General features: G+C 71.3%; 50 protein-coding genes, 1 pseudogene and 1 riboswitch (2 of these 52 only partly in view). Of the genes and pseudogenes, 26 read left to right on the top strand and 25 right to left on the bottom strand.

Annotated elements, in window-relative coordinates; all coding sequences use genetic code 11:
- Window positions 1–535: the start of a C40 family peptidase gene (locus P8A20_RS13935; RefSeq protein WP_147959122.1), read on the bottom strand. The gene continues 536 nt to the left of window position 1, outside the view; only the first 535 of its 1,071 coding nucleotides appear in the window; it begins with the start codon at window positions 533–535; its stop codon lies beyond the left edge, outside the window.
- Window positions 536–893: 358 nt separating this feature from the next.
- Between P8A20_RS13935 and P8A20_RS13930 the strand changes: the two genes are divergently transcribed.
- Entirely contained in the window at window positions 894–1,247 is a 354-nt protein-coding gene (locus P8A20_RS13930) for a hypothetical protein (protein ID WP_147959123.1), read from the top strand.
- 89 nt (window positions 1,248–1,336) lie between these two features.
- Here P8A20_RS13930 and P8A20_RS13925 read toward each other — a convergent pair whose 3' ends face one another.
- Window positions 1,337–2,488, bottom strand: a complete 1,152-nt coding sequence (locus tag P8A20_RS13925; protein WP_147959124.1) for a C40 family peptidase — start codon at window positions 2,486–2,488, stop codon at window positions 1,337–1,339.
- A riboswitch (cyclic di-AMP (ydaO/yuaA leader) is annotated at window positions 2,487–2,646 on the bottom strand. Its footprint overlaps the gene before it by 2 nt.
- A 257-nt stretch (window positions 2,647–2,903) precedes the next feature.
- On the opposite strand from P8A20_RS13925, the gene pcrA reads away from it, so the two are divergent.
- The gene (pcrA, locus tag P8A20_RS13920) at window positions 2,904–5,342 is read left to right on the top strand and encodes a DNA helicase PcrA (protein ID WP_306103600.1); all 2,439 of its coding nucleotides are present in this window, start codon (window positions 2,904–2,906) and stop codon (window positions 5,340–5,342) included.
- Between the two features lie 92 nt (window positions 5,343–5,434).
- Here pcrA and P8A20_RS13915 read toward each other — a convergent pair whose 3' ends face one another.
- Window positions 5,435–7,102: a M23 family metallopeptidase gene (locus P8A20_RS13915; RefSeq protein ID WP_306103599.1), complete on the bottom strand. Its 1,668-nt coding sequence runs from the start codon at window positions 7,100–7,102 to the stop codon at window positions 5,435–5,437.
- Window positions 7,103–7,336: 234 nt separating this feature from the next.
- A complete protein-coding gene (locus tag P8A20_RS13910; RefSeq protein WP_306103598.1) occupies window positions 7,337–8,317 on the bottom strand; it encodes an esterase/lipase family protein in 981 nt (326 codons plus the stop codon).
- A gap of 341 nt (window positions 8,318–8,658) precedes the next feature.
- Between P8A20_RS13910 and icmB the strand changes: the two genes are divergently transcribed.
- Window positions 8,659–9,072 (top strand): coenzyme B12-dependent isobutyryl CoA mutase small subunit, encoded by a 414-nt coding sequence (gene icmB, locus P8A20_RS13905; protein ID WP_147959127.1) that lies wholly within the window; start codon window positions 8,659–8,661, stop codon window positions 9,070–9,072.
- 45 nt (window positions 9,073–9,117) lie between these two features.
- Here icmB and P8A20_RS13900 read toward each other — a convergent pair whose 3' ends face one another.
- Complete coding sequence (locus P8A20_RS13900; protein WP_306103597.1) at window positions 9,118–10,746, bottom strand: DUF5691 domain-containing protein; 1,629 nt, start codon at window positions 10,744–10,746, stop codon at window positions 9,118–9,120.
- A gap of 44 nt (window positions 10,747–10,790) precedes the next feature.
- Complete coding sequence (locus P8A20_RS13895) at window positions 10,791–11,894, bottom strand: SWIM zinc finger family protein (protein WP_306103596.1); 1,104 nt, start codon at window positions 11,892–11,894, stop codon at window positions 10,791–10,793.
- Between the two features lie 148 nt (window positions 11,895–12,042).
- On the opposite strand from P8A20_RS13895, the gene P8A20_RS13890 reads away from it, so the two are divergent.
- The 6 genes and pseudogenes from P8A20_RS13890 (at window position 12,043) to sucD (ending at window position 19,612) form a co-directional block, all read left to right on the top strand.
- On the top strand, window positions 12,043–12,471 hold the full coding sequence (locus P8A20_RS13890; protein ID WP_147959130.1) for a hypothetical protein: 429 nt from the start codon (window positions 12,043–12,045) through the stop codon (window positions 12,469–12,471).
- 106 nt (window positions 12,472–12,577) lie between these two features.
- Complete coding sequence (locus P8A20_RS13885; protein ID WP_147959131.1) at window positions 12,578–13,690, top strand: ATP-binding protein; 1,113 nt, start codon at window positions 12,578–12,580, stop codon at window positions 13,688–13,690.
- Entirely contained in the window at window positions 13,687–15,999 is a 2,313-nt protein-coding gene (locus P8A20_RS13880; protein ID WP_147959132.1) for a DUF5682 family protein, read from the top strand. The genes P8A20_RS13885 and P8A20_RS13880 overlap by 4 nt, the downstream gene beginning before the upstream one ends.
- Window positions 15,996–17,215: pseudogene (locus tag P8A20_RS13875) on the top strand (vWA domain-containing protein). Before P8A20_RS13880 ends, P8A20_RS13875 begins: the two are co-directional and overlap by 4 nt.
- A gap of 309 nt (window positions 17,216–17,524) precedes the next feature.
- Window positions 17,525–18,706: an ADP-forming succinate--CoA ligase subunit beta gene (gene sucC / locus P8A20_RS13870; RefSeq protein ID WP_147959133.1), complete on the top strand. Its 1,182-nt coding sequence runs from the start codon at window positions 17,525–17,527 to the stop codon at window positions 18,704–18,706.
- Window positions 18,707–18,727: 21 nt separating this feature from the next.
- Window positions 18,728–19,612 carry a succinate--CoA ligase subunit alpha gene (gene sucD / locus P8A20_RS13865; RefSeq protein ID WP_099173770.1) on the top strand — a complete coding sequence of 295 codons (885 nt, stop codon included), beginning with the start codon at window positions 18,728–18,730 and terminating at the stop codon, window positions 19,610–19,612.
- 135 nt (window positions 19,613–19,747) lie between these two features.
- On the opposite strand, the gene P8A20_RS13860 is transcribed toward sucD, so the two are convergent.
- On the bottom strand, window positions 19,748–20,968 hold the full coding sequence (locus P8A20_RS13860) for a helix-turn-helix domain-containing protein (RefSeq protein WP_306103595.1): 1,221 nt from the start codon (window positions 20,966–20,968) through the stop codon (window positions 19,748–19,750).
- 131 nt (window positions 20,969–21,099) lie between these two features.
- Between P8A20_RS13860 and P8A20_RS13855 the strand changes: the two genes are divergently transcribed.
- Entirely contained in the window at window positions 21,100–23,007 is a 1,908-nt protein-coding gene (locus P8A20_RS13855; RefSeq protein WP_306105147.1) for a cell division protein PerM, read from the top strand.
- Window positions 23,008–23,028: 21 nt separating this feature from the next.
- Here P8A20_RS13855 and P8A20_RS13850 read toward each other — a convergent pair whose 3' ends face one another.
- Window positions 23,029–23,979, bottom strand: a complete 951-nt coding sequence (locus P8A20_RS13850; RefSeq protein ID WP_306103594.1) for a hypothetical protein — start codon at window positions 23,977–23,979, stop codon at window positions 23,029–23,031.
- Window positions 23,980–24,218: 239 nt separating this feature from the next.
- On the opposite strand from P8A20_RS13850, the gene purN reads away from it, so the two are divergent.
- The 3 genes from purN (at window position 24,219) to P8A20_RS13835 (ending at window position 28,065) form a co-directional block, all read left to right on the top strand.
- Window positions 24,219–24,875, top strand: a complete 657-nt coding sequence (gene purN, locus P8A20_RS13845) for a phosphoribosylglycinamide formyltransferase (RefSeq protein WP_306103593.1) — start codon at window positions 24,219–24,221, stop codon at window positions 24,873–24,875.
- The gene (purH, locus tag P8A20_RS13840) at window positions 24,862–26,415 is read left to right on the top strand and encodes a bifunctional phosphoribosylaminoimidazolecarboxamide formyltransferase/IMP cyclohydrolase (RefSeq protein ID WP_147959134.1); all 1,554 of its coding nucleotides are present in this window, start codon (window positions 24,862–24,864) and stop codon (window positions 26,413–26,415) included. The genes purN and purH overlap by 14 nt, the downstream gene beginning before the upstream one ends.
- 189 nt (window positions 26,416–26,604) lie before the next feature.
- Window positions 26,605–28,065 carry a DUF2079 domain-containing protein gene (locus tag P8A20_RS13835; RefSeq protein ID WP_371934398.1) on the top strand — a complete coding sequence of 487 codons (1,461 nt, stop codon included), beginning with the start codon at window positions 26,605–26,607 and terminating at the stop codon, window positions 28,063–28,065.
- A gap of 56 nt (window positions 28,066–28,121) precedes the next feature.
- Here P8A20_RS13835 and P8A20_RS13830 read toward each other — a convergent pair whose 3' ends face one another.
- A complete protein-coding gene (locus P8A20_RS13830) occupies window positions 28,122–28,718 on the bottom strand; it encodes a hypothetical protein (RefSeq protein ID WP_147959136.1) in 597 nt (198 codons plus the stop codon).
- 234 nt (window positions 28,719–28,952) lie between these two features.
- On the opposite strand from P8A20_RS13830, the gene P8A20_RS13825 reads away from it, so the two are divergent.
- From P8A20_RS13825 to P8A20_RS13810, 4 genes are all read left to right on the top strand, one after another.
- Window positions 28,953–29,831, top strand: a complete 879-nt coding sequence (locus P8A20_RS13825; protein WP_306103591.1) for a bifunctional methylenetetrahydrofolate dehydrogenase/methenyltetrahydrofolate cyclohydrolase — start codon at window positions 28,953–28,955, stop codon at window positions 29,829–29,831.
- Between the two features lie 19 nt (window positions 29,832–29,850).
- On the top strand, window positions 29,851–30,555 hold the full coding sequence (locus tag P8A20_RS13820; RefSeq protein WP_306103590.1) for a DUF3017 domain-containing protein: 705 nt from the start codon (window positions 29,851–29,853) through the stop codon (window positions 30,553–30,555).
- A gap of 461 nt (window positions 30,556–31,016) precedes the next feature.
- Entirely contained in the window at window positions 31,017–32,225 is a 1,209-nt protein-coding gene (locus tag P8A20_RS13815; RefSeq protein WP_306103589.1) for a helix-turn-helix domain-containing protein, read from the top strand.
- A 178-nt stretch (window positions 32,226–32,403) separates the two neighbouring features.
- A complete protein-coding gene (locus P8A20_RS13810; RefSeq protein WP_147959139.1) occupies window positions 32,404–33,393 on the top strand; it encodes a malate dehydrogenase in 990 nt (329 codons plus the stop codon).
- Between the two features lie 106 nt (window positions 33,394–33,499).
- Here the strand turns inward: P8A20_RS13810 and P8A20_RS13805 are convergent, their stop codons facing one another.
- Window positions 33,500–34,237 (bottom strand): isocitrate lyase/PEP mutase family protein, encoded by a 738-nt coding sequence (locus P8A20_RS13805; protein ID WP_147960404.1) that lies wholly within the window; start codon window positions 34,235–34,237, stop codon window positions 33,500–33,502.
- A gap of 216 nt (window positions 34,238–34,453) precedes the next feature.
- Window positions 34,454–34,966: a carboxymuconolactone decarboxylase family protein gene (locus P8A20_RS13800; protein ID WP_306103588.1), complete on the bottom strand. Its 513-nt coding sequence runs from the start codon at window positions 34,964–34,966 to the stop codon at window positions 34,454–34,456.
- Between the two features lie 47 nt (window positions 34,967–35,013).
- Between P8A20_RS13800 and pdxR the strand changes: the two genes are divergently transcribed.
- The 3 genes from pdxR (at window position 35,014) to P8A20_RS13785 (ending at window position 38,015) form a co-directional block, all read left to right on the top strand.
- Complete coding sequence (pdxR, locus tag P8A20_RS13795; RefSeq protein ID WP_306103587.1) at window positions 35,014–36,414, top strand: MocR-like pyridoxine biosynthesis transcription factor PdxR; 1,401 nt, start codon at window positions 35,014–35,016, stop codon at window positions 36,412–36,414.
- Between the two features lie 130 nt (window positions 36,415–36,544).
- Window positions 36,545–36,820 (top strand): hypothetical protein, encoded by a 276-nt coding sequence (locus P8A20_RS13790; RefSeq protein WP_147959157.1) that lies wholly within the window; start codon window positions 36,545–36,547, stop codon window positions 36,818–36,820.
- 7 nt (window positions 36,821–36,827) lie between these two features.
- Window positions 36,828–38,015: a glutathionylspermidine synthase family protein gene (locus P8A20_RS13785; RefSeq protein ID WP_147959158.1), complete on the top strand. Its 1,188-nt coding sequence runs from the start codon at window positions 36,828–36,830 to the stop codon at window positions 38,013–38,015.
- A 30-nt stretch (window positions 38,016–38,045) separates the two neighbouring features.
- Here P8A20_RS13785 and rocD read toward each other — a convergent pair whose 3' ends face one another.
- From rocD to P8A20_RS13765, 4 genes are all read right to left on the bottom strand, one after another.
- Window positions 38,046–39,251 (bottom strand): ornithine--oxo-acid transaminase, encoded by a 1,206-nt coding sequence (gene rocD, locus P8A20_RS13780; protein ID WP_147959159.1) that lies wholly within the window; start codon window positions 39,249–39,251, stop codon window positions 38,046–38,048.
- A 181-nt stretch (window positions 39,252–39,432) separates the two neighbouring features.
- Window positions 39,433–40,284 (bottom strand): hypothetical protein, encoded by an 852-nt coding sequence (locus P8A20_RS13775; protein ID WP_306103586.1) that lies wholly within the window; start codon window positions 40,282–40,284, stop codon window positions 39,433–39,435.
- Between the two features lie 133 nt (window positions 40,285–40,417).
- Complete coding sequence (locus tag P8A20_RS13770; protein WP_261988629.1) at window positions 40,418–41,299, bottom strand: hypothetical protein; 882 nt, start codon at window positions 41,297–41,299, stop codon at window positions 40,418–40,420.
- A gap of 5 nt (window positions 41,300–41,304) precedes the next feature.
- Window positions 41,305–42,015 carry an RNA polymerase sigma factor gene (locus tag P8A20_RS13765; RefSeq protein WP_147959161.1) on the bottom strand — a complete coding sequence of 237 codons (711 nt, stop codon included), beginning with the start codon at window positions 42,013–42,015 and terminating at the stop codon, window positions 41,305–41,307.
- Between the two features lie 54 nt (window positions 42,016–42,069).
- Here P8A20_RS13765 and trpS point away from each other — a divergent pair, with 54 nt between their 5' ends.
- Together trpS and P8A20_RS13755 are read left to right on the top strand one after the other, a co-directional pair.
- Window positions 42,070–43,083, top strand: coding sequence for a tryptophan--tRNA ligase (gene trpS, locus P8A20_RS13760; protein ID WP_147959162.1), 1,014 nt, complete (start codon window positions 42,070–42,072; stop codon window positions 43,081–43,083).
- Between the two features lie 89 nt (window positions 43,084–43,172).
- The gene (locus P8A20_RS13755; protein ID WP_306103585.1) at window positions 43,173–43,760 is read left to right on the top strand and encodes a 2'-5' RNA ligase family protein; all 588 of its coding nucleotides are present in this window, start codon (window positions 43,173–43,175) and stop codon (window positions 43,758–43,760) included.
- 100 nt (window positions 43,761–43,860) lie between these two features.
- On the opposite strand, the gene dprE2 is transcribed toward P8A20_RS13755, so the two are convergent.
- Both dprE2 and dprE1 read right to left on the bottom strand, forming a co-directional pair.
- Window positions 43,861–44,619, bottom strand: a complete 759-nt coding sequence (dprE2, locus tag P8A20_RS13750) for a decaprenylphospho-beta-D-erythro-pentofuranosid-2-ulose 2-reductase (RefSeq protein ID WP_147959164.1) — start codon at window positions 44,617–44,619, stop codon at window positions 43,861–43,863.
- Between the two features lie 88 nt (window positions 44,620–44,707).
- A complete protein-coding gene (dprE1, locus tag P8A20_RS13745; RefSeq protein WP_147959165.1) occupies window positions 44,708–46,054 on the bottom strand; it encodes an FAD-binding oxidoreductase in 1,347 nt (448 codons plus the stop codon).
- A 128-nt stretch (window positions 46,055–46,182) separates the two neighbouring features.
- Here dprE1 and P8A20_RS13740 point away from each other — a divergent pair, with 128 nt between their 5' ends.
- The gene (locus P8A20_RS13740; protein WP_147959166.1) at window positions 46,183–47,115 is read left to right on the top strand and encodes a YihY/virulence factor BrkB family protein; all 933 of its coding nucleotides are present in this window, start codon (window positions 46,183–46,185) and stop codon (window positions 47,113–47,115) included.
- Here the strand turns inward: P8A20_RS13740 and P8A20_RS13735 are convergent.
- Entirely contained in the window at window positions 47,063–48,505 is a 1,443-nt protein-coding gene (locus tag P8A20_RS13735) for a D-alanyl-D-alanine carboxypeptidase (RefSeq protein ID WP_306103584.1), read from the bottom strand. The two genes, P8A20_RS13740 and P8A20_RS13735, sit on opposite strands and share 53 nt — an antisense overlap.
- Here P8A20_RS13735 and P8A20_RS13730 point away from each other — a divergent pair.
- The 3 genes from P8A20_RS13730 (at window position 48,444) to P8A20_RS13720 (ending at window position 51,752) form a co-directional block, all read left to right on the top strand.
- Window positions 48,444–48,689, top strand: a complete 246-nt coding sequence (locus tag P8A20_RS13730; protein ID WP_261988630.1) for an SCO4848 family membrane protein — start codon at window positions 48,444–48,446, stop codon at window positions 48,687–48,689. The genes P8A20_RS13735 and P8A20_RS13730 overlap by 62 nt on opposite strands.
- Window positions 48,690–48,749: 60 nt before the next feature.
- Window positions 48,750–50,066 (top strand): metallophosphoesterase, encoded by a 1,317-nt coding sequence (locus P8A20_RS13725; protein ID WP_371934397.1) that lies wholly within the window; start codon window positions 48,750–48,752, stop codon window positions 50,064–50,066.
- Window positions 50,067–50,198: 132 nt separating this feature from the next.
- A complete protein-coding gene (locus P8A20_RS13720; RefSeq protein ID WP_147959167.1) occupies window positions 50,199–51,752 on the top strand; it encodes an ABC transporter substrate-binding protein in 1,554 nt (517 codons plus the stop codon).
- Here the strand turns inward: P8A20_RS13720 and P8A20_RS13715 are convergent.
- From P8A20_RS13715 to P8A20_RS13685, 7 genes are all read right to left on the bottom strand, one after another.
- Window positions 51,739–52,512: a TetR/AcrR family transcriptional regulator gene (locus P8A20_RS13715; RefSeq protein ID WP_147959168.1), complete on the bottom strand. Its 774-nt coding sequence runs from the start codon at window positions 52,510–52,512 to the stop codon at window positions 51,739–51,741. The genes P8A20_RS13720 and P8A20_RS13715 overlap by 14 nt on opposite strands.
- Before the next feature lie 114 nt (window positions 52,513–52,626).
- A complete protein-coding gene (locus P8A20_RS13710) occupies window positions 52,627–53,214 on the bottom strand; it encodes a hypothetical protein (RefSeq protein WP_147959169.1) in 588 nt (195 codons plus the stop codon).
- 176 nt (window positions 53,215–53,390) lie between these two features.
- Window positions 53,391–54,158, bottom strand: coding sequence for a succinate dehydrogenase iron-sulfur subunit (locus P8A20_RS13705; RefSeq protein ID WP_147959170.1), 768 nt, complete (start codon window positions 54,156–54,158; stop codon window positions 53,391–53,393).
- Entirely contained in the window at window positions 54,158–55,912 is a 1,755-nt protein-coding gene (gene sdhA / locus P8A20_RS13700; RefSeq protein WP_147959171.1) for a succinate dehydrogenase flavoprotein subunit, read from the bottom strand. The genes P8A20_RS13705 and sdhA overlap by 1 nt, the downstream gene beginning before the upstream one ends.
- Before the next feature lie 30 nt (window positions 55,913–55,942).
- Window positions 55,943–56,422, bottom strand: coding sequence for a succinate dehydrogenase hydrophobic membrane anchor subunit (locus P8A20_RS13695; RefSeq protein ID WP_147959172.1), 480 nt, complete (start codon window positions 56,420–56,422; stop codon window positions 55,943–55,945).
- A gap of 5 nt (window positions 56,423–56,427) precedes the next feature.
- A complete protein-coding gene (gene sdhC, locus P8A20_RS13690; protein ID WP_104788456.1) occupies window positions 56,428–56,808 on the bottom strand; it encodes a succinate dehydrogenase, cytochrome b556 subunit in 381 nt (126 codons plus the stop codon).
- 166 nt (window positions 56,809–56,974) lie between these two features.
- Window positions 56,975–57,177 carry the final stretch of a 2-oxo-4-hydroxy-4-carboxy-5-ureidoimidazoline decarboxylase gene (locus P8A20_RS13685; protein ID WP_147960408.1) on the bottom strand. It continues 358 nt past the right edge of the window, so 203 of the gene's 561 nt are visible here — the last part of the coding sequence; the start codon falls outside the window, past its right edge — the gene reads right to left on this strand; the stop codon is at window positions 56,975–56,977.

The following is a 57,177-nucleotide window of genomic DNA, read 5'->3' as shown; positions in this document are numbered from 1 at the left end:
AGGTCAGGACCGCCAGCTCGTCCTGGGCCCGTGCGCGGAGCCGGGCGATGTCGCCGATCTGCCTGCGCACGCCGTTGATCGCACCGGCCTGGCGGTCGCCCGCACGGTCCTCGAAGGAGGCGCGCTCCAGATACTCGTCCGGGTCCGACGAGAGGGCCAGCCGCACGGCCGGGTCGATCCCGGCGCTGCGGTACTGGGCGGTCGCGTAGGAGCCGAGGGCGTCGCGTGCGGTGTTGAGGCGCTCGGTCCTGCGGGCGGCCTCGTCACGCAGGGCGTCCAGGGACTTCTCGGAGGCCGTGGACTGCTCCTTCGCACCGTTGTACTTCTCGGTGGCCACCTCGGCGTCGTGGTAGAGCCGGTCGACCTCGGCCCTCACCTGCGCCGTGGTGAGCTGGGGGTCCGCCTGCGCGGCGCCTTCGAGAGCGGTCGCCGTCGCCGCACCGGCGAGAGCGAGGGTTGCCGCGGTGCGGGCGGCAGGTCCGGTGAACAGACGCTGCCCGGGCTTGCGGTGAGCGGCTTTGCGATCGGCGGCCACGGGGGTGGTGCGTCCTTCCGTTCGACTGCCCGGCGGTGGGTGCCGCGGGCCCGCCAGGAATCCGGCGTCGGGCCACCACAGGGGGGAGTGGCCCGCCGCCGGATTCCTGGCGGGGTGACCGGGAGTGCCGCCCGGTACGGGGGCGGCGATGGAGATCCGGTCACCTGTGAGGGACGCTAAACCCGGCACGGAGGGAAGAGGTGTAATGACAGCTATTGCCCTCATGTGCTGTTTCGTTTCCGTCGGATGACAGGAAAATTCAACCGGAGTCCGGCAATTCGCGCAGACCAGGGGGCAACTCATCGGTAAGTCGTACCTGGCCGAAGAGTGGTGATATGGCCGCGGTTAGGCTGCGGCCATGGACGTACTCATCAATGTCTTCGTGGCCTTGCACATCATCGGTATCGCCTCCCTGCTGGGTGGTTTCCTGACCCAGATGAAGGCCATGGGGGCGGGCGAGGCCCGTTTCGTCCCGGCCATGCTGCACGGTGCGCTCACCATGCTCGTCACGGGCGTCGCCCTGGTCGGGCTCGACCAGGCCGACGACCGGAGCGTGAACAACATCAAGATCGGCGTGAAGCTGCTGGTCCTGATCGTGATCCTGGCGCTCGTCTACGTGAAGCGGGACGATGAGAAGGTGGACAAGGGCGCGTTCGCCGCGGTCGGCGGGCTGACCGTCGCCAACATCTTCATCGCCACGCTCTGGACCTGAGCGGCAGGCGGTCGTACGACGAAGGGCCCGGGGATCACCCCGGGCCCTTCGCCTTGTACGGGCGGCGTCCGCCGTGCGCGGGCAGGTCGCTATGCCGGGCGCACGCTGCCGTAGATCGGCATGTAGTAGATCGACTCCTCGCGGACGTTCGCGCCCGGCTTGGGCGCGTGGATCATCATGCCGTCGCCCTTGTAGATGCCGACGTGGCTGATGTCGTCGTAGAAGAAGACCAGGTCCCCCGGCCGCAGGTCCGCCGTGGCCACCCGGGTGCCGACCTCGACCTGGTCCCACGTGGTGCGCGGCAGATCGACGCCGGCCGCCTTCCAGGCGGCCTGGGTGAGCCCGGAGCAGTCGTAGGAGGACGGGCCCGTCGCCCCCCACACGTACGGCTTGCCGATCTGGGCGCGTGCGAAGGCCAGGACCTTCTCGGCCTTCGAGGCGTAACCGCTGTCGGAGCCCGTGCCGGAGCCCGTGCCGGACCCCGTGCCCGTGCCCGTCCCCGTCTTCGTGGCCTCGTCCGCGGCGGCCTTCTCCTTGTCGGCCTGCTGCCGGGCCAGCTCCTCGGCCTTGCGCTCGGCCTCCGCCTCCTTCTTGCGCTCCAGCTCCGCCAGCCGCGCCTTCTCCTCGGCGGTCAGCTTCGACAGCAGCGAGCGCGCCTCGGTGAGCTTCGTCTGCACCTGCTGCTTGCTGGTGCGCAGCGAGGCCTGCGACTCGGTGAGCGTCTCCAGGCTCTTCGTCGCCTCGGCCCGCTTGGCCGCCGCCTCCTTCTGCTGTGTGCGGAAGTCGGCGACCGCCTTCTGCTGCCGGCTGGTCATCCGGGCCATCAGCTGGTCCTGGTCGAAGTACGACTGCGGATCGTCCGCCAGGAAGAACGTCGCAGTCGGGGCGATCGAGCCGCCGCGGTACTGCGCGGCCGCGTAGTTGCCCAGCTCGCGGCGGGTCTCGTTGAGCTTGTCCGCCCGCTTCGCCGCGGCTTCCAGCAGCGCGTCGACCTTGGAGCGCTGCTCTGCCGAGGCGGTCTTCGCCTTGTTGTACTGCTGCGTCGCCGTACCGGCCTGCCGGTAGAGGTCGTCGACCTTCTTCTGCACTTCCTGGATGCTGGGCTTGGGCTCGGCGGGGGCAGCCGTCGCGCTCTGCGTGGAGAGCAGGGTGACGGAGGCGAGCGCCGCGGTCGTGAGACCTACGGCAGGGGTGGTGCGCACCCGGGTGCGGGGCTTGCGATGCGACGCCAAGGCCGGCATCTCCTTCCGTGGACCGCCTACCGGGTTAGCTGTCGGGTTCGGGCGGAACGGAAGGCTGCCCTACGGTCCGGCGGGACGGACCGATTCACCCCGGTGCTGCGTGTGGGTCCCCGGTTCCGGGCCCCTTCGGGGCGGTGCGGATTCGGCGGGGGTGCCCGTGCGGCGCGGTTCGCCTCAAGGGGGTACGGGGCACCCGTCGGAGCACGCTAGCCAACCCGTGGTGCCCTTGTGAAGGTTGATGTTCGATATGCCCGATACATTTTCGTGACCTTTTCCCGGCGATGGTCCGCGTGGCCGGATGTGACCCCGGAATCTCACGTTCCGTAGGCAGCCCGTTCCGTTCCGCTCCTGGTCCCGGACCGTTGTCGCCGTTGCGGCCCGGGCTGTCGGTGGGGCCGCCTAGACTCGTGAGGCGATGAGCAGCCTCTTTGACGACAGTTTCCTGACCGGCCTCCAGCAAGGGGAGGACGGCCCCCCGCCGCCCCCCGAGGAGCACGCACCCGAAGCGGTGCCGGAGGGCCTCTTCGAGGACGTCTTCGACACGCCTCCGCCGCCGCGCGACGCCTACTACCGCGACGGCGCCCCGCGCCCCGTCGTCGACTCAGCCGCGCTGCTCGACGGGCTGAACACGGAGCAGCGCGCCGCCGTCGTGCACGCCGGTTCCCCGCTGCTCATCGTGGCCGGCGCCGGCTCGGGCAAGACCCGGGTGCTCACCCACCGGATCGCCCATCTCCTGGCCGAGCGGGGGGTGCACCCCGGGCAGATCCTCGCGATCACCTTCACCAACAAGGCCGCCGGCGAGATGAAGGAGCGTGTCGAGGACCTCGTCGGCCCGCGCGCCAACGCCATGTGGGTCATGACGTTCCACAGCGCCTGTGTGCGGATCCTGCGCCGGGAGTCGAAGCGCCTGGGCTTCACCTCGTCGTTCTCGATCTACGACGCCGCCGACTCCAAGCGGCTGATGGCACTGGTCTGCCGCGATCTGGACCTCGACCCGAAGCGCTACCCGCCGAAGTCGTTCACGGCGAAGGTCTCGAACCTGAAGAACGAGCTGATCGACGAGGAGACCTTCGCCGGTCAGGCGGCCGACGGGTTCGAGAAGACGCTGGCGCAGGCCTACGCGCTCTACCAGGCGCGGCTGCGCGAGGCCAACGCCCTCGACTTCGACGACATCATCATGACGACGGTGCACCTGCTCCAGGCGTTCCCCGACGTCGCCGAGCACTACCGCCGCCGCTTCCGGCACGTCATGGTCGACGAGTACCAGGACACCAACCACGCGCAGTACACCCTCGTGCGCGAACTGGTGGGCCCGGCGGGCGAGGCCGACGCCCCGGGCGAACTGTGCGTCGTCGGTGACGCGGACCAGTCGATCTACGCCTTCCGCGGCGCGACCATCCGCAACATCCTCCAGTTCGAGGAGGACTATCCGGACGCGAAGACGATCATGCTGGAGCAGAACTACCGCTCCACGCAGACGATCCTTTCGGCGGCCAACGCCGTCATCGAGCGCAACGAGAGCCGTCGCCCCAAGAACCTCTGGACGAACGCGGGCACCGGCACCCGGATCACCGGCTACGTCGCCGACACCGAGCACGACGAGGCGCAGTTCGTCGCCGACGAGATCGACCGGCTGACGGACGCGGGCGACGCGAAGGCGGGCGACGTCGCCGTCTTCTACCGCACGAACGCCCAGTCCCGTGTCTTCGAAGAGATCTTCATCCGCGTCGGACTGCCCTACAAGGTCGTCGGCGGAGTGCGCTTCTACGAGCGCAAGGAGGTCAGGGACGTCCTGGCCTACCTCCGGGTGCTGTCCAACCCCGAGGACACCGTCCCGCTGCGCCGCATCCTCAACGTGCCCAAGCGCGGCATCGGGGACCGGGCCGAGGCGATGATCGACGCCCTCTCGATGCGCGAGAAGATCTCCTTCCCGCAGGCGCTGCGCCGCGTCGACGAGGCGTACGGCATGGCGGCCCGGTCGGCGAACGCCGTGAAGCGGTTCAACACGCTGATGGAGGAGCTCCGCACGATCGTGGAGTCCGGCGCCGGACCGGCGGTCGTCGTGGAGGCCGTCATGGAACGGACCGGCTACCTCGCCGAACTCCAGGCGTCCACCGACCCGCAGGACGAGACCCGAATCGAGAACCTCCAGGAGCTCGCCTCCGTCGCTCTCGAATTCGAGCAGGAACGGGCGGAGGAGGAGGGCGCGGGCACACTCGCCGAGTTCCTGGAGAAGGTCGCGCTCGTCGCCGACGCCGACCAGATCCCCGACGAGGACGAGGACGGCTCCGGCGTCGTCACGCTGATGACGCTGCACACGGCCAAGGGCCTCGAATTCCCCGTGGTGTTCCTGACGGGCATGGAGGACGGCGTCTTCCCGCACATGCGCGCCCTCGGACAGGTGAAGGAGCTGGAGGAGGAGCGCCGGCTCGCCTACGTGGGCATCACGCGTGCCCGCGAGCGCCTGTACCTGACCCGGGCGGCGATGCGGAGTGCGTGGGGCCAGCCCTCGTACAACCCGGCGTCGAGGTTCCTGGAGGAGATCCCGGACCAGCACCTGGAGTGGAAGCGCAAGGGTCCGATGGCGGCCTCGGCGGGACCGACGTCCGGCATCACCTCGTCCCTGTCCTCCTCACGCTCGAAGTCGGGGCCGTCGGGATTCGCGACCCGGCGCACCTCCGACAAGCCGGTGGTCACCCTGGTGGTCGGGGACCGGGTCACGCACGACCAGTTCGGCCTGGGCACGGTCACGGCGGTCGACGGGTTCGGCGACCAGGCGAAGGCGACGGTCGACTTCGGCGACGAGCGGCCGAAGAAGCTGCTGCTGCGCTACGCGCCGGTCGAGAAGCTCTGAACCGGCAGGGCGGGCGGGGCGGAGAGACTCCGACCCGCCCGCCCTGGGACGTGGTGCACCGGACCGGCCGGCGCTCCGGCGCGGCCGGTCCCTCAGTACGGGTTGACGCCGTGGCTGCGGAGCCAGGGCATCGGGTCGATCGCCGAGCCGCCACCGGGCCGGACCTCGAAGTGCAGGTGCGGGCCGGTGGAGTTGCCCGAGTTCCCCGAGTAGGCGATGACGTCTCCGGCCTTGACCGAGCCGGAGCGGATCTTCGTGGTGCTGAGGTGGCAGTACCAGGTCTCGGTGCCGTCGGCCGCGGTGACGATGGCCATGTTCCCGTAGGCGCTGTTCCACTGGGTACGGACGGTGCCGTCGGTCGCCGCCATCACAGGGGTGCCGTAGGAGACGGGGAAGTCGATTCCCGTGTGCACGGACATCCAGTTCACGCCGGCCTGGCCGTAGGTGGCGCTGAGCCCGTGCTGCTTCACGGGGAGCACGAACTTGGGACGCAACGCCTCGCGGCGTGCGGCCTCCTCCTCGCGCTTCTTCTTGTCGGCGGCCTGACGCTCCTTCAGGTCGATGCGCTCCTGGGTGCGGCTGGCACGGTCGGCGAAGTTCTCGGCGTCAGCGCTGAGGTTGGCCAGCTGGGTGTCCAGCTTGTTGTTGGCCACGGCCGGCTTCACCAGGTCCGCGGCCGCCATGGACGTGGTGTCGTCCTTCGTCTCCTCGGCGCCGCCGATACCGCTCACGGAGGCGGCGGCGATACCCGCGACGCTCATCACGCAGGCGGAAGGGACGGCGACGGTGAGGAGGGCGGAACGCTTCGCCGGGGTGCGGCGCCTGCCCCGGCTGCCGCCGCGCGCGGCGGAGGAACGGCCCACGGGGTGTGTGGAGGCCGCCACGGAGGCGGATTCCGCGGGCACATCGACGACTTCGGGCATCGTCCGGCCGGGCTCGGCTGCGGTCTCCGGAACCTCGTCGTACATGTCCGTGTACGTGCCCGTGCCTGCTGCCCCCGCCTCGTCCGGTTCGACGTGACCGTGGGAGCCGGATGATGCGTGGAGGTCGTGGGAACCGAGGTCGTGGGAATCGAGATCGTACGAGCCCAGGTCGTGGGAACCGGGATCGTGGGCGCCGGTGCCGTCGAGCGAGCTGAACTCGGCTGTCTCGTACGACTCGTAGGACACCGACTGGTGTTCGTGTGAGGGGTACGACGTCTGTTCGGGCGCGTACGCGGCGCCCCCGGGCGTGGCGCCGGTGTTCCAGGCGGTGGCGTCGTAGGTGCCGGTCTCTGCGGCCGTGTAGCTCTCGTAGCCCGCGGTCTCGAAGACGGGGGCGCTGAAGGAGCCGGTCGCGTAGGCCGTGGTGTCGAACGTGGCGGTGGGGAAGGCGCCGGTGTCACCCGCCGCCCACTGGTCCGCCTGGCCGGTGTGGTCCCAGCCGGCGGTGTCCCACTGGCCCGTCGCGTCGGCCGGTGCAGGGATCACGGCCTCGGGCATCCAGGTGGCCGTCGTGTCGTAGCCCTGGGGTGCCTGCGGATGGGCCTGGGCCGCATAGGCGTCGTAGGAAGCCTGTTGATGCGCTCCGGTGTCCCACTGGCCACTGTCGTAACTGGCGTAGCCGGCGTCGTACGCGGGGGCGTAACCGCCGCCGTACGTCGTCTCGTGGCTGCTGTCGTGCCGGCCCGGAAGGGACCCGAACAGCGGGTCGGTGTCGAAACTGCCGGTGGACTGGCTGTCGTATCCGGCATGCCCGGCGTGGGGGTGCTGGTCGTTCACCAACTTCTCTCTCGCCTCGGCAGCAGGACCTGTTCCGGGGTCCGGTGGGGGGATCCCGGGGTGAGCAGTGGCCGCGACTGTACCCGGCGGTAGGTGAGGACGACAATCTTCGGGGGGCTCCAGCCCTTCAGGAAACGGGCAATCGGCCGCCTTTCGGTGGACCGGATAGGCAGGTTTGGCCCTATGTTCGAAACCCGTTCTATTTGACGGGGGTTCGGTGGTTCAAGAATCAACTCACGCGACGTGAGCGGCTCCCGGAGCACCGACGGCCGAACCGTCGGATTCGAGTGCCTGCCGGATCGCGGAGGCGACCGCTGGATGCACCGGAAGGGCGAGATGGCCGATGCCGGTGACGCGCACGTTCACCGCGTCGAGGTCGGGATGATCCACGCAGGCCGTCTCCACGGGAAGGATCACCCTGTCCAGCTCGCTCCAGAAGCTGACGAACCGCGTCCGGCAGCCCGGGGCGGGACGGCGCAGTTCCTCGATGAGGTCGGAGCCGCTGCGCATCTGGCGGACGATGGGGTGTGCGCCGGCCAGTGGGACGGCCGCCGTCCCGCCGTGTGGTGTACCGAGCGTGACGAGCGTGCGCACCCTGCGGTCCCCGCCGAGCCGCTGGACGTAGTACCGCGCGATGAGGCCGCCGAGGCTGTGACCCACGATGTCGACCTCGCGGCGCCCGGTGCGGGCGCAGATCTCCTCGACGTGCCGGTCGAGCAGCTCGGCCGCCGTGCGGATGTCGCAGGTCAGAGGTGAGTAGTTGAGCGACTCCAGATGGTGCCAGCCGTGCCGGGCCAGCGAGCGGCGGAGCAGGACGAAGACGGAGCGATTGTCGATGAAGCCGTGCAGGAGGACGACGGGCGGGCGGTCGTCGCCCGCGGTGGGCAGAGCGGTCGCGTCCGCCGAACGGGTGATCCTGTCGCGACCGGCGTTGTGACCGTCGCCGTACTCCTCGTCCGGTCCGGCTCCGGCGTCCATGCCCGCGCCGGGGCCTGTGTCCTCGCCGGTGCCGGATTCCTGGCCCCTGCCGGCGTCGGGGGCGGGCCGGGGCGTTGGGGGGCGACGCTCCGGAGTGAGGCCGGACGGGTAGATGAGTACGTGCCCGGCGAGGACCACCAGCTCCAGCGCGGTGGCTCCGATCAGCGTCGACGACAGCCAGGCGGGACGCATGAACGGCCCGCGCAGCAGTAGGGGTAGGAAGGACAGGACCTTCATGGCCGACCTCCTGCACCGGCATGCGGGGAGGCGGCTCCCTGCCCCGTACGCCCTCACGGGGGTCGCTGCGGAGGCGGCCGGCGGCCTTGGCGTGCCGGGGGCCGCACCACCGTGCCGTGCGGCTGACGGCGCGGTGGTACGACGTCCTCGTTGCGGCTCCCTGGCGGCGACCCTCGCGCGGCCCGTGGGCCGCGCGATGCTGGGAACGACGCCGGCGAACATGTCCCATGTGTGATTTCCCCCTCCCGGACCACCGCGAAACGACGCCGTGCGGGATGCTGTGGATAACGTTCGTTCACATCGCCGGCCCTCGGGTACGGCAGACGCATGTGGAGGCATTGATGGGTGTGACCGGTCCTATCCGTGTGGTGGTGGCCAAGCCGGGCCTCGACGGCCATGACCGCGGGGCCAAGGTGATCGCGCGGGCGCTGCGGGACGCGGGCATGGAGGTCATCTACACGGGGCTCCACCAGACCCCCGAACAGATCGTGGACACGGCGATCCAGGAGGACGCGGACGCCATCGGCCTCTCGATCCTCTCCGGAGCGCACAACACGCTCTTCGCCAAGGTCATCGAGCTGCTGAAGGAACGCGAGGCGGAGGACATCAAGGTCTTCGGCGGCGGCATCATCCCGGAGGCGGACATCGCTCCGCTGAAGGAGCAGGGCGTCGCGGAGATCTTCACCCCGGGTGCGACGACCACCTCGATCGTCGACTGGGTGAACGCGCACGTCCGCCAGCCCGCGGAGGCGTGATCCCGCGCTCCGGCAGCACCCGGCCCTTTTCCTGACTCCTCGTGGTCATCCCGCGCCGCCCTCGGACAGCTCCGCGTCCATGGCGGCGCGCAGGCGCAAGGTGGACACCAGGCGCTGGAACGCCTCCGACCAGTAGCCACCCGCACCCGGCGACGCGCCCTCCGGCTCGTCCGGGGTGGTGGTGAGGACCGCGAGACGGTCCGCCTCGGCGGGGTTCAGGCAGCGCTCGGCGAGGCCCATCACCCCGCTGAAGCTCCAGGGGTAGCTCCCCGCGTCCCGGGCGATGTCCAGGGCATCGACCACCGACCGGCCGAGCGGCGCTTCCCAGGGCACGGAGCAGACGCCGAGCAGCTGGAAGGCCTCCGACAGGCCGTGCGCGGCTATGAAGCCGGCGACCCAGAGCGCCCGCTCGGGTGGCGGCAGAACGGCGAGGAGCTTCGACCGCTCTGCCAGTGAAGCCGTACCGGGGCCGTTCGCCGGGGGTGTCGAGGGGGCACCGAGCAGCGCCCGCGCCCAGTCGGGATCGCGCTGCCGCACGGCGGCCCTGCACCAGGCGGCGTGCAGCTCACCCGCCCAGCCGTCGGCGACCGGCAGCGCCACGAGCTCGTGGGCCGCCCGGCCGCCGAACCTCTCCCGCCAGACACCGAGCGGGGTGGCCTCCACCAACTGTCCGAGCCACCAGGACCGTTCCCCGCGCCCCGAGGGCGGTACCGGCACGACTCCGTCCCGCTGCATCGCGGCGTCGCACTCGTGCGGCGCCTCCACCGCGACGGACACGGCGCCCCCCGTGCGGTCGGGATTCACGCAGGAGGTGGCACGGTCCGCCATCCTGCGGGCGAGCGCCGAACCGGGGAGCGAGGACAGCAACTCGGCAGCCGTGGCGCGTACGTTGCGGCTGCGGTCGGCCAAGGCCTCCTCGAGGAACGCCTCGTCGTCCCCCGAGAGGCCGGACCGGAGGGAGTCGAGGAACATCAGCCGGTCCTCGGCCCGTTCCGAGGACCACGTGGAGGCGAGCAGGGAGCGGGCCCCGCCGGGGTCCTGATCCCGCACGGCGCCGAGCAGCGCGGCCCGCTCGGCGAAGAGGCCCTCCTCCCAGATCAGGCGCACGGTCCCGGGGTCCGCCGTGTCCGGTCGCCGCGCGTCCCTCGTCGATGCGCGCAGGGCGAACCGCCACTCCGGATTCAGCGAGGCCAGCCACAGCCCGCGCGGTCCGGCGAACGCCAACACGTGCGGACGCAGATCCGTACGCGCTCTCGCCGCGTCCAGCAGGGCGGGGAGCAGCTCCGCCGGGGCGCGGTAGCCGTGCGCACCGGCGGAGGTCAGCCACTGGGGGATCAGCTCGGTGAGATCGGGGGCCGATCCCCGGCGCCCGCCGCCGGGCTGCGCCGAACGGTCGGCGAGCAACTGGGCGAGCCGACGGCGGGCGGCGGCAGGCAGCGGCGGCCGGAGGTCGGCGGGTGCGGGCGTGGGCAGGGCGGCCCCGGTGGCCGGACGCAGGGCTGCTCTGCGGCGCACGGTGTGCGCCGCGGCGGCGTCGAGCAGCGCAGAGGGGGCGGCCGAGGCGCCATCCCCCGTCCGGAGCGGCCGCCGGTCGGTTCCGAGCACCGCCGAGGTCACGAGGTCCTCCCACGAGGCGTTCACAGGCACTCCGGTCGTCGTGGCGGTGATGGGCATCGGGTTCCTTCCGGTGATCCGGGGTGTCAGGGCCTGCGGACGCGTCAGGTGAGGGCCACGGCCGCGCCCGGCCCCACGCCTTCGGAACTCGCGGGACACCAGGCGGCGAGCGGATCGAAACCCCGGTGCCCGCATTCGCCGAACACCGTCAGGGGACTGCCCCCGGAGAGCGCGACGAGCTTCCACAGACCCGGCCGGGACAGCGCCGAGGCCGCGACCGGCAGGGCGGAACCGTCCGTGGCGCCCACCAGTTGCCAGCCGTCCCCCGACTGCACCGGGACGACATCACGCAGGGCGGCCGGCCAGGCGTCGAGCCACGGGTCGTCCCGCAACGCGTTCCCGTACGCGGCGACGGCGTCCGCCGTCGTGCCGCCCGGCGGCGGTGCTCCGGTGGCGACGGGCTCACCGAACTCGGTCCCCAGCTCCACCCTCAGCCCTCCACCGCCCGGATACGGCGTCACCTCGGCGTCGATCACGGCACCCACCGGCAGCGCACGGGCCGGGGCGCGCCCGGGCGCCCCGTAGGACAGCAGCAGGGCGATGCGCCCCGAAGCACCGCCGTACAGCCAGACGCGGCGGGTGACGATCCTGCCGTCCGGGGTGTCGTACTGCGCGAGGACCAGCCAGTGGTCGCGGACGGCCGGCCCCTCTGCCGAGGCGGTCAGCCCCACCCTCGTACGGACGGTCGCCGCCAGCGGGCCGGGCAGCAGGCCGAGCCGGAGCCAGGCGGAGTCCAGCAGGTGCAGGAGCGCGCACTCCTCGAGCAGCCGAGCCGGCCAGCCGGGTCCCGAGGCCGGTATGGACTCCAACTCCCTTGTACGAGACGCCAGCCCCGGAGCCTGCGCGTCGACCATGCGGGCCGCCGTCTCCTCCCACAGCCCGTAACCCGGGCGGCCGGCTTCCGAGAGCCCGCCGCGCAGCAGATCGGTGAGCCGTTGCTCCAGCTCCTGCGCACCGCCGGTGACGCGCTCGGCTCTGCGCTCGGCGCGCCGGGCCGCCGCACGGTCCGCGGACGCAGCCCGCGCACCGGACCCACCGGCGACTTCAGGTGATGCACCGCCAGGAACGTCGGCCGGCCCCTCTTCCGTCTTCCGGCGCTCCACCGGCCGGTCGGAGCGCCTGGGTTCTCCCCCGTGAGATAGCACCATGGAGACGACGGTAGAGGGCGGCACTGACAATCGGCCCCGGCCGGCCGGCCGGGCGCCGGCTCCGGCCGAAGCGAGAGGACTTGACCGCCCGGCCCTCGTGCGCTTCTCTGCGAAGAAGACGTTTCATGGGAAAAACCGGGGGATTCCAATGAATCGCATCATGCGTACCACACATGCCGAACGCACCATTCGTACCGTTGTGTCGGCATCGGCGGTCTGTGGTCTCACGTTCGGTCTCGGCGCCTGTTCCGAGGCCGTCGACAAGGTCGTGGACCAGACCTACGAGGTGACCTACGAGGTCACCGGAACGAGCGCCGAGGAGATCCGGTTCCACGGCGGTGGCGGCAAGGCCATGGAGCCCGAGATCGAAACCGTCAAGTCCCCCGCGTTGCCGTGGAGGAAGACCGTCACCCTGCGCGGGATCATGCCTCCGGCGGTCATGCCGGCCGCACCGGACGCGGGTGCGGCGGACCTCGCCTGCACCATCACCTACAAGGGCGAGGTCATCGAAGAGGTGAAGGGCGAAGAGCTGCTCACCAGCGGCGGATGCGTCGCCGTCTCGCCCGTCCCGGACTGATCCACCGCCGGCCCACGACCGGTCCCGGACGCCTCCCGGGACCGGTTGTCAGTGGCATGGTGCACCGTGGAAACCGCATCGGGTCGACCGATCCGGAGGGGGATCCATGACCGTGTCCGTACAGACCGACGCAGCCGGCCGCGAAGCCCTGAGGCCGCACGCCGAGCACACCTTCGCCGCTGAGCTCACGGCGCTCGCCGCCGCCGACGACCGCCCCAGGCCTGCTCGTTGGAAGCTCTCGCCGTGGGCCGTCTCCACCTATCTGCTCGGCGGGACGCTCCCGGACGGCACGCTGATCACACCGAAGTACGTGGGCCCGCGCCGTCTCGTGGAGGTCGCCGTGGCCACGCTGGCCACCGACCGTGCGCTGCTGCTCCTCGGCGTCCCCGGGACCGCCAAGACCTGGGTGTCCGAGCACCTCGCCGCAGCCGTCAGCGGGGACTCCACCCTGCTCGTCCAGGGCACCGCCGGCACCCCGGAGGAGGCGGTCCGCTACGGGTGGAACTACGCGCAGCTGCTGGCCCACGGTCCCAGCCGTGAGGCGCTGGTGCCGAGCCCGGTCATGCGGGCCATGGCCGAGGGCATGACCGTCCGCGTGGAGGAACTCACCCGCATCCCCGCCGACGTGCAGGACGCGCTCATCACGATCCTCTCGGAGAAGACACTCCCCGTTCCCGAGCTGGGACAGGAGGTCCAGGCGGTCAGGGGGTTCAACCTCGTCGCCACGGCGAACGACCGCGACCGCGGTGTCAACGAACTCTCCAGCGCCCTGCGCCGCCGGTTCAACACCGTCGTGCTGCCGCTGCCCGCGACACCGGAGGCCGAGGTGGACATCGTGTCCCGCCGTGTCGCCCAGATCGGCCATTCGCTCGACCTGCCTCCGGCGCCCGACGGCACGGCCGAGATCAGGCGCGTCGTCACGGTCTTCCGCGAACTGCGCGACGGCATCACCACGGACGGCCGCACCAGGCTCAAGTCACCGTCCGGCACGCTGTCCACGGCCGAGGCCATCTCCGTCGTGACCGGAGGACTCGCGCTCGCCGCGCACTTCGGCGACGGTGTCCTGCGCCCCGGCGACGTCGCGGCCGGCATCCTCGGTGCCGTCGTCCGCGACCCCACGGCCGACCGCCTGGTCTGGCAGGAGTACGTGGAGACGGTCGTCCGGGAACGCGAAGGCTGGAAGGACTTCTACCGCGCCTGCCGTGAGGCCGCCGAATGACCTCCCGCACCGGCAGGACCGCAGTCTCCGGAGGACCGCTGCTGCTGGGGGTGCGCCACCACGGGCCGGGCTCCGCCCGCGCGGTCCTGGCCGCTCTGGACCACGCGCGGCCGAGCGCCGTCCTCGTCGAAGGCCCCCCGGAGGGCGACGCGTTGCTGCCGCTCGCCGCGCACGGCCGGATGCGTCCGCCGGTCGCGCTCCTCGCGCACGCCGTGGACGATCCCGGCCGGGCGGCCTTCTGGCCCATGGCCGACTTCTCACCCGAGTGGGTGGCGATCCGCTGGGCTTCGGCGCACGGGGTCCCCGTGCGCTTCGTGGACCTGCCCGCGGCGCACTCGCTGGCGCTGACGGAACCGAAGGAGGACGGCGCGGAGGACGGCCGGGGCATCGATCCGATCGGAGTCCTCGCCGAGGCCGCGGGCTACGACGACCCCGAGCGCTGGTGGGAGGACGTCGTCGAGCACCGCGCGGAGGACGGCCCCCCGGCCGACCCGCGCGACCCGTTCGCCACGCTCGCCGAGGCGATGACGGCGCTGCGCGAGGCGTACGGGGACGGCGGACATCCGCAGGACGCCGTCCGGGAGGCCTGCATGCGCCTTCAGCTGCGCGCCGCCCGCAAGGAGTTCGGCGACGACGTCGCCGTGGTCTGCGGCGCGTGGCACGTGCCCGCGCTCCACACGAGGACGACGGTCGCCGCCGACCGGGCCCTCCTCAAGGGGATGCCCAAGGTGAGGACGGAGCTGACCTGGGTGCCCTGGACCCATCGCAGGCTCGCCCGGCACAGCGGATACGGCGCGGGGATCGAGTCCCCCGGCTGGTACGGGCACCTCTTCGGCGCACCGGACCGGCCCGTGGAGCGCTGGATGACGAAGGTCGCAGGGCTGCTGCGCGACACGGACAGGACGGTGTCCAGCGCGGATGTCATCGAGGCCGTCGGACTCGCCGGGACCCTGGCGGCACTGAGAGGCCGCCCGGCCGTGGGCCTCACCGAAGCCACCGACGCCGTCAGGGCCGTCATGTGCGAAGGGTCCGACGTGCCGCTCGCCCTCGTGCGGGACCGGCTCGTCGTCGGCGAGACCCTCGGAGAGGTCCCGGAGACCGCCCCTGCCGTCCCACTCCAGCGCGACCTGGACAGACAGCAGCGGACACTCAGACTCAGGCCCGAGGCCGGGAGGCGCGAGCTGGATCTCGACCTGCGCAAGGACACCGACGCGGCCCGCAGCCGGCTCCTGCACCGGCTCCGGCTGCTCGAGGTGCACTGGGGCGAGCCCGTCGCGGGCCGGGGGAGCACGGGGACGTTCCGGGAGAGCTGGCGGCTGCACTGGGAGCCCGAGCTGTACGTCCGGATCGCCGAGGCCGGTGTGTGGGGGACCACCGTGCTCGGCGCCGCGACCGCCAGGGCGGAGACCGACGCGGTCTCGGCGCCGTCGCTGGCCGGGGTCACCGCGCTCGCCGAGCAGTGCCTCCTGGCCGGTCTGTCCGAGGCCCTGCCCGTGGTGATGAGGGCCCTCGCCGACCGGGCCGCCCTCGACGCGGACGTCGGCCACCTCGCCGACGCGTTGCCCGCCCTGGCCCGCTCCCTGCGGTACGGAGACGTGCGGTCCACCGACACCGCGGCCCTGGGAGAGGTCGCCGTCGGGCTCGCCGAGCGCGTCTGTGTGTGCCTGCCGCCTGCCTGCACCGGGCTCGACGCGGACGCGGCCCTGGAGGCGCACCGTCGGGTGGACGGCGTGCACACGGCGGTCGGGCTGCTCGCCGACACCGCAGGGGCGGACGGGCTGCCCGAACGGTGGGCCGGCGTCCTCCGGAAACTCGCAGGCAGGGACGCGGTCGCCGGGGTGGTCCGGGGCCGTGCCGCGCGCCTGCTCCTGGACGGCGGGCGACTGGCCGAGAGCGAGGCCGCGCTGCTGATGGGGCTGGCCCTCTCGCCCGGCAGCGCACCGGCCGACGCGGCCGCCTGGATCGAGGGGTTCGTGGGCGGAGCCGCGGGAGGCGGCCTGCTGCTCGTCCACGACGAGCGCCTCCTCGCGCTCGTCGACACCTGGCTGACCGGTGTACCGGCCGAAGCCTTCACCGACGTACTGCCCCTGTTGCGCCGCACGTTCTCGGCCTACGAGCCCGGTGCGCGGCGTGCGTTGGGCGAACTGGTCCGCCGCGGGCCGGATCCCGGCAGGGCCCACGACGAAAGCGTGCCCGCTGCCCCGGGCTTCGGCGAGGGGCTCGACGAGGGGCGGGCGGACGCGGTGGTCCCGGTGCTGCGGCTGCTGCTCGGCACCGGCGCCCCGGCCGGGCCGGGGACGGACGGATGACCGAGGCCGGGGCGGACAAGGAGAAGGGGGAGAGGGCGATGGAAGCGGCTCCTGCCGACGACGAGCGGCTGCGGCGCTGGCGGATGGTGCTCGGCGCGGACAGCGCCGAAGGCACCGGACGGGTGCTCACCGGACGCGACGAGGCGATGGACGGTGCGCTGACCGCGCTGTACGACGAGGGGAGGAAGCCGGGCGGCCGCAGCGGAGCGGAGCGTTCAGGAGGGCTCGGCGCCTCCGCCCCGTCCGTGGTCCGCTGGCTCGGAGACATCCGTACGTACTTCCCGTCCTCCGTCGTCCAGGTCATGCAGCGCGACGCCATGGACCGGCTCGGACTCTCCGAACTGCTGCTGGAACCGGAGACACTGGAGGCTCTCGAACCCGACGTCCACCTGGTCGGCACCCTGCTCTCGCTCGCGAAGGCGATACCGGAGACCGCGAAGGAGACGGCCCGGGCCGTCGTGCGCAAGGTCGTCGAGGACCTGGAGCGCAGGCTCGCCTCCCGCACCAGGACGACACTCACCGGCGCCCTCGACCGTTCGTCGAGGGCCGGCCACGGCACCGCGACATCGACTGGGACCGCACGATCCGTGCCAACCTCAGGAACTACGTGCCTCTCCCCGGACGGGAGGGGGCCGGCACGGTGGTGCCCGAGCGCCTCGTCGGGTACGGGCGCACGGACCGGTCCGTGAAGAAGGACGTGATCCTCTGCGTCGACCAGTCGGGATCCATGGCCGCCTCGGTCGTCCACGCAGCCGTCTTCGGAGCGGTGCTCGCCTCCATGCGGACCCTGGAGACCCGGCTCGTGGTGTTCGACACGGCCGTCGTCGACCTCACCGACCAGCTCGACGACCCGGTCGACGTGCTGTTCGGTACGCAGCTCGGCGGCGGGACGGACATCAACCGCGCGCTCGCCTACTGTCAGTCGAAGATCACCCGTCCGGCGGACACCGTCGTCGTCCTCGTCAGTGATCTCCACGAGGGAGGGATCCGGGACGAGATGGTCGAGCGGGCCGCCGCGATGAAGGCGTCCGGTGTGCAGTTCGTGACCCTGCTCGCACTCTCCGACGAGGGCGCGCCCTCCTACGACCGGGAGCACGCTGCCGCGCTGGCGGCGCTCGGCGCCCCGGCCTTCGCCTGCACCCCGGACCACTTCCCCGAGGTCATGGCGGCGGCGATCGAGAGACGGCCCCTGCCGATACCCGGCACGGTCCGGTGACCGGACCGGCCCGTGGGCGGCGGCGCCCGGTGACGGGCGGCCCGGTCCGGGGGCGGGTGACCGGCTGCCCCGCCGGAGTACCGTTTTGTCCGTCGCACCCCGGTCACCAGCACGGTCTGTGACCGGTATCACCGCTCAGGTGTGATCTGCAATTTAGGGTCCGGCGCGGCGCGGGGATAACCTGCCGGATGGACATGCCGCGTACCGGGTCACCGTGTGCGCCTCCCCTGTGACCGCGCAGTCACGTTGCCCTCGCGGCACGCCCACGCAGAAAACGAACCGCGAGACCACTAAAAGGGACGGACGCGCGTGGACCTGTTCGAGTACCAGGCGAGGGACCTCTTCGCCAAGCACGGTGTACCGGTGCTGGCCGGTGAAGTCATCGACACGCCTGAGGCAGCCCGCGAGGCGACCGAGCGGCTGGGCGGCAAGTCCGTCGTCAAGGCGCAGGTGAAGGTCGGCGGCCGCGGCAAGGCCGGCGGCGTCAAGCTGGCCGCCACCCCCGACGAGGCGGTCGCGCGTGCGACCGACATCCTCGGCATGGACATCAAGGGCCACACGGTCCACAAGGTGATGATCGCCGAGCTGTCCCCGGAGATCGAGGCTGAGTACTACGTCTCGTACCTCCTCGACCGCACCAACCGCACCTTCCTCGCCATGGCGTCGGTGCAGGGCGGTATGGACATCGAGGAGGTCGCGGAGAAGACCCCCGAGGCCCTCGCGAAGGTCCCGGTCAACGCCGTCGACGGCGTCGACATCGAGAAGGCCCGCGAGATCGTGGCCCAGGCGAAGTTCCCGGCCGAGGTGGCCGAGGGTGTCGCCGAGGCCATGGTGACCCTGTGGGACACCTTCGTCGCCGAGGACGCGCTCCTCGTCGAGGTCAACCCGCTGGTGAAGACCAAGGACGGCCGCATTCTGGCGCTGGACGGAAAGGTGTCTCTCGACGAGAACGCCGACTTCCGCCAGCCCGGTCACGAGGCGCTCGAGGACAAGGCCGCGGCCAACCCCCTCGAGGCCGCCGCCAAGGCCAAGAACCTCAACTACGTCAAGCTCGAGGGCGAGGTCGGCATCATCGGTAACGGTGCCGGTCTGGTCATGTCGACCCTGGACGTCGTCGCGTACGCCGGTGAGAACCACGGCAACGTGAAGCCCGCCAACTTCCTCGACATCGGCGGCGGCGCCTCGGCCGAGGTCATGGCGAACGGCCTGGAGATCATCCTCGGCGACCCGGACGTCAAGTCCGTCTTCGTCAACGTCTTCGGTGGCATCACCGCCTGTGACGAGGTCGCCAACGGCATCGTCCAGGCCCTGGAGCTGCTCAAGTCCAAGGGCGAGGCCGTCACCAAGCCGCTGGTCGTGCGCCTCGACGGCAACAACGCGGAGCTGGGTCGCAAGATCCTCTCCGACGCCAACCACCCGCTGGTTCAGCGCGTGGACACCATGGACGGCGCGGCCGACAAGGCCGCCGAACTCGCCGCGGCTGCGAAGTAAAGGACGAGGGACTCCAACACCATGGCTATCTTCCTCACCAAGGACAGCAAGGTCATCGTCCAGGGGATGACCGGCGCCACGGGCATGAAGCACACCAAGCTCATGCTGGCTGACGGCACCAACATCGTCGGTGGCGTGAACCCCCGCAAGGCGGGCACCTCCGTCGACTTCGACGGCACCGAGGTACCCGTGTTCGGGTCCGTCGCCGAGGCGATCGAGAAGACCGGCGCCGACGTGTCCGTTCTCTTCGTGCCGCCGGCCTTCGCGAAGGCCGCCGTCGTCGAGGCGATCGACGCCGAGATCCCGCTGGCCGTCGTGATCACCGAGGGCATCGCCGTCCACGACTCGGCCGCCTTCTGGGCGTACGCCGGCTCGAAGGGCAACAAGACCCGGATCATCGGCCCGAACTGCCCCGGTCTGATCACCCCGGGCCAGTCCAACGCCGGCATCATCCCGGGCGACATCACGAAGCCCGGCCGCATCGGTCTCGTGTCCAAGTCCGGCACGCTGACCTACCAGATGATGTACGAGCTGCGTGACATCGGCTTCTCGTCCGCCGTCGGTATCGGTGGCGACCCGGTCATCGGTACGACGCACATCGACGCCCTCGCGGCGTTCGAGGCGGACCCCGACACCGACCTCATCGTGATGATCGGCGAGATCGGTGGCGACGCCGAGGAGCGTGCCGCCGACTACATCGCGAAGAACGTCACGAAGCCGGTCGTCGGCTACGTCGCGGGCTTCACCGCCCCGGAGGGCAAGACCATGGGCCACGCCGGCGCCATCGTCTCCGGCTCCTCCGGCACCGCCGCGGCCAAGAAGGAGGCCCTCGAGGCCGCGGGCGTGAAGGTCGGCAAGACGCCGACCGAGACCGCCAAGCTGGCGCGCGAGATCCTCGGCGGCTGACCGCCACCGCGTCACCGCCTCACAGCGGGAACGGCGCGGGCCCGCACCCCTGCACAAGGGGTGCGGGCCCGCGCCGTTCCCGTTCCGGGACGCAGGTCGGGGGACGCGGTCGGGGAAAGCTGCCAGGGGGCGCGGTCAGGGAATGCGCGGAACCAGTCGCTCCGGGCCGTGCGCGAGCTCGCCCTTCAGTGCCTTCTGCAACTTCAGGTCCTGAGGCGTGAGCTTCTCGGGCCCGCCCAGCGGGGGGACGCCGCCGACCCGTTCTGCCGGCGCCAGCGGCTGTTCGTAGTGGGTGGGGGCCGTGTGCAGCGTGAAGGCGGTCGCGCCGATGAGCAGCACCCCGAAGCAGAGCGCGGCACGGGTCCAGAGCTCCGCGACGCGTTCACCGCCCGCCCGGACCGCCGGGGCCGCCGGCGGTGCGGGCACCTCCTCGGACAGGGCGAGCGCGGCGAGCGGCCCGTGGAGCGGTGCGGGCCCGGTGCCGGGATCCGCGGGATCCGCCGGTGCGGGCAGCAGCTCGGCGACGGCGGCCCGCGCGTTCAGCAGCCTGCCCGCCGCCGCGTGAGTGCTCGCCTCGGTCTCGGCGGCCGTCTCCGGCAGCCCCAGGCCCACACCGTCGTGGAGCAGGAGTGTGCGGCGGTACGAGGGAGGCAGGCCGAGAAGTGCGTCGAGCAGCGCACGCCGTGCCGGATCCTCGGGCAGCGGATCGGTCCGGCGGTGGGATCGGCGCAGCCGGTGCCAGGGCGACATCGCGTACTCGTACGAGGCCGCCCGTACCCAGCCGGCCGGATCGCGGTCCGTGGCCACCTCGGGCCAGCGCTGCCACGCGATCCTGAATGCGTGTTGGACGGCCTCCCTGGACAGTTCGCGGTGGCCCGTCAGCAGAAAGACCTGGCGGGTGAGGCCCGGTGCGGTTCGCCCGTACAGGTCGTCGTACGCCTCCTCGGCGGTGAGACCTCTCGGCTGCGGATCGGGGCCGGGCTCGTCCGGTGGGGGCGTTGCCGGGGCGGGCTCGTCGGGTGGGGGCGTTGCCGGGGCGGGGCCGTCCGCAGTGAGTGTGTCCGGTGCGGGAAGGGTGCCGGTCCCGGCTGTGGACATCGTGCTGCTCCCGTCCGCTTCGACGGAGCGGGACTGCGTGGCGCGGGGCTCGGCGCAGCCGATCAGCCTGGTGTACGCCGCGCGCCGACGGCCCCGAGGACTGGCACGCCCCGTCTCCCAGGCGCGGACGGTGGCGGCCGTGACGCCCACCGCCGCCGCGACCTGTTGCTCACTCAGTTCCTTTGCCTCGCGCAGCCTGCGGCGCTCCTTGGGGGAGGGCAACGGCGCGGTGGGGGCCGGACCGGCGCTCCGCGTCATGTCCTGCCTCCGTCTCCGAGGACACCGCACTGGGTGAAAAAGTACATAAACATATATTGGGCGACACAGCGGCTATTCGCCCGTTACACGGAATAAGCGCGTGTCGTTGGCAGCATGGCGGCGTGACCCAAGTGACCGAGCGCAGCCCGATGTTGTCGGCCGAGCGGAGCAGGTCCGCCGCACTGGCCTCCGCCTTCGTGCGCGGAGTGCTTGCCGCGGGGCTGGGGCTCGGCTCGCTGTCCGTCCTGGTCATGCTGCTGTGGATCAGCTCTCCGTACCCCGACAGCGGACCCGGCGGTGCCCTTCATGTGGCGGCCGGGCTCTGGCTGCTGGCGCACGGCGCCGAACTCGTCAGAGCCGACACCATGGGGGGACACCCCGTGCCCGTCGGCACGGTTCCCCTCCTGCTCGGCGTGCTGCCGGTGTGGCTCGTGCACCGGGCGGCCCGGGACTCGGCGGAGACCGACGCCCGGGCGGCCCGGGGCTCGGCGGAGACCGACGCCCGGGCGGCCCGGGGCTCGGCGGAGACCGACGATAAGCCGTCGGCCGGGAAATCGGCGGTCGGGGCGTTCTGCGCGGTGAGCGCCGGATACCTGCTGGTCGTGCTGGCCTCCGCGGCGTACGCGCAGGGCGGGGCCCTGCCCGCCGACCGGGTGTCGCTCGCCTTCCCCGTCACCGTCGTGGTGGCCGTCGCGGCTGCCGCGGGCGTATGGGCGGCGCGGGGCCGGCCGCTGACGCCTCTGCTGGTCTGGGCGCCGCTCGGAGTGCAGGAGGCCGCCGCGCGCTCCCGGTTCCGGGCAGGGGCGGGTGCGGCTCTGCGGTCGTCGGCCGCCGGTGTGCTCACGCTGCTGGGAGGCGGGGCGTTGCTGGTCGCGGTGGCGCTGGTGTGGCATGCGGGTGCGGCGAGGGAGTCCTTCCTGGGCCTGTCGGGCGACTGGGCTGGCCGGATCTCCGTACTCCTGCTGGCGGTCGCGCTCGTCCCGAACGCGGCGATGTGGGGCGCCTCCTACGGCCTGGGGCCGGGATTCGCCCTGGGCGCGTCCTCCACGGCCACTCCGCTCGCCTTCACCGGACCGCCCGCGCTGCCGGACTTCCCCCTGCTCGCCGCGGTGCCGTCGCACGGCCCGGGTACCGGTGCGAACTGGGCCGCGGCCGCGGTGCCTGCGGTGGCGGGCCTGGTCGTCGCCCGGTTCGTGGCGCGGGGAGCGGTCCCGGCGCGCGGGACACGCGAGGGGACGTGGGGCCAAGGCCGGACCGCCCTGGTTGCGGCGCTGGCGGCTGTGGGCTGCGGGATCGGTGCGGCTGTGCTGGCGTCGGTGTCGGGTGGCCCGCTGGGCACCGGCGCCCTGGCGGAGTTCGGCCCCGTCTGGTGGCTGGTGGGTCCGGCCGCTCTCGCCTGGACAGCTGTGATCGGCGTACCGGTGGCGTTGGCGCTCAGGGCCTGGCGGCTCAGGGAGCGCCGATGGGGGTGGCGCCTGGACGCGGCGAGGAACGAGGCGTCGCAGAACGCCGAGCCGGAGCCGGAGTGCGGAGCGGAGAAGGAGCCCGGGGGCACGGGCGGACCGGCTGAACCGTACGACTTCCTGTCGGCCGACCCCTGGCACGAGGACGGCGCGAGGGAGGCCCGCTGGGCGGCGCTCAAGAAGAAGTCGGGCGGCCTGATGGCGGACTTCTCGGCACGGACGCGGACGCAGAGTCCCTCTCGGACGTCAGTGGACCCGGTGCCCGTGCCCGGACCGGTGCAGGCCCCCGCCGCGGAGCCCGCCCCTGACCGTCCCGACGCGCCTGATCCGGCGTCTGCTCCGGCTCCCGTCACCGCTGCTGACCCGGCGTCCGGTCCGGCGTCCGTCACCGCGTCCGACCCGGCGTCGGCATCCGCTCCTGCCTCCGCCGCCGAGTCCGGCCCTGAGCCCAGCCCTGAGTCCTCAGCCGGCGGGGACTCCGAGCCCGGCACCCGGGACTCCGACCTCGATACGCCGACCGGCCGGGTTCCGGGTGCCCCGGGGCACCCGGAACCCGGCCGGAAGACTGCTTCGTAGCGGGCGCTCGGTGCGGCGGTGCTACTTCTTCACGCCGAAGAAGGGCTCCAGCGGGTCAGGCAGCTTGTCGTTGCAGGCCAGGGCGCCGGACTTGGTGAGCGCGTCGTTCACACAGGTGTAGTAGTCGCGGTAGACCAACTGGACCGTGTAACCGGTGGCCACGATGGCCAGGGCCAGCACCGCCGTCACGAGGCCGCTGACCGCCGCCGTGGTCTGCTGGCGGCTGCTGCTCTGCGCGGCACCGGGAGCGGTACCGGGCGCGGACCCCGGCAGCGGGGGAGTGACCGGACGGTCCGGGGCGCCCGTGCCGTCGGCCGGGGTCTTCCGCGGGCCGCCGCGGAGGGCGCTGATCGACCAGTACACGGCGAGGGCGCCGAGGAGCATCGCGATCTCGGGGAAGTCGAAGAGGGCGAAGAAGAACGCCCACATGCCGCCCAGCACCGCATAGCGGGCGCGCCGCTGGGTGGGGTCGGTCGGGTCCCAGCGCAGACCGCCGGGGCTGCCCTCGGGGCCACCCCCCTGGCCGCCGGTCCCGCCGGGGCGACCGCCGAAGCCGCCGCCCTGGCGGCCGGGCTGCTGGTCGCTCCACTGACTGCCCCAGGCCGGACGGTCGTCGGAGTGCCCCCCGTCGCCGTTCCCGCCGTTGCCGTGCTGTCCCGGCGCGTGGGAGGGATGGCGGGGCTGCCAGGGCTGGTCGGGCCGGTCCTCGGGCGGTGCCGCGAACGGATTGTCGTCGGACGACCCGGAGGAGCCGGACGCCCCTGAGGATGAGCCCGACGCCCCTGAGGATGAGCCCGAGGATCCGGACGAGGGCGACCCGGAGGAGGAGCCCGGACCCCCGGAGGGTCCCGATCCCGACGGGGAACCCGATCCCGGCGAGGAGTCCGGTGATGAGGACTGGCGTTCCCGCATCAGCATGGATGCCCGCTCGGGCAGCGGGTGGCCAAGGGCGGTGCGGAGGCGGTCCGGCATGTGGTGAACGTCTTCCCCATCTCGTCATTTCCGCCCGGGGGCGGTTCCCTGTCCCCTGACGCTACCTCCCGGCCACGCCCCCGTCCCGTGGGGGCCGCCGGGAGTGCCGGTATCGTTGCTGACGGTCGGACCGTTCGTAGAGTTCCCCGTATCAGGGGGCGAGCTTCTTTCGTACGACCATACAAACGCACCTCCTGCACATCGCGTATCTGCTGCACCACGCGAGAAAGGGCCCCGCCGTGGCCTCCCCGCCCCCCTCCGCCGCTCCGGCCCGTGTGGTCGTGCTCGTCTCCGGCTCAGGCACGAACCTCCAGGCACTCCTCGACGCGATCGGTGACGACCCCGAGGGCTACGGCGCCCGGATCGTCGCTGTCGGCGCGGACCGCTACGGCACCCTCGGCATCGAGCGTGCCGAGCGCGCCGGGCTCCCCACCTTCGTGTGCAAGCTCGGCGAGTACGCGGACCGGGATGCGTGGGACGCCGCCCTGACCGCGGCCGTGGCGGAGTACCGCCCGGACCTCGTGGTGTCCGCGGGGTTCATGAAGATCGTGGGTAAGGGCTTCCTGGCCGAGTTCGGTGGCCGCGTCGTCAACACCCACCCCGCCCTGCTCCCCAGCTTTCCCGGCGCCCACGGCGTCCGCGACGCGCTCGCGTACGGCGTGAAGGTCACCGGGTGCACCGTCCACTTCGTCGACGACGGCGTCGACACCGGTCCGATCATCGCGCAGGGCGTGGTCGAGGTGACCGAAGAGGAAACGGTGGAGGGTGAAGCAGCCCTCCACGAACGCATCAAGGAAGTCGAGCGCAAGCTGCTCGTCGAGGCCGTGGGGCGGCTCGCCCGCGACGGCTATCGCATTGAGGGACGAAAGGTTCATCTCGGTCATGTCGGTGAATAAGCCCATCCGCCGCGCCCTGGTCAGTGTCTACGACAAGACGGGGCTCGAAGACCTCGCCCGCGGTCTGCACGAGGCGGGTGTCGAGCTGGTGTCCACCGGCTCCACCGCCGGGAAGATCGCAGCCGCCGGCGTACCGGTCACCAAGGTCGAGGAGCTCACCGGCTTCCCCGAGTGCCTCGACGGCCGCGTCAAGACGCTGCACCCCCGGGTGCACGCAGGCATCCTCGCCGACCTGCGCCTGGACGCCCACCGCGAGCAGCTCGCCGAGCTCGGCGTGGAGCCGTTCGACCTGGTGGTCGTCAACCTGTACCCGTTCAAGGCGACCGTCGCCTCCGGTGCCTCCGACGACGAGTGCGTGGAGCAGATCGACATCGGCGGTCCGTCGATGGTCCGCGCCGCCGCCAAGAACCACCCGTCCGTGGCGGTCGTGACCAGCCCCGAGCGCTACGCCGACGTCCTTGCCGCGGTCGCGGCGGGCGGCTTCGACCTGACCGCCCGCAAGCGGCTTGCCGCCGAGGCCTTCCAGCACACCGCCGCGTACGACGTGGCCGTCGCCGCCTGGTTCGCCGACGGCTACGCGGCCGCGGACGACTCGGGCTTCCCCGACTTCTCCGGTGCGACCTTCGCGCGCAAGAACGTCCTGCGCTACGGCGAGAACCCGCACCAGCCCGCGGCGCTCTACACCTCGGGCGAGGGCGGCCTCGCCGAGGCCGAGCAGCTGCACGGCAAGGAGATGTCCTACAACAACTACACGGACACCGACGCCGCGCGCCGCGCCGCCTACGACCACGCCGAGCCGTGCGTCGCGATCATCAAGCACGCCAACCCGTGCGGTATCGCCGTCGCCGGTGACGTCGCGACGGCGCACCGTAACGCGCACGCCTGCGACCCGCTGTCCGCGTTCGGCGGAGTCATCGCCGTCAACCGGCCGGTGACCGTCGAGATGGCCGAGCAGGTCGCGGAGATCTTCACCGAGGTCATCGTGGCCCCGGCCTACGAGGACGGCGCCGTCGAGGTGCTGGCCCGCAAGAAGAACATCCGGGTGCTGCGCTGTCCCGACGCCCCGGCCTCAGCGGTCGAGGTCAAGCCGATCGACGGCGGAGCCCTCCTCCAGGTCACCGACCGGCTGCAGGCCGAAGGCGACGACCCGGCGAACTGGACCCTGGCGACCGGCGAGGCGCTGTCCGCCGAGGAGCTGCAGGAGCTCGCCTTCGCCTGGAAGGCGTGCCGCGCGGTCAAGTCCAACGCGATCCTGCTCGCCAAGGACGGTGCCTCGGTCGGCGTCGGCATGGGCCAGGTCAACCGCGTCGACTCCGCGAAGCTCGCCGTCGAGCGGGCGGGCGAGGAGCGGGCCCGGGGCGCGTACGCCGCGTCCGACGCGTTCTTCCCCTTCCCCGACGGTCTGGAGATCCTGACCGCCGCCGGCGTCAAGGCGGTCGTACAGCCGGGCGGCTCGGTCCGCGACGAGCTGGTCGTGGAGGCCGCGAAGAAGGCGGGCGTGACCATGTACTTCACGGGCACGCGCCACTTCTTCCACTGACACCCGGTTCGCACCACCACCCGCAGGCCGCGCCCGGATAGGGCGCGGCCTGCGGTGCGTCCCGGCGTACGGAATCCGGTCGTCACTCTGTTCTAATGAATGGCCTTGTCGGGCCTGGCGGGCTTCGACGGGCGGGACCGGTGCGACGACCGGAAGTTGACCACTGAGGGACTCCGTTGCGGGGGCATCGTGCTTGACCTGGACCAGAGCGAGACCGGCGTGCCCGGAGGGCAGGCCCCGGAGAGGGCGGCGAGGACGGAGCACCCGGCGCCGCTGCGGCCGTACCTGATCGCCGCCGCCGTGCTGTGCGCGCTCTACTTCCTCTACGGGTACCTGCGGTACAGCCACTTCCAGTCGCCCTCCTGGGACCTGGGCATCTTCGAGCAGGAGGTGCGCGCCTACGCCGGGTTCGACGCCCCGGTCGTCGACATCAAGGGCCCGGGCTATCTCATCCTCGGCGACCACTTCAGCCCCGTGGTGGCGCTGCTCGTCCCGCTCTACTGGATCTGGCCGTCCGCCGTGGCCCTGCTGTTCGCCCAGGCCGCGCTGTTCGCCGGGTCCGCCGTCATCGTCGGGCGCACCGTCCAGCAGATGCTCGGCGGCCGGTCCGGTCTGTGCGTCACCGTTGCCTACGGCCTCTCCTGGGGGCTCCAGGAAGCGGTGAAGGCCGACTTCCACGAGATAGCGCTCGCCGTCCCGCTGATCGCGCTCGTCTGCCGCGCCCTGCTCATGGAACGGTGGCGGGCCGTCGTCCTGTGGTCGCTGCCGCTGGTCCTGGTCAAGGAGGACCTCGGGATCACCGTCGCCGTCGTGGGCGGGCTCCTGGCCCTGTACGGACGGCGGCTCCAGGGCTTCCTCCTGGCGGCCTTCGGCGTCTTCGCGTTCGCGTTGACCGTGCTGGTGCTCATACCCGCGGCCAGCAGCGCGGGGACGTACGACTACTGGAAGAAGATCGAGGAGAACGGCGGGCAGGAGGTCTCCCCGCTCGACTCCGTCCTCGGCGTCCTCGACTCCTCCGTCAAGCTGGAGATGCTGGTCTTCCTGGTCGGCATCACCGCCTTCATGGCGCTCCGCTCACCCCTGATCCTGCTGGTCCTGCCCACTCTCGGCTGGCGGCTGCTCTCCCAGGACTCCAACCACTGGGGGATGGTCTGGCACTACAGCGCGATCCTGATGCCGGTGGTCTTCCTCGCCATGGCCGACGGCATCCGCCGCAGTCGGGGGTCGAAGCGGCCCTGGCTCGTCTCGTACGCGAACGTCGCCGTCCCGATGGCCGCGGCCGTCGCCGTCGCCCTCACCCAGCACCTGCCGCTCCGCGACCTGCTGCGGCCGGAGACGTACCGGACGGACGCGCGGACCCACGCGGCAGAAGCGGCGCTCGACGCCATTCCGGTGGGCGCGCGGGTGGAGACGGACATCACGCTGATGGCGCACCTGACCGCGGACCGCACGGTCTACTGGATCGGCGGCGCCCCCGGCACCGCACCCGACGTCGTCGCGATCAACCTGGACTTCGGCTGGTCGCGGCCGATCGACGACCCGGTGAAGTACGCCGAGCAGCTTCACCCCGAGGCGCGCTACCGCATCACGCGGGAGGCGGGTTCCTTCGTGGTCATGGAGCGGACCACGAAGGTGCCCGGAAACGACTGAAGGCCGCGCACCCGCTGATGAGCGGGTGCCACGGCCTTCACGCGCGGGCGTGCTGGTCAGTGCTGCTGCTGGCGGTTGAACCAGGCGCCGCCGTCGGACTTCGCCACGAAGACGACGACCAGGATGGCGAGGACCGTGTGGACGAGGCCCATCACGACGAACGGGTAGATGCCGAGGATCGCGGTGATCACGCCGAAGACGATGGCGGTGATGCGGATCCCGTTGCCCCCCTTGCCGAACTTGGCGCCGAGGAAGACCGCGAGGACGCCCCAGAGCACGGCGAAGACGACGATCCCCCACAGCGCGGAGCCCGAGTAGTCGGCGAGCTGCTGGAACTGGACGTCGTCCTTCAGCGTCGCGTCGTTCTTGGCCGCGTTCACGGCCGCGGCGGCGAGGGCGACGAAGATCGCACCGATGACCTGGAGACCGGCGATCACGAAGAGCATGACGCGGGCGGCCTTGACGCCGCCGGGCATCTCGGTCGGGCCACCGGGGAAGCCGTAACCGCCCTGGACCGGCGGTGCCTGCGGGTAGCCGTAGCCCTGCTGGGGAACGCCCTGCGGGGCCTGCTGGGGGTAGCCGTAGCCCGGCTGCCCGCCCGGCTGTCCACCCTGCTGCTGGCCGTAGGGGTTGTTGGGGTCGCCGAAGCTCATGGCGAGATTCCTCCGTTGTGAAGTGCGGGGACGACGCGGCCCGGGCGGAGGAATCGTGTGCAATCTGAACGGTGGTCCCCCCGACACTGTCCGCGGTGATGCGGGACTTATCGTCGTCGTGACATCCGCATTTTGTCCAGTCGGTTGCCGAATGCGTTGTGCAAGTGCAATCTCGTGTCCATCTGGCAAGCCAGGATTGGTACGCGGGCGGGGTCATCCGCGAGGATGGGTGTCATGACTGCCCAGATTCTCGATGGCAAGGCCACCGCAGCTGCGATCAAGTCCGATCTGACCGTCCGCGTGGCGGCCCTCAAGGCACAGGGCATCACCCCCGGCCTGGGAACCCTGCTCGTCGGTGACGATCCGGGCAGCCGCTGGTACGTGAACGGCAAGCACCGTGACTGCGCCCAGGTCGGCATGGGATCCATCCAGCGTGAACTCCCCGACACCGCCACCCAGGAGGAGATCGAGGAGGTCGTACGGGAGCTCAACGCCAACCCCGACTGCACGGGTTACATCGTGCAGCTCCCCCTTCCCAAGGGCATCGACACCAACCGCATCCTGGAGCTGATGGACCCGGCGAAGGACGCGGACGGGTTGCACCCGATGAGCCTGGGCAAGCTCGTGCTGAACGAGACCGGTCCGCTGCCCTGCACGCCCCAGGGCGTCGTCACGCTTCTCCGCCGACACGGCGTCGAGATCAACGGCGCCCACGTGGTCGTCGTGGGACGAGGTGTCACCATCGGCCGGCCGCTCCCGCTGCTGCTGACGCGCAAGTCCGAGAACGCGACCGTCACCCAGTGCCACACCGGCACCCGTGACCTCTCGGCGCACCTCAAGCAGGCGGACATCATCGTCGCGGCCGCCGGTGTGCCCCACCTGATCAAGCCCGAGGACGTGAAGCCGGGTGCCGCCGTGCTGGACGTCGGCGTCAGCCGGGACGAGAACGGGAAGATCGTCGGCGACGTCCACCCCGGTGTGGCCGAGGTCGCCGCGTGGGTCGCCCCGAACCCGGGTGGTGTCGGACCCATGACCCGGGCCCAGTTGCTCGTCAACGTGGTCGAGGCGGCCGAACGCGCTGCCGCCGAGGCCTCCGCCCCCTCCGCCGGCTGACCCGGACCGGAGGAGCGCCATGGGTGCTGGTACGAGTCCGGCGGACGGCCGGCACGCGGACGGTAGGCACGCGGACGATACGCAGGATGACGGCCCGGCCGCGGAGGCGGGGGAGCCCGGTGCGGTGAAGGCGTCCGACGGGGCTCGGACGTCCGAGCGGTCCGAGGGGCACGAGGAGTCCGTCACGGCCGGGGTTCCTGTCACCGCGGATGCGGGCGGCGACGCCGACAAGGGCGTCGGCTCAGATACTGACAAGGGCGCCGACGTGTACACGGGCGCGGGTAAGGACGGGGACGCCGTGGACGCGGGGACCAGCGGCTCGACCTGGGCGCCCTCGCGCCGTTTCTCGCTGACCCGTGACACCGCCCGCCCCGAGGGCGGCGGCAGGGCGGCGCCGGGGGACGCTCCCGCCCCGGCCCGGCAGTGGCCGCTGCTCACCGTGCTCTGCACCGCCGGGCTCGGACTGCTGATCGTCGGGGCCGATCCCTTCGCCCAGGCGTTCAGGGTCGGCACGATGCTGATGGGCGTCGCGCTGCTCGCGGGGGCGGTGCTGCGCTGGGTGGTTCCGTCGGTCGGCATGCTGGCGGTCCGGTCCCGGTTCACCGATCTGGTCACGTACGGCTCGATGGGCACCCTGATCGTGCTGCTCGCGCTGATGGCGCAGCCGAAGCCGTGGTTGCAGGTCCCGTTCCTGCAGGACGTCGTCCACTTCACGATTCGCTGAAGCGCGGGCCGTCGCCCGAGGCACGCCTGTCGCCCGATGAAGGTGTCCGTCCCCTCCCCCGAGGAGGGACGGACACCCGACAGGGCGCCGGCGCAAGAAGCGCCGGAATACGGCGACTTGAGCGGCCTTGCCCTGTCCTGCATCAAGAGTCATGGACATGAGGCGCCGGGTTCAAGGGATGCCGGACGCCTGTGGCACGGAAGTGACCATTCCGCCACGGTGTGATCGTCAGGCAACGGTGGGCCCCGACTGCTCGGTGGACGCTACGCCGCTCGACGGACAGCGCGCTCCTACCGAATGCCCCTGTGCGCCCCTTTGTCCGGAACCGGCGTTGTGGATACGTGCATCCTTCTGGGTAGTCCGGAGCGCGGGGCCAACCGTTCCGGTCGCAGGGGAGGCGCCCGATGCCGGGGTGCCGGGGTGCGACGGGAACGCTCCGGGGGAATCGACGGGGGGAAGCAATGCCTCGCTGGAAGGCACTGTCGGAAGAACTCGATCCGCAGTTACGGGAGTTCGCGGGCCAGCTGCGCAGGCTGGTGGACCGCAGCGGACTGAGCCTGGCCGCGGTCGCCGACCGCACCGGCTACAGCAGGACGTCGTGGGAGCGCTACCTCAACGGCAGGCTGCTCGCGCCCAAGGGGGCGATCGTCGCGCTCGCCGAGGTGACCGGCGCGGAGCCGCACCGCCTGACGACGATGTGGGAGCTGGCGGAACGGGCCTGGAGCCGTTCCGAGATGCGCCACGACATGACGATGGAGGCCATCAGGATCTCCCAGGCGCGTGCGGCACCCGGCGAGGCGGGGGTTGCCGCAGCCCCCGTGGCGAGCAGGCGCGCGAGCCGCACGGCGGGTGGCGGTACGGCCGGTGGGGGTACGGCGGCCGGGGGCCGGGGGGTCTCCTCGGCCGGAGGTCCAGGAAGTCCCGGAGGTCCAAGAGGCCCAGGTGGCTCGGGGAGTTCGGGAAGCTCCGGAGGTGCAGGAGGACCCGGATGGGACCCGGGCCGCCCGCCGTCGGTACCTGTCCAGCGCGGTGCGGGTCTGCGGATCCCGCAGCAGTCGCAGTCGCAACAGCAACAGCAACAGCAGCCGCAACCGCAGTCGCAGCCGTACTCGGCACCGGATCCGAGGGCGGACGAAGGCCGTACGGGCGCCGGCCCCGGCGAGCCCCGAGGGGGCGGCCGTCGCAGGGTGGCGCTGTTCCTCGTGGGTGTCGTGGGCGCGCTCCTGCTGATGGCCGGGGCGGTGCTGCTCATCGATCTGGGCGGGACCGAAGACGCCGGCGTGGCGACCGCGACACCGTCCGCCGAACCCGGCACCAGCGCTCCGCGGTTGCCCGCCGGTGTCGAGTGCACCGGCGCCGACTGCACAGGGCAGGACCCGGAAACCATGGGCTGCGGCGGTCAGTTCGCCGACACGGTGGCCAAGGTGACCGTCGGCGGCGCCCTCGTCGAGGTCCGCTGGAGCGAGACCTGCGGGGCGGCATGGGCACGTATCACCCAGGGTTCTCCGGGCGACACGGTGAGCATCACCGCCGGCTCGTCGGAGCAGAAGGGTGCGGTGGACGCCGACGCCGAGGCGTACACCCCGATGGTCGCGACCGGCGAGGCCTCCTACGCCAAGGCGTGCGCGACTCTCGCCTCCGGGGCGACCGGCTGCACCACGCCGGAGTGACCACGTGAGCGGCGGCTGCGTTGCGTAACCGGCTGTGTGCGGTCCCACAGGGGGGCGGGCGGCCCGGGCGGCGGCGGTCGGATAGCCTGACGGCTGGATATCTCTTCACATCAAGATTCAGAGATGTCCAGCACCAGGGGCAGGGACCCCCACCGCCAGCTGTCTAACGGAGATCGCCATGACCCGCACTCCCGTGAATGTCACCGTGACCGGCGCAGCCGGCCAGATCGGCTACGCGCTGCTCTTCCGCATCGCCTCCGGCCACCTGCTCGGCCCGGACGTGCCGGTCAACCTGCGACTCCTCGAGATCCCGCAGGGCCTGAAGGCCGCAGAGGGCACCGCCATGGAGCTCGACGACTGCGCGTTCCCGCTGCTGCGCAACATCGAGATCACGGACAACCCGGACGTCGGCTTCGCCGGCGCCAACGTAGCCCTCCTGGTCGGCGCCCGCCCGCGCACGAAGGGCATGGAGCGCGGCGACCTGCTGTCCGCCAACGGTGGCATCTTCAAGCCGCAGGGCAAGGCCATCAACGACAACGCCGCGGACGACATCAAGGTCCTCGTCGTCGGCAACCCCGCCAACACCAACGCCCTCATCGCGCAGGCCGCCGCCCCGGACGTACCGGCCGAGCGCTTCACCGCGATGACCCGTCTGGACCACAACCGCGCGATCTCGCAGCTGGCCGCCAAGACCGGTGCCGCCGTCTCCGACATCAAGCGTCTGACGATCTGGGGCAACCACTCGGCGACCCAGTACCCGGACATCTTCCACGCGGAGATCGCCGGCAAGAACGCCGCCGAGGTCGTCAACGACGAGCTGTGGCTCGCCGACACCTTCATCCCGACCGTCGCCAAGCGCGGCGCCGCGATCATCGAGGCCCGTGGGGCGTCCTCGGCCGCCTCCGCCGCCAACGCGGCCATCGACCACGTGCACACCTGGGTCAACGGCACCGCCGAGGGCGACTGGACCTCGATGGGTATCCCGTCGGACGGCTCCTACGGCGTCCCCGAGGGCATCATCTCCTCCTTCCCGGTCACCACGAAGGACGGAAAGTACGAGATCGTCCAGGGCCTGGACATCAACGAGTTCTCCCGTGCGCGCATCGACGCGTCGGTGCAGGAGCTCACCGAGGAGCGCGACGCGGTCCGCGAGCTCGGCCTGATCTGACCTGAGTCCGGCCACCGGCCGGACCCGGAGCCGTAGGAGGGCACCCCCGGCAGCGACTGCTGCCGGGGGTGCCCTCTTCTGTGTCCCGAGTGATTTGCTGCGACCCTCAGCTACCGAGCAGCCGGGCGGCAAGGCCGCGTACGGCCTCCGCCGCCCTGCGCTGCAGCTGGGGCCCGAAGGTGACGCGTGCCGCGCCGAGCTCGCCGAGCCTGCGGGTGGCGGACGGGCCGTCGGGAGCGCCGAGGGCGTTGAGCGGGACCGGGACCGCGGCGGCCAGACGTGGAAGTGCGTCGGCCGGAGCCATGATCGGATACACGCAGTCCGCACCGGCCTCGGCGTAGAGGCGGGCACGGGCGATCGTCTCCGCGACCACGTCGGTGACAGCCGGATCACCGTGGACGTAGGTGTCGACACGGGCGTTGACGAAGAGGCGGTTCCCCGCCGCGGCACGCACCTCCGCGAGCCGGTCGGCCTGCCGACGGGGCTCGACGAGAACCCCGTCGACCGAGTCCTCCAGGTTGCAGCCGACCGCACCGGCTTCCAGGAGGCGTTCGACGAGTTCCTCCGGGGCCAGGCCGTACCCCGCCTCGACGTCCGCCGACACGGGAACGGACACCGCCCGAGCGATCCGTGAGACCGCCGCGAACATCTCGGCGACGGGCGTCCGTCCGTCGGCGTGACCGAGGGAGGCGGCGACGCCGGCGCTCGGTGTGGCCAGGGCGGGGAATCCGGCTTCCTCGAACGCCTGGGCACTGGCGGCGTCCCAGGGGCCCGGAAGTACCAGGGGGTCGATCGGAGGACGGCCGTGGTGCAGGGCGCGGAAGACGGACACGGGCTCGTTCATCGGGGCTCCGGGGCGGGAGGGACGCGGGGCGGGAGGATTGCGAGGCCGGTCGGCCAGGCGGGCCGGTCGGCCGGGCAGGCCAGGCGGGCCGGTCGGGCGTCGGGCCGGGCCGGCCGGGCAGGAGGCGGGCCAGGCGGGGGGCGTCGGGCCACGGTGTCCCGAGTCCTGACGCCCACCGGTACCCGGGGCCGTCGGCCCGCCCCGGGCCACGGCCGGTCAGTGCTTGATGCCGCCGGGCGTGTAGTGGCCCGGAGTCAGCCGCGCGGTCACCCCGAACCGGTTCCAGGCGTTGATCACCGTGATGGCGGCGATCAGCTGGGCGAGCTCGGCCTCCTCGAAGTGCTCGGCGGCCTTCGCGTAGACCTCGTCCGGCACGAAACCGTCGGTCAGGACGGTCACCGCCTCCGTCAGCTGGATCGCCGCCAGCTCCTTCTCCGTGTAGAAGTGCTGCGACTCCTCCCACGCGTCGAGCTGGATGATCCGCTCGACGGACTCGCCCGCCGCGAGGGCGTCCTTCGAGTGCATGTCGAGGCAGAACGCGCAGTGGTTGATCTGCGAGGCGCGGATCTTCACCAGTTCGAGGAGTGTCGGGTCGAGCCCCTTACGGGAGGCCGCGTCCAGCCGGACCATGGCCTTGTATACGTCGGGGGCGAGCTGGGCCCACTGGAGACGGGCGGGGTGCTCGGGGGCGTTCCCGGCGGGTGCGTGGTGGTGCGGGTGCGTGGTCATGGAAACGACGCTAACGGTGGGATGGCGCACCGGTATGGTCCATTTCCATGACAGATTCCTGGGCCGCTTTCGGTGCCGACCTGCATATCGAACCGGTCGGCGCCGGCCTGCGCAGCGGGCTGATGAACGCGCTGCGGGAAGCCGTCCGGACCGGACGGCTGACCCCCGGCACCCGGTTGCCCTCCTCCCGGACACTCGCCTCGGATCTCGGGATCGCCCGTAACACCGTCGCCGACGCCTATGCCGAGCTCGTGGCCGAGGGCTGGCTCACCGCGCGACAGGGCTCGGGGACCAGGGTCGCGCAGCGGGCCGCGGCGCCGGGGCCGGCCGCCCGGGGTGCCGGACCCAGGCCGGTGCGCCGCCGCCCCGCCCACAATCTGATGCCGGGATCGCCGGACCTCTCGTCCTTCCCCCGCGCCGAATGGCTCAAGGCGTCCAGGCGCGCCCTCGCCGCCGCTCCCGACGCGGCCTTCGGCTACGACGACCCGCGGGGCCGCGTCGAGCTGCGGACCGTCCTGGCGGACTACCTGGCGCGGGCGCGCGGGGTGTACGCGAACCCGGAACACATCGTGATCTGCTCCGGGTTCGTCCACGGGCTCACACTGATGGGAAAGGTGCTGCGCCGCCACGGGGTGCGTGGGGCCGCCGTCGAGTCGTACGGGCTGGACATCCACTGGAACATCCTGGCCGAGGCCGGGCTCCGCACACCGGGCATTCCGGTCGACGCACTCGGGGCCAGGACCGGGGCGCTGCGGGAGACACCGGGGGTGGGCGCGGTACTGCTGACCCCCGCCCACCAGTTCCCCACGGGCGTCCCGCTCCATCCGGACCGGAGGGCCGAGGCGGTCGACTGGGCGCGGTCCTCGGGCGGACTGATCCTGGAGGACGACTACGACGGCGAATTCCGTTACGACCGTCAGCCGGTGGGCGCGCTCCAGGGGCTCGATCCGGAACGGGTCGTCTACCTCGGGACCGCCAGCAAGTCGCTGGCGCCCGGGCTGCGGCTGGCCTGGATGGTGCTGCCGGGAGGCCTGGTGGAGGAGGTGTGCGAGGCGAAGGGCGGATTCGACTGGATGTCCGGCGCGCTGGACCAGCTGACCCTCGCGGAGCTCATCGCGTCAGGGGCGTACGACCGGCATGTGCGGGCCATGCGGCTGCGTTACCGGCGCCGTCGTGACCAACTCGTCGAGGCCCTTGCGGAGCGGGCGCCGGACTTCCGGGTGAGCGGTATCGCGGCAGGGCTGCACGCCGTCCTCGAACTCCCCGACGGGACGGAGCAGACGGTCGTCCAGGCGGCCACCTGGCAGGGGCTCGCGCTGGAGCGACTGTCACGCTTCCGGCACCCGGACACGGAACCGGGCCGCGACGGACTGGTCATCGGCTACGGCACACCGTCGGAGAGCGGCTGGGCCGGCGCGCTCGACGCGCTCTGCCGGGTGCTCCCGTAGACAGGATGTGAGGGGATGCGGGGGAGTGAGCGGCACCGGGTTTCAGCCGAGGGAGTCATGCATCTAATCTGACTGGCAGTTCGCGGGTGGGCGGCCACCGGCTCTTGGGCACGACGGGGGAGAACAGAACATGGACAGGCGCAAGCTGAGGTCGGGCACCGTCGTGCTCGGCGGCATGGGTGTACTGGCGGCAACGCTCACCGCGTGCAGTTCGGAACCGGACGAGCGGTGCGTCGATCCGGTGACCCAGGAGATCCTGCCCAGTTACGAGTGCGAAGACAGCAACGGCAGCGGCACCTACTACTACGGCGGCAGCAGCCACAAGAACCGGATGTCCGGCGGAAGTTTCAACAAGTCGGCGGTCGAACGCGACGGATTCGGCTCCTCCGGCTCCAGCGGCGGCTGACGACTCCATGGAACGCCGCACCACGGAACCGCGCCCCGGATGGCAGGAAACCGTCGAGGAACAGGGGCTGATCTACCCCCTGACCCGCTACCCGGACGGATCTCTGCGCCCCTACTGGGACGAGAGCGCCTACTACGTCTTCTCGCTGCCCGAGGTCGAGGCGCTGGAAGAGGTCGTGGAGGAGCTCCACACGATGTGTCTGGCCGCAGCCGCGCACATCGTCGAGCACGACCGCTTCGCCGATCTCGGAATCACCGACCCCCGGCTGGCGGGCCTGGTCGCCGAGTCCTGGCGACGCCGTGCCGAACTCCCTTCCCTCTACGGAAGGTTCGACCTCCGGTACGACGGAACCGGTCCGGCCAAGATGCTGGAGTACAACGCTGACACCCCCACCTCGCTGGTGGAAGCCGCGAGCCCCCAGTGGTTCTGGATGGAGGACCGCTTCCCCGGCGCCGACCAGTGGAACTCCCTGCACGAACGTCTCGTCGACGCGTGGAAGCGGCAGGCCCCGCTGCTGCCACCGGGCCCCCTGCACTTCGCCCACTCCGACGGTGACGAGCTGGGCGAGGACCTGATGACCGTGGCGTATCTGCGGGAGACCGCAGCGCAGGCCGGGATCGACACCGAGGCGCTGTCCGTCGAACGGATCGGATGGGACAAGCTCTCCGGCCGCTTCGTCGACGAGCGTCTCCGCTTCATCCGCAGCTGCTTCAAGCTGTACCCGTGGGAATGGCTGACCACGGACCGCTTCGGGCCGCGGGTGCTGGACACCCTGGACAACGGCGGAGGCACCGGCAGCACCTGCTGGATCGAGCCCGCCTGGAAAATGCTCCTCTCCAACAAGGCGCTGCTGGCCATCCTCTGGGAGCTGTATCCGGGACACCCCAACCTCCTGCCCGCCTATCTCGACGGCCCCCGTGAAATGGCCGGGGCCGACGGAGCGGGGTACGTCGCGAAGCCGTTGCTCGGCCGTGAGGGCGCAGGCGTCACCGTGCACGAGCCGGGCAGTGCCGAGGTGCTGCGCGACGAACCCTGCTGCTACCAGGAGCTGGCACCCCTGCCCGACTTCGCAGGCAACCATGTGGTGCTGGGAGCCTGGGTGGTCGAGAACGAGTCCGCCGGGCTCGGCATCAGGGAATCGGCGGGGCTGGTCACGGACGAGTACGCCCGCTTCCTGCCCCACGTCATCCTCTGAGCCGCCGGCCGGGGCCCCGCCGAACCGGGTTCAGCCGGCCAGTACGCCGCGGAGCTGGTCCAGGCCCCAGTCCAGGTCCTCCTTGCTGATCACCAGGGGCGGGGCGATCCGGATCGTGGAGCCGTGGGTGTCCTTGACCAGCACGCCACGGTCCATCAGCTTCTCCGAGATCTCCCGGCCCGTGCCCAGAGCCGGGGAGATGTCGATACCCGCCCACAGACCCCGGCCCCGCACGGCCCGGACCGCGTCGCCGCCGGCCAGCAGACCGAGCTCGGCGTGGAGATGGTCGCCCAGCTCCGTGGCACGCTGCTGGAACTCACCGGTGCGCAGCATCGCGACGACCTCCAGGGCGACCGCACAGGCCAGCGGATTCCCGCCGAACGTGGAACCGTGCTCGCCCGGCCGGAAGACACCGAGCACCGCGGCGGAGGACACGACGGCCGAGACGGGCACCACGCCCCCGCCCAGGGCCTTCCCCAGCACATACATGTCGGGCACGACCCCCTCGTGCTCGCAGGCGAAGGTGCGCCCTGTGCGGCCCAGGCCCGACTGGATCTCGTCGGCGATGAACAGGACATCCCGCTCCCGCGTCATCTCCCGCACCCCCGCCAGATAGCCCGGCGGCGGAACCAGCACCCCGGCCTCCCCCTGGATCGGCTCCATCAGCACCGCGACCGTGTTCTCCGTCATCGCCTCGGCCAGCGCGGTGAGATCCCCGTACGGAACGATCTCGAACCCCGGCGTGTACGGACCGAAGTCGGCCCGCGCCTCCTGGTCCGTGGAGAAGCTGACGATCGTGGTGGTCCTGCCGTGGAAGTTGTCCGCCGCCACGATGATCTTCGCCATCCCGTCGGGGACGCCCTTGACGCGATAGCCCCACTTGCGGGCCGTCTTCACCGCTGTCTCCACGGCCTCCGCCCCGGTGTTCATGGGGAGGACCATCTCCATGCCGCACAGCTCCGCGAGCTGCGTACAGAACTCGGCGAACCGGTCGTGGTGGAAAGCGCGCGAGGTCAGCGTCACGCGTTCGAGCTGAGTCCTGGCCGCGTCGATCAGCCGCCGGTTGCCGTGCCCGAAGTTGAGCGCCGAATAGCCGGCCAGCATGTCGAGGTAACGGCGCCCCTCGACATCGGTCATCCAGGCGCCTTCCGCCGAGGCGACGACGACCGGCAACGGGTGGTAGTTGTGCGCGCTGTGAGCCTCGGCGGAGGCGATGGCGGTTTCCGTGATCGACACGGGATCTCCGTTCGTCGTGCGGCGTGGGCGGGGGTGGTGCCCACTTTGTATCGTCGGTCGGATTCAGGACATGGAAACCTTCGCCGCGCGGCGCGCCCCGCGACCTTCGTCTCCGGGGCCGCATCCGGGCCCGCCTCGGCGTCGCCGCCGCGGCTCCCGGCCCCCCGGGCAGGCCCGCCGCTCAGCCGTCGAGGAGCTGCTGCCGCTGTCCCCGCACGCGCACACCGGCTCCCCGCCGCAGCGCCGCCCAGGTGAGCGCCGAGCCGGCCACGAGACCCGGTATCGCCCACCACCAGCGATCCAGGCGCATGTGCCTCCCGGACGCCCCCTGCTCCTGTGCCGACGCGGATGACGGGACGGCGGGGGCGGACGCCGAGGCCGGTCCCACCGCAGGCCACGCAGCAAGGGGTGACCGCTCGGCCCCTCGCCCGAACAGGCCCTCGCTCTCCCAGGGTTCGGGGAAAAGGGCAGGGCCTCCTCCCTCCACGCCCGGCCTGCCCATCAGGCCGAGCTGCCGTAGGAGCGCGGTCAGCCTCTCCGGCTCGGCAGCCCGGTGCCAGCGCCCCCGATAGGTGTCCGGCACCTCCGTGGCCGTGTGGATCCACACGGTGTCCGGGTCCTCGCCGGGGAAGACACGGTCGGTCCTGGCCGGCCGCAGATCGAGCGCCATCCACGTCACATTGATCTGACGCGTCCCTGCCGAGCCGTCCAGTGACGCGGGCTGCGCCCGCGAGCCGGTGCCGCCCGGTCCGAGCAACTTCTCCAGCGAGACGTACTGCGCGTCCGACACGGGCAGCGCGACTGCCTCGCGGCTCGACGGAGAGGTGATCAGCACACTCGTCGGCCCGCCCGCCGACGCCTCAGGTGCCCACAGCAGACCCAGCCCGGCCGCCACCGCGAGAACACCGGTACGACGCACCCACCGCGTCCCCCACCCCGCCCCACCGAGCCCGGCGCCCCGGTCGCGCCCCACCGTGCCGGTCCGTGCCCCCGACATGGCCCTCCGCGCCGCCCCCTGCTGCTGCTCCCGCATGACGTCCCCCTGTCCGGCCGCTGCCCGGCCCCTCCGGGCAGCGTCGCCCTGGATACACCGGCCGAGGGCTGCGGGTTCCGGCGGAGAGGGAAATCGCCTGAGATCCGGACGACGGACTCGCCCTCCGGATCGCTCAGAGCGTCGATTCGGCGATCTCTCGCGCCCGTGCCACGTCGTCCACGCCCTCCAGCCGGAAGGTCATCCGGGCGTCCCGCATCCACAACAGGGTCGGCCCGGCGGTTCGTTCGGTCCTGATCCACCGGTCGCCGTCCTCCCCGACCATCATGAACTCCAGGCGATGAGGCTCCGCGAACCACGCGGCGCCCTCCAGGCCCCCGGCCCGGCCGTCCAGGCCCGCACCCGCACCGCCGGGGTGCAGCTCCACCCACTCCGGAGGGACACGCACCTGCTTGGTGAAGTACGGATCGAGGCCGGCCGCGAACGCGTCGAGCCGTATCGTCCGCCCACCCTCCTTCCAGCACAGCGTGACCATCGACCGGCCTTCGGGCAGCCCGGTCACCGCCACGCTGTCCGGCGCCCCCAGCGCGTCCGGCACCACCGGCCGGAACCCCGCACGCCGGACCGCGTCCGGCATGGGGAGCGGGACACCGCAGCCCGGCCCGTGCGCCTCCTCCGCAGGGGTACCGCCCGGCGCACCGGGCACCCACCGCACCTCGACCCCGCCGAAGTCGAACCACTCGACGACGGCCGCCCGCACGGGCGGCGTGAGCACCAGCACCACGAGCACTCCCGAGAGAGCGGCGACCCACACGCGGACGTGTCCGCGCCACCACGCACGGACCCGCTCCAGACGGCCCAGGGGCTCCCGCACCGGCACCGGAACCCCCTCCGCGACGATCTGCGCCAGGACGCGCTCGGCCATCGTCGCGCCCGCGGCCTCCGGAACCTCCAGACCCTCACGCAGCGCCAGCAGCTCCGCCCGCAACCGCGCCCGCTGCCCGTCGTCCGGCCGTCCGGGACGCTCCGGCCCGTCGCCTCCGGTCGCCCTTTCCACCGCCCTCACCTTCCTCCCCGCCCATCCGGATCCGGGCGTCCGTCGGGATCGGGACCCAGCTGCCCGCCGAGCCGCCGCTCCAGCTTCCGCAGTGCGCGGTTCAGCCGGGACTTCACCGTCCCCCGCGGCCAGCCGAGTGTCCGCGCCGTCTCCGCCTCGTCCATCTCCAGCAGATAGCGGCAGGTCACCACCTGGCGCTGCTCCTCACTCAGCTCGTCCAGCGCGGCTGTCAGCACCGCCCTGCGTTCCCCGGCGAGGGCTGCTGCGGCCGGGTCCGCCGAATCGGGTATCAGCGGCTCCGCACCCCGGTGGCACGCCTCACGGCCCGCCACCGCCCGCGCACGCCCTGCCGAGCGGACCGTGTTTCTCGTCTCATTCATCACGATGCGCAGCAGCCACGGCCTGAAGGGCGCGCCTTCCCGGAACCGCCCCAGCGCCTGGTACGCCTTGAAGAAGGCGGACTGCACCACGTCCTCCGCGTCCGCCCCCGCGCCGAAGGCGACCGCCGCTCTCAGCGCCACCCCTGTATGGCGGCGCACCAGCTGCGCGTATGCCTCCGCATCCCCGGCGCGCACACGAGCGATCACCTCGGCCTCACGCTCGTCACGGCCGGCGGAAAGCTCGCCGGCACGCTCGACACCGCCGCTCCCACCCCCGTCGTCGATGGTGCGGCCCTCCTCCAGGCCCGGCTGTGGAGCCCCTCCCCGCGTCCTCACATCTTTCCTACACCGGTTGCCGGAGATCGGTTCCACACCTGAGACAATGAGTTCATGGCCTCTGATCGACCCCGCGTGCTTTCCGGAATCCAGCCCACCGCAGGCTCGTTCCACCTCGGCAACTACCTCGGTGCGGTCCGCCAGTGGGTGGCGCTGCAGGAGTCCCACGACGCCTTCTACATGGTGGTGGACCTGCACGCGATCACCGTTCCGCAGGACCCGAAGGAACTCCGCGCCAACACCCGGCTCGCCGCCGCCCAGTTGCTGGCGGCCGGGCTCGACCCGGAGCGGTGCACGCTCTTCGTCCAGAGCCATGTCCCCGAACACGCGCAGCTCGGCTGGATCATGAACTGCCTCACCGGCTTCGGCGAGGCGTCGCGCATGACGCAGTTCAAGGACAAGTCCGCCAAGCAGGGTGCGGACCGCGCGACCGTGGGCCTCTTCACCTACCCGGTGCTCCAGGTCGCCGACATCCTGCTGTACCAGGCCAACCAGGTCCCGGTCGGCGAGGACCAGCGTCAGCACATCGAGCTCACCCGGGACCTCGCCGAGCGGTTCAACGGCCGCTACGGCCAAACGTTCACGATCCCGGCGCCGTACATCCTCAAGGAGACGGCGAAGATCTACGACCTGCAGGACCCGGCGATCAAGATGAGCAAGTCGGCGTCCACGCCGAAGGGCCTGATCAACCTCCTCGACGACCCGAAGGCCACCGCCAAGAAGGTCAGGAGCGCGGTCACCGACACGGACACCGTGATCCGCTACGACACGGAGAAGAAGCCCGGTGTCAGCAACCTGCTGAGCATCTACTCCACCCTCACCGGCACCGCCGTCCAGGACCTGGAGCAGAAGTACGAGGGCAAGGGCTACGGCGCGCTCAAGACCGACCTCGCCGAGGTCATGGTGGAGTTCGTCACCCCGTTCCGGACCCGCACCCAGGAGTACCTGGACGACCCGGAGACCCTGGACGCCCTCCTGGCCAAGGGAGCCGAGAAGGCCAGGACCGTCGCCGCCGAGACGCTCGCGCAGACCTACGACCGGATGGGGCTTCTGCCCGCGAAGCACTGAGTCCAAGGACCCTGGCGAGACGGCGTCCGAAGGGGTCACACTGGCGTCGGCACGACGAACGACAACCTTCGAAGATTGAGGAGAACGACGTGGGGACCGTAACGCTCGGCGTTTCGATCGCGGTCCCGGAGCCATACGGCAGCCTGCTCCAGGAGCGGCGCGCGAGCTTCGGGGACCCTGCCGCGTACGGCATCCCCACCCATGTCACCCTCCTTCCGCCCACCGAGGCCCGGGCGGCCGACCTGCCGGCGATCGAGACCCACCTGTCCCAGATCGCCACGGCCAGGCCCTTCCCGATGCGGCTCTCCGGCACGGGCACCTTCCGCCCGCTGTCGCCGGTCGTCTTCGTCCAGGTCGTCGAAGGTGCCTCGGCCTGTTCCTGGCTCCAGAAGCGGGTCCGGGAGGCATCCGGGCCCCTGGTGCGCGAGCTGCAGTTCCCGTACCACCCGCACGTGACCGTGGCGCACGGCATCGCGGAGGAGGCCATGGACCGGGCGTACGAGGAGCTCTCCTCGTACGAGGCCGCCTGGACCTGTGGTTCCTTCGCGCTGTACGAACAGGGCCCTGACGCGGTCTGGCGCAAGATCAACGAGTTCCCGTTCGGAGGCGGCGGGAACGCCCCCGCCGTGCCGGCTCAGGGCGGCAGCTCCATGGACCAGCCGTCCCTCCGCACCTGAGACCCGGCCCCGGCCGGCCGCCCGGGCACGGACGCGGGCTCACCGCACTCGCGGGCAGACCACCCGCCGGCCGCGTCCCCGGCCTCACAGGGCGATACGCCTAGCGCACCGGCAGCCGCCGGAACAGCGGACGCGGCACGTGCCGCAGGGCCGACATCACCACCCGCAGGGCTCCGGGCACCCACACCGTCTCCGAGCGCCGCCGCAGCCCCGTCACGATCGCGTCGGCGACCGCCCCCGGGGTCGTGGCGAGCGGCGCCTCCTCACGCCCCGCCGTCATCCGTGACCGTACGAAGCCGGGACGTACGACCATCACGTGCACACCCGTCCCGTGCAGTGCGTCCCCGAGTCCCTGGGCGAAGGCGTCCAGGCCCGCCTTGCTGGAGCCGTAGATGAAGTCGGCGCGCCGGGCGCGTTCGCCGGCCACCGCGGAGAGCACCACCAGCGACCCGTGCCCCTGCGCCTGGAGTGCGCCGGCGCACACCAGCCCGGCGGAGACCGCCCCCGTGTAGTTCGTCTGAGCCACCCGCACCGCGGACAGCGGCTCCTCCTCGTCGCGCGCCTGGTCGCCCAGCACACCGAAGGCCAGCAGCACCATGTCGATGTCCCCGTCGGTGAAGAGCTTGCCGAGCACCTCCTCGTGCGAGGCGGAGTCGAGCGCGTCGAAGGCGACGGTACGGACGTCGGCGCCCAGCCCACGCAGTTCCGCCGCAGCCCGTTCGAGGGCCGGGGAGGGCCGCCCGGCCAGGTGCACGGTCCGGGTGCGGCGGGCGATCAGCCGCCGCGCGGTGGCCAGGCCGATCTCCGAGGTGCCGCCGAGGACGAGCAGGGACTGCGGGGCACCGAAGGCGTCCTTCACGGGATAACTCCAAGCGGGGTGACGGGGAGAAGCGGCGGAGAGGCGGCAGGGCAGGGGCGGAGCGTGCTGAACAGGGCGGGCCGGCGGGTCAGAGCACGAGACGCCGGGACAGGTCGGACCGGAAGGCCCCCTCCGGATCCAGTTCCCGGCGCAGGGCCCGGAACTCCGGCAGCCTCGGGTACATCGCGGCCAGCAGGCCGGGCCTCAGCCGCGCGTCCTTCGCCAGGGAGACCCGGCCGCCCGCCGCCGCCACCTCCTCGTCGAGGCCGTCGAGCAGCCGCGCGAGACCCGGCAGGCCGGCGGGCAGTCCGAAGGACAGCGTCCAGCCCGGTGCCGGGAAGGAGAGCCAGCCCGGGCCGCTCTCGCCGAACCGCTTGAGCACGGCGTGGAAGGCGGGGTACCGGCGGACGGTGAGCTGCCGGACGACGCGGTGCAGGGTCTCCTCCTGCCCGTGTCCGACGGTGAACTGGTACTGCACGGAGCCGGCCCGCCCTCGCGCGCGGCACCAGCCGGGTGCGGAGTCCAGGGGATGGAAGAAGGCGGAGATCCTCTGCAGTTGCCGGGTCCGCACGACAGGGGCGCCGCGGTGGCGGAGCTCGTTCAGGAGCGCCGTCGGCCCCCGGCCGAGCAGCCCTTCGGGGATGAGGGAGGCGGCGGGCGGCAGGCCCGGACGGAAGGTGAGCGCCGTGCGCCGGGCGTGAGCCGGGAGCGCGTCCAGGGGCACGTGCTCCCCACGGGTGACGACAGCGCGGCCCGTCGCCTTCCCGCGGGCCAGGAGGTCGATCCAGGCAGCCGCGTACGGAGTGCCGTCGCCGCAGGCGGAGAGGCGGGCCAGCGCCCCGTCCAGGTCCGCCGCCCGCGCGGTGTCGACCGACATCAGTGAGGTGGTGACGGGACGCAGCCCGAGGGTGGCCGAGAGGATGACACCGGTCAGGCCCAGACCGCCGAGCGTCGCGCCGAAGAGATCGGTGCCCGGCAGCACCGTACGCACCTCGCCGTCGGCGGTCAGCAGTTCCAGGGAGCGCACGTGACGGGCGAAGGAGCCCGCGGTCCGGTGGTTCCTGCCGTGGACGTCGGAGCCGATGGCGCCGCCGACGGTGACATGGCCGGTCGCCGGGGTGACCGGGACGAACCAGCCGAGCGGGAGCAGCGTCCCCAGCAGGCGGCGCAGGCTCACCCCGGCGTCGCAGACCACCGTCCCCGCGACGGCGTCGACCGCGCGGATCCGGTCCAGCGCGGTCATGTCGAGCACGGAGCCGCCCGCGTTCTGCGCGGCGTCACCATGGGCGCGCCCCAGCCCCCGGGCGACCACCCCGCGCGGTCCGCGTCCGCGCACGACCACCGCGGCCTCCTCGTACGTGCGAGGGCGGAACCGCAGCGCGGTCGTCGGGGAGGTGCGGCCCCAGCCGGTCAAGGACACCGTGTCGACAGACATGATCGTGACCGTATAGCCCAGCAAAACCCATATGAGGGATTTGTTACAGCACTCACCGAAATGGGTGATTGCTGGTCCGGGTCGCCACGGACGCCGGTTTTCTGCGCGCGGACGGGTACGCGTAGGGCATGGACTGGCTGAAAAACCTTCCCGTCATCGGGCCGCTCGTCGCACGGCTGATGGAGACGCACGCCTGGCGCTCCTACGAGACGCTGGAACGGGTCCACTGGGCCAGGCTCGCCGCGGCGATCACCTTTCTCAGCTTCCTGGCGCTCTTCCCGCTGATCGCGGTCGGTGCCGCGATCGGCGCCGCGCTGCTCTCCCCCCAGCAGCTCGACAAGATCGAGGACAAACTCGCCGACCAGGTGCCCGGCATCTCGGACCAGCTCGGCATCGACAGCCTGGTGGCCCACGCGGGCACGGTGGGGGTCGTCGCCGGTGCGCTGCTGCTCTTCACCGGAATCGGCTGGATCGGCTCGATGCGGGACTGCCTGCGGGCCGTGTGGGAGAAGGACGACCTGGACGAGGGGAACCCGGTCGTCCGCAAGATCAAGGACGCCGGTCTCCTGATCGGCCTCGGCGGCGCGGCGCTCGCGACCCTCGCCGTGTCCACCGTCGCCTCCACTGCCATCGGCTGGACGGTCGACCGCCTGGGTATCCCCGAGAACGGCGTGGGCGGGGTGCTGCTCCAGGTGGCCGCCGTCCTCGTGGCGATGTTCGCCGACTTCCTGATCCTGCTCTACCTGCTGACCCTGCTGCCCGGGGTGGAGCCGCCGCGCCGCCGGCTGATGGTGGCCGGTCTGGTCGGCGCGGTCGGCTTCGAGCTGCTCAAGCTGCTGCTCGGCAGCTACATGAGGGACGTCGCGTCCAAGAGCATGTACGGCGCCTTCGGCGTGCCGATCGCGCTCCTCCTGTGGATCAACTTCAGCGCGAAGCTGCTGCTGGTCTGCGCCGCCTGGACGGCGACGCCCAGCAAGGACGAGGCGGCGGACGGGCAGGGCGCGGACGTCAGCGGCGGGGGAGGCGACGCACCAGGTCGGGCAGCGGCCAGCGCCGGTTGACCAGCCACGCCCCGGCGGCCAGGGCGACCAGCACCCCGCCGACGACCGACAGCGCGGTCCAGACCCCGCTGGAGCCCGCAGCGGCCGCGTGGGTCGTGGCGGCGGCCTGCTCCTTCCCCTCCAGGCCTTCCGTCCCCTCCTTGCCCTTGCCCGTCGCGGGTTCGGAGCCCTTCGACACGACGGCTGACTTCGGTGGCACCAGCTCACCGACCGGGGTCACCTTGCCGCTCGCCGCGAAGCCCCAGTCCAGGAGGCCGGCCGCCTCCTTGTAGACGGCGTGGCTCTCCTCCGCCGAGGGGTTCATGACCGTCACCAGAAGGACCCGCCCGTCGCGTTCGGCGATCCCCGTGAAGGTGTTGCCCGCGTGGGTGGTGTAACCGTTCTTGACGCCCGCGATGCCCTTGTACGGCTCCACCCCGATGTCCCCGGTGATCAGCCGGTTGGTGTTCTGGATCTCGAAGCTCTTCCGCTTGCCCTTCTTCACCTCACCGGGGAACTCGGCGGTCGCCGTCGCGGCGTACTCGCGGAAGTCCGCCTTCTGCATCCCGCTCCGGGCGAACAGGGTGAGGTCGTAGGCGCTGGAGACCTGGCGCGGGGCGTCGTAACCGTCGGGCGAGACGACCGTGGTGTCCAGGGCCTGGAGCTCCTCGGCGTGACGCTGCATCGCGGCGACCGTCGCGGGCACGCCGCCGTACATCTCGGACAGCACGTGCACCGCGTCGTTGCCGGAGCGGAGGAACACCCCGAGCCACAGGTCGTGGACCGTGTACTCGTGGTCCTCCTTGACGCCCACCAGGCTGCTTCCCTCGCCCACGCCGGAGAGCTCGTCCTCGGTCACCAGGTGGGTCAGCGTCTTCGGCTGCAGCGCGGGCAGGACCGTGTCGGCGAAGAGCATCTTCAGGGTGGAGGCGGGCGGCAGCCGCCAGTGCGCGTTGTGCGACGCGAGCACCTGCCCGTCCTCCGCGTCGGCGACGATCCAGGACCGCGCGCTCAGATCCTTGGGAAGCACCGGGGCGCCCGGCCCCAGATCGACCTGGGTTCCCACCTGGCCGAGCCGGGCACCTCCCACGGTCGACATCGGACCGGTCGGCTTCGGCTGTTTTTCCTCGGTCTTGTCCTTGTCGGCCGCCCCCGCGGGACTGACGACACATAGGGACAGCAACGCGGCAGAGATGACCGTCACGACGGTCTTTTTCAGAGCAGGCACGGTCGGAAACGTACAGGGCGTTGCGGAGGGCGGGGACCCGGATGGCCTGACCCGCCGTGCATACCGCTGGGACAGCCCACCCCGGGCGATCCCGCCGGAGTGGGGCGGCGATACTGATTCCATGAAGCTCAGCCGCCCCGTTTCCTGGTTCCTGCTCGTCTTCGGAGCGTGGAGCTGGGTCATCTGGGTCACCTTTGTGAAAAATCTCTGGAAGGACGGCAGCGGGCTCGCGTTCGACGACGCGGGAGACCCGACTGCGTACTTCTGGGTCCATCTCCTGCTCGCCATCACCTCGTTTCTTCTGGGGACGGCTGTAGGGGTCATCGGGTTCCGTGGTGTCAGGGCTTTGCGTCGCGAAGGCAGATGACGGGCGGGGCGTGGGGCGCCGTCCGGACAGGATCGTTTCAGCGGGGGAGCGTACGTGTTTGTGGTCTTCGTACTCGTGGCGGTCGCGGTTGTCGCGCTGCTCGCGGCCGTGCACCGGTACGTGTGGCGCCGGCTGATCGGTGACACGACGCGGAAGGGCACCGTCGCCCGCCGCGCGGGCACCGTCGCCGCCTTCGTGCTGCCACTGCTGTCCGTCGGGGCCCTCGTCTCCAGCAGAGCGGGCTTCCCCTTCCGGCTGCAGCAGGTGCTGGCCTGGCCGGGTTACATCTGGCTGGCGGCCCTGCTCTACCTGACGCTGGCTCTGCTGGTGGGAGAGATCGTCCGCCCCCTGCTGCGCCGGATGCTCGCGCGCCGGGCCGGGGCGGCCGACGCGACGGCTCCCGAGCGCGCGGACCGGCCGGCCGAGGTGCACGCGGCGCAGGTCTCCACCCCATCCTCCGGACACGGCGGAGACCCCGGCCTGGACACCGCCCCCGGGGCGGACAGCACCCGAACCGCACCCCCCGAGGCCCCCGCCCCGGCCGTCGCCGACCCCTCGCGGAGGCTGTTCGTCGCCCGCGCGGTCGGAGGAGCGGCCGCCCTCGCCGGGCTGGGAACGGTCGGTCACGGCACCTACGGGGTGCTGCGCGGCCCCCGCGTCAAGCGGGTCACCGTCCCGCTCGCCGGACTTCCGCGGGGGGCCCACCGCTTCCGTATCGCCGTGGTCAGCGACATCCACCTCGGTCCGATCCTGGGCCGCGCACACACCCGGCGCATCGTCGACACGATCAACGCCACCGGATCCGACCTGGTGGCCGTCGTCGGGGACCTCGTCGACGGTTCCGTCGCCGACCTGGGCAGCGCGGCCGAGCCGCTCGCCGATCTCGAGGCCCGGCACGGCAGCTATTTCGTCACCGGCAACCACGAGTACTTCTCCGGCGCGGCCCAGTGGGTCGACCACGTACGCGAACTGGGCCTGCACCCGCTGGAGAACGCCCGCGTCGAGATCGCCGGCTTCGATCTCGCCGGGGTCAACGACGTCGCGGGCGAGAGCGAGGGGCAGGGGCCCGACTTCGCCCGCGCGCTCGGCGACCGCGACCGCAGTCGTGCCTCCGTCCTGCTCGCGCACCAGCCCGTCGTCATCGACGACGCAGTGGAGTACGGCGTCGGTCTCCAGCTCTCCGGCCACACCCACGGAGGCCAGCTCTGGCCCGGGAACCTGCTGGCCGAGCTCGCCAATCCCACGGTCGCCGGGCTCGAACGCTACGGCGACACCCAGCTGTACGTGTCGCGAGGCGCGGGCGCCTGGGGGCCGCCCGTGCGTGTCGGTGCCCCCTCGGACATCACGGTGGTGGAGCTCGCTTCCCCGCACGCCTGACCTCGAAACCTGTGAAACACAGGGGTGGCCTTCCATATGTGAATATCGTGTGATTGGGTGGTTCCGAACATGCGGCGATGATGTGCCTCTCTGTGCACGCGGCCGGGGTGGGTTGGCAAGGGAGCACGGCACATGCGGTTCATCCGTCTACGGATTCTCGCGATTCTGGCGGTATTGGTCATCGCAGGCGTCGGCGCCTGGCAGTTGCTTCCCTCGGACGACGCCGACCAGTCACCGATCACGGTCGGTACGTCCGACGAGGTCACCTCGCTCGACCCCGCCGGCGCCTACGACGCGGGCTCCTGGGCCATCTACAGCAACCTCTACCAGTCCCTGATGACGTTCAAGTCCGGTGCTGTCGTGCCGGAGCCGGACGCCGCCGAGAGCTGCGGGTTCATCGGCCAGAAGCTCCAGACGTACCAGTGCAAGCTGCGGGACGACCTGACGTTCTCCGACGGCCGCAAGATCACGGCCGCGGACGTGAAGTACTCCTTCGAGCGGATGCTGAAGATCAAGGCGGACGTCGGCCCGTCGGTGCTGTTCCCCGGCCTCGACACCATCGTGTCCGAGGGGCGAACGATCACGTTCAACCTCTCGTCCCGTGACGCGACGTTCCCCCAGAAGCTGGCCACGGGCGCCGGGTCCATCGTCGACCCCACCAAGTACCCGAAGGACAAGCTCCGCACGGACAACCAGGTCGACGGTTCGGGCCCGTACACGCTGAAGTCGTACGAGCCCGGCGTGCTCGCCGAGCTGGTGCCCAACCCGGCGTACGAGGGCGCGCTGAAGAAGACGGGCGGCCCGGTCGACATCCGCTACTTCGACGGTTCCGAGGCGCTCCAGGCCGCCTGGACGGCCGGCGACGTGGACGTCACGCACCGTCAGCTCCCTGCCGAGAAGCTCGCCGAGCTCGACCCGGGCGCCAGTGAGCAGCGCGTCACCGAGGCGGACAGCGCGGAGATCCGCAACCTCGTCTTCAACGTCCGTGACGGGTCGCCGCTGGCGGACAAGAGGATCCGGCAGGCCATCGCCTGGCTCATCGACCGCGGGCCGCTGGTCACCAAGGTCTACCGCAACACCGTCGAGCCGCTCTACTCGCTGATCCCGCAGGGGTACATCGGGCACAGCACCCCCTTCTTCGACTCCTACCCGCAGTCGGACCCGGAGCGGGCCAGGGCGCTGATGCAGGAGGCGGGGGTCAGCCTCCCGCTGCACATCACCTTCGCCCACCGCGACGACGACGCCAACAAGGAGGAGTCCACCGAGCTGGTCCGCCAGCTGGAGAAGGACGGGCTGTTCAAGGTCACGGAGGAGGCCGTGGAGTGGCAGGCGTTCCAGAAGGGCTACGCGGCCGGCAAGTACGACGCGTACACCCTGGGCTGGCTCCCCGACTTCCCGGACCCCGACACCTTCAGCCAGCCGCTGGTCGGCCGCGACAGCTCCCTCCACAACGGCTACACCAGCACGAAGATGGACGCGCTGATCACCGCCACCCAGCAGTACAGCGACCGCGGCCGGACCTCGGCCGACTTCAAGGAGCTGCAGGAACTGGTCGGCAAGGACGTCCCGCTGATCCCGCTGTGGCAGAAGAAGGACTACGTCGTCAGCAAGCAGTCCGTGTCCGGATCCCAGTACCTCTCCGACGGCACGGGGCTCTGGCGGCTGTGGGAACTCAGCTGGATCTGACGTCCCGCGCGCCCTGCGGGGGCGCCCCGGGCATGAACTCCACCAGCACGTCGTGGATCTCCCGCACGAGCGGTCGCAGCACCCGGAACCGGGAGAGAGCGATCGCCCGCGCGGCGATCGGCGCGGTGCGCTCGACGAGCCGGCGGCTGCGCTCAGTGCCCTCGGACCTGTCGTAGACCCAGAACAGCACCAGGCCCATCTGCATCAGCCACATCAACTGCGGCAGCAACCGGGCCAGTTCCGGGTCCGCCTTGGCCGAGGAACCCGACAGGCAGCGTTCGTGCACGGAGATGACCGCCTCGCGGGCCGCGGCGGAATCCTCGGAGAACGGGGAGAGCGGACTGTCCGGGTCCGCCGCGTTCTTGAAGAACTGCGCGGCGAAGCGGTGGTACTGCCCGGCGACGTCCAGCCAGCTGAGCAGCACCCCCCGGATGCGTACGGCGAGGTCCCTGTCCCCGGCCAGTACGGGCCGCACCGCCGCCTCGTGCTCGGCGGCGAGCCGGTCGTAGAAACCCTGGACCAGGTGTTCCTTCGAAGAGAAGTAGTAGTACGCGTTCCCGACGGAGACACCCGCCTCCTTGGCGATGGCCCGCATCGTCGTCCGGTCGTAGCCGCGCTCCTCGAAGAGCCGCAGCGCCGTCTCCAGGATCAGGGTGCGGGTCTGCTCGCTCTTCGGCGCCTTGGACTTCCCGGCCGCCCCGCCGACCGAGGCCTGCTTCGCACCGTCCGCGTCCGCCACGTTCTTCTCTTGCTCCACCACGGTCCCAAGGCTAACCGGGCGACGGTCCGGCCTGCCCCGGGCGCCCGGTCCGGTGCAGCGCTCCGGCGGCGGACCGGAGCGCCGTGGGCGCGGGGGAGGAGCCGGGGCGTGTGCTCAGGCGCTCATCGAACGCGCGGTGTTCACCTGCGACATGACCCACTGGAAGGTCTCCGGGCCCGTCGCGGGGATCATCGTCTGGTGGTGGCGGCCACCGCTGGTCACCGTGATCTGCACGAAGCCCGTCGTGCGCTTCTCCTTCATCAGGAGGAACAGCAGACCGATGAGGCAGAACAGGGCGAAGATGATCGCGAGGACGATGCCCACGGTCGGGATCTTCTCCTCCGTGCGCGACATGTCGGTCGCCGTCCACACCGCTCCCTTGAGCGGCAGGGTGCCGGACGGGGTCACGATGCCGTCGTTCATCACCGTGATGTCACCCAGGGACAGCATCGGGACGCCGCCACCGCCCTGCTGCGCGGGCAGGTTGAAGCCGGGCTCCGTCGGCTGGCCCGCGGGGTAGCCGTACCCGGGCCCGGGCTGTGCCGCGGAGTCGGGCAGCGGCTGCGGGTAGCCGTACGCAGGAGCGGCGCCCGCCGCCGGATAGCCGTAGCCCTGGCCGTCCGGCATCGTGGGCGGGTTGCCCGGCGGCTGGGGCGGGCCCCACTTGTATGAGTCGTCCGCGTACGGATTCGGATCGCTCACAGCGTTCCCCGTTCTCCCTCAAGCCATCTGCTCCCGCGCTGTGCTGCTCCGGGAGAGGTGAGCCGGTCACCGGCTCCGCACGACCGTACCGTCCCGGACCGCCCGACGCACCAAGAGGCCCCGCCTCCCGCACTGTCCGTGCGCGGAAACGGGGCCTCCCGGTGCGAACGACTCGGTCAGAAGCGGCGGGTGATCAGCGCGCGCTTCACTTCCTGGATCGCCTTGGTGACCTCGATGCCACGCGGGCAGGCGTCCGTGCAGTTGAACGTCGTCCGGCAACGCCACACGCCGTCACGGTCGTTGAGGATCTCCAGGCGCTGCTCGCCGCCCTCGTCACGCGAGTCGAAGATGAAGCGGTGCGCGTTGACGATGGCCGCCGGGCCGAAGTACTGGCCGTCGTTCCAGAACACCGGGCACGAGGACGTGCACGCGGCGCACAGGATGCACTTGGTGGTGTCGTCGAAGCGCTCGCGCTCCTCGGGGGACTGCAGACGCTCACGCGTCGGCTCGTTGCCCTTGGTGACGAGGAAGGGCATGACATCGCGGTAGGCCTGGAAGAACGGGTCCATGTCGACCACGAGGTCCTTGAGGACCGTGAGGCCCTTGATGGCCTCGACCGTGATCGGCTTCTCCGGGTTGATGTCCTTGATCAGCGTCTTGCAGGCGAGCCTGTTCTTGCCGTTGATCCGCATCGCGTCGGAGCCGCAGATGCCGTGCGCGCAGGAACGACGGAACGTCAGGGTGCCGTCCTGCTCCCACTTGATCTTGTGAAGGGCGTCGAGCACACGCTCCTTCGGGTCGATCGAGATCTGGAAGTCCTGCCACTGGGCCTCGTCGGAGACCTCGGGGTTGAAGCGGCGGATCCGGAACGTGGCCGTGATGTACGGGGTGTCGGCGAAGCCCGCCTCGGCCTTGTCGGTCTTGTCCAGGGTCGGGGTTGCCATCAGTACTTACGCTCCATCGGCTGGTAGCGGGTCGTGACGACCGGCTTGTAGTCGAGCCGGATCGACTCGGTGCCGTCGTCCGCGACCTCGCGGTACGCCATGGTGTGGCGCATGAAGTTGACGTCGTCGCGGTTCGGGTAGTCCTCGCGGTAGTGACCGCCGCGGGACTCCTTGCGGGCCAGCGCGGAGGTCGCCATGACCTCGGCCAGGTCGAGCAGGTTGCCCAGCTCGATGGCCTCCAGCAGGTCGGTGTTGAACCGCTTGCCCTTGTCCTGGATGGACACGTCGAGGTAGCGCGCCCGCAGCTCGGCGATCTTGTCGACCGCCGTCTTGATGGTCTGCTCGGTGCGGAACACCATCACGTTGGCGTCCATGCACTCCTGCAGCTCCGTGCGGAGCGCGTGGACCCGCTCGGTGCCCGTGGAGTTACGCAGCCGCTCGACCTGCTCCTGGACGAGCCGGGCCGGGTTCTCGGGAAGCTCGACGAAGTCGTTCTTCGCGGAGTACTCGGCGGCGGCGATGCCCGAGCGGCGTCCGAAGACGTTGATGTCGAGCAGCGAGTTGGTGCCCAGACGGTTGGCGCCGTGCACGGAGACACAGGCGACCTCGCCGGCGGCGTACAGGCCCGGGACGACGGTGGTGTTGTCGGCCAGCACCTCGCCCTCGACGTTGGTCGGGATGCCGCCCATGGCGTAGTGCGCGGTCGGCTGGATCGGGATCGGGTCCGTGTAGGGCTCGATGCCGAGGTAGGTACGCGCGAACTCGGTGATGTCCGGGAGCTTGGCGTCCAGCTGCTCCGGCGGGAGGTGCGTGAGGTCGAGGTAGACGTGGTCGCCCTCGGGACCGCAGCCGCGGCCCTCGCGGATCTCCGTGTAGATGGAGCGGGACACGACGTCACGGGACGCGAGGTCCTTCATGACCGGCGCGTACTTCTCCATGAAGCGCTCGCCGTCCTTGTTGCGGAGGATGCCGCCCTCACCACGGGCGCCCTCCGTCAGCAGGATGCCCATGCGCCAGATGCCCGTCGGGTGGAACTGGAAGAACTCCATGTCCTCCAGGGGCAGGCCACGGCGGTAACAGGCGGCCTGGCCGTCACCGGTCAGGGTGTGCGCGTTCGACGTCACCTTGAAGAACTTGCCGGTGCCGCCCGAGGCGTAGATGACCGACTTCGCCTGGAAGACGTGGATCTCGCCGGTGGCCAGCTCGTAGGCGACGACGCCGGCGGACTTCTTGACGCCGTCCTCCTCGACGACCAGCTGGTCCAGGACGTAGAACTCGTTGAAGAATTCCACGCCCTCCTTGACGCAGTTCTGGTAGAGCGTCTGGAGGATCATGTGGCCGGTGCGGTCGCCCGAGTAGCAGGCGCGACGGACCGGGGCCTCACCGTGGTTGCGGGAGTGACCGCCGAAACGGCGCTGGTCGATCTTGCCCTCGGGCGTACGGCCGAACGGCAGGCCCATCTTCTCCAGGTCGAGGACGGCGTCGATGGCCTCCTTCGCGAGGATCTCGGCGGCGTCCTGGTCGACCAGGTAGTCACCGCCCTTGATCGTGTCGAAGGTGTGCCACTCCCAGTTGTCCTCCTCCACGTTGGCCAGCGCGGCGGCCATGCCGCCCTGCGCGGCGCCCGTGTGGGAGCGGGTGGGGTAGAGCTTCGTGAGCACGGCGGTGCGGCTGCGCTTGGTCGACTCGATGGCCGCGCGCATACCGGCGCCGCCGGCGCCGACGATGACGGTGTCGTACTTGTGGATCTGCATGGTTTTCCTCTGGTCCCTCTGTCCCGGCGCCTAGCGGATGTTCGGGTCGAAGGTGAAGATCACCAGCGTGCCCAGCAGGACGGTGAACACCGTGGCGGTGTACAGGAGCATCTTCAGCCAGAAGCGGGTGTTGTCCCGTTCGGCGTAGTCGTTGATGACCGTACGGAGGCCGTTGGCGCCGTGGAGCATGGCCAGCCACAGCATCGCCAGGTCCCAGACCTGCCAGAACGGCGAGGCCCAGCGACCTGCGACGAAGGCGAAGCCGATCTTCGACACGCCGCCGTCGAGCACCAGCTGGATCAGCAGGTGACCGATGACGAGGACGACCAGCACGATGCCCGACAGGCGCATGAAGAGCCAGGCGTACATCTCGAAGTTGGTGCGCGAGCCCTTGGGGGTCTTGCCCGTGCGCTTGCGCGGGGGCTCGATGACCGGGGCCGGGTTGTCGACGTCGTAGAGGCTTACGCCCTCGACGTCACCGATCGCGGAAGTGGGTGTCTCGGTGGACATCGGCCTCAGCTCCCGAAGACTTCACGTACGGCGTGACCGAGGACGGGGTACAGGGCCCCGACCATCAGCACGATCCAGATTCCCAGCACGGTCCAGAGCATCTGCTTCTGATAGCGGGCGCCCTTGGACCAGAAGTCCACGGCGACGATGCGGAGACCGTTCAGCGCGTGGAAGAGGATCGCGGCCACCAGGCCGTACTCGAGCAGTGCGACGAGCGGGGTCTTGTAGGTGGCCACGACGTCGTCGTACGCCTCGGGGGAGACACGCACGAGTGCGGTGTCAAGGACGTGTACGAACAGGAAGAAGAAAATGAGGACACCGGTGACTCGATGAGCCACCCAGGACCACATGCCTTCCCGGCCGCGGTACAGCGTTCCAGCCGGCACGGAAGAACCCTCCGGGAGCGGGGATTGGGGTCGGCCGGCTTGACTGTCGGTCTGACCCGGCCGGGTACGGTCCACCGGCCCCGGCCATCGTAGCGACGCTTTGTCGGTTCCATGGCGGCGGGGCCTCTGGTGTGATCAAAGCGGCAGTCAAACAGGCACGGACGGGCTACCGGGGGCCATATGCCACCGGGGGGAACGGGTCGGGCGTCCGCCCCGCCTCCGTCACCAGCTCGATGATGCGGCCCCGGGCGAGTCGTCGCATCTCCTCCGCGGTCAGGGAGCGCTCCTCGTCGGGGTCGTGCGTCAGCCGGGTGCGGATGGCGGCCAGCACCTGGTCGACGTGCTGGGAGGGGCGCAGACCGTCCAGGC

It is taken from the genome of Streptomyces sp. Alt3 (assembly GCF_030719215.1).
GTDB lineage: Bacteria > Actinomycetota > Actinomycetes > Streptomycetales > Streptomycetaceae > Streptomyces > Streptomyces glycanivorans.
The sequence above is the reverse complement of the archived record's forward strand: the minus strand, read 5'-3'. Positions and strand labels throughout refer to the sequence as shown.

Coding starts and splice junctions, on each gene's coding strand:
- trpS (WP_147959162.1), top strand. CDS start 42,070: ATGGCCTCTGATCGACCCCGCGTGCTTTCCGGAATCCAGCCCACCGCA.
- P8A20_RS13885 (WP_147959131.1), top strand. CDS start 12,578: ATGACCGTGTCCGTACAGACCGACGCAGCCGGCCGCGAAGCCCTGAGG.
- pcrA (WP_306103600.1), top strand. CDS start 2,904: ATGAGCAGCCTCTTTGACGACAGTTTCCTGACCGGCCTCCAGCAAGGG.
- P8A20_RS13930 (WP_147959123.1), top strand. CDS start 894: ATGGACGTACTCATCAATGTCTTCGTGGCCTTGCACATCATCGGTATC.
- P8A20_RS13925 (WP_147959124.1), bottom strand. CDS start 2,488: ATGCCGGCCTTGGCGTCGCATCGCAAGCCCCGCACCCGGGTGCGCACC.
- icmB (WP_147959127.1), top strand. CDS start 8,659: ATGGGTGTGACCGGTCCTATCCGTGTGGTGGTGGCCAAGCCGGGCCTC.
- P8A20_RS13900 (WP_306103597.1), bottom strand. CDS start 10,746: ATGCCCATCACCGCCACGACGACCGGAGTGCCTGTGAACGCCTCGTGG.
- P8A20_RS13730 (WP_261988630.1), top strand. CDS start 48,444: ATGAAGCTCAGCCGCCCCGTTTCCTGGTTCCTGCTCGTCTTCGGAGCG.
- sucD (WP_099173770.1), top strand. CDS start 18,728: ATGGCTATCTTCCTCACCAAGGACAGCAAGGTCATCGTCCAGGGGATG.
- P8A20_RS13695 (WP_147959172.1), bottom strand. CDS start 56,422: ATGTCCACCGAGACACCCACTTCCGCGATCGGTGACGTCGAGGGCGTA.
- P8A20_RS13775 (WP_306103586.1), bottom strand. CDS start 40,284: ATGCGGGAGCAGCAGCAGGGGGCGGCGCGGAGGGCCATGTCGGGGGCA.
- dprE1 (WP_147959165.1), bottom strand. CDS start 46,054: ATGTCTGTCGACACGGTGTCCTTGACCGGCTGGGGCCGCACCTCCCCG.
- sdhA (WP_147959171.1), bottom strand. CDS start 55,912: ATGCAGATCCACAAGTACGACACCGTCATCGTCGGCGCCGGCGGCGCC.
- P8A20_RS13830 (WP_147959136.1), bottom strand. CDS start 28,718: ATGAGCTTCGGCGACCCCAACAACCCCTACGGCCAGCAGCAGGGTGGA.
- P8A20_RS13860 (WP_306103595.1), bottom strand. CDS start 20,968: ATGACGCGGAGCGCCGGTCCGGCCCCCACCGCGCCGTTGCCCTCCCCC.
- P8A20_RS13895 (WP_306103596.1), bottom strand. CDS start 11,894: ATGGTGCTATCTCACGGGGGAGAACCCAGGCGCTCCGACCGGCCGGTG.
- pdxR (WP_306103587.1), top strand. CDS start 35,014: ATGACAGATTCCTGGGCCGCTTTCGGTGCCGACCTGCATATCGAACCG.
- P8A20_RS13805 (WP_147960404.1), bottom strand. CDS start 34,237: ATGAACGAGCCCGTGTCCGTCTTCCGCGCCCTGCACCACGGCCGTCCT.
- P8A20_RS13880 (WP_147959132.1), top strand. CDS start 13,687: ATGACCTCCCGCACCGGCAGGACCGCAGTCTCCGGAGGACCGCTGCTG.
- P8A20_RS13820 (WP_306103590.1), top strand. CDS start 29,851: ATGGGTGCTGGTACGAGTCCGGCGGACGGCCGGCACGCGGACGGTAGG.
- P8A20_RS13850 (WP_306103594.1), bottom strand. CDS start 23,979: ATGCCGGACCGCCTCCGCACCGCCCTTGGCCACCCGCTGCCCGAGCGG.
- P8A20_RS13890 (WP_147959130.1), top strand. CDS start 12,043: ATGAATCGCATCATGCGTACCACACATGCCGAACGCACCATTCGTACC.
- P8A20_RS13815 (WP_306103589.1), top strand. CDS start 31,017: ATGCCTCGCTGGAAGGCACTGTCGGAAGAACTCGATCCGCAGTTACGG.
- P8A20_RS13790 (WP_147959157.1), top strand. CDS start 36,545: ATGGACAGGCGCAAGCTGAGGTCGGGCACCGTCGTGCTCGGCGGCATG.
- purH (WP_147959134.1), top strand. CDS start 24,862: ATGTCGGTGAATAAGCCCATCCGCCGCGCCCTGGTCAGTGTCTACGAC.
- P8A20_RS13800 (WP_306103588.1), bottom strand. CDS start 34,966: ATGACCACGCACCCGCACCACCACGCACCCGCCGGGAACGCCCCCGAG.
- P8A20_RS13825 (WP_306103591.1), top strand. CDS start 28,953: ATGACTGCCCAGATTCTCGATGGCAAGGCCACCGCAGCTGCGATCAAG.
- P8A20_RS13735 (WP_306103584.1), bottom strand. CDS start 48,505: ATGACCCAGCTCCACGCTCCGAAGACGAGCAGGAACCAGGAAACGGGG.
- P8A20_RS13740 (WP_147959166.1), top strand. CDS start 46,183: ATGGACTGGCTGAAAAACCTTCCCGTCATCGGGCCGCTCGTCGCACGG.
- P8A20_RS13910 (WP_306103598.1), bottom strand. CDS start 8,317: ATGAAGGTCCTGTCCTTCCTACCCCTACTGCTGCGCGGGCCGTTCATG.
- P8A20_RS13705 (WP_147959170.1), bottom strand. CDS start 54,158: ATGGCAACCCCGACCCTGGACAAGACCGACAAGGCCGAGGCGGGCTTC.
- P8A20_RS13785 (WP_147959158.1), top strand. CDS start 36,828: ATGGAACGCCGCACCACGGAACCGCGCCCCGGATGGCAGGAAACCGTC.
- P8A20_RS13810 (WP_147959139.1), top strand. CDS start 32,404: ATGACCCGCACTCCCGTGAATGTCACCGTGACCGGCGCAGCCGGCCAG.
- P8A20_RS13720 (WP_147959167.1), top strand. CDS start 50,199: ATGCGGTTCATCCGTCTACGGATTCTCGCGATTCTGGCGGTATTGGTC.